Origin of the sequence: Rathayibacter sp. AY1B6, assembly GCF_002932755.1 — a bacterium.
Taxonomy (GTDB): Bacteria; Actinomycetota; Actinomycetes; order Actinomycetales; family Microbacteriaceae; genus Rathayibacter.
Genome location: NZ_PSWL01000018.1, coordinates 1 through 55756, shown reverse-complemented (window position 1 = coordinate 55756; position 55756 = coordinate 1). Strand labels below are relative to the sequence as shown.

Here is a 55756-nt window from a genome sequence, read left to right as displayed (position 1 = left end):
GCACCGAAGTCGGGGCGCCCGCGAGCGTCGAGAGCGACGATCTCGCCGTCGAGCACGGCGTCGGCGGCGGCCTCGGCGAGCGGGGCGAGCAGGTCGGGGAACGCGGCGGTCAGGTCGTTGCCGTTGCGGCTCGTGAGGGTCGCGGTGCCGCCCTGCACCCGCACGAGCGCGCGGTAGCCGTCCCACTTCATCTCGATCGCGGCCCAGGGGTCCACCTCCCCGCGGCGTCCGGCCGTGGCGAGCATGGGGCGGTGGCGGCGCGGAGCGGAGTCCTCGGCCGGGCGGTCGGCGGAGGGTGCGGGGCGGGGAGCGGGCGACGCGGCGGATGCGGCCGCCCGGCCCCGTCGCTGCGTCCCGTGGCTGTGAGCGGGCCCCGGCGCCATGAGGTGCAGGAGCCAGTTCTTCTCGGCGCCTGCGTGCGCTCCCGTGTGCAGCAGGGCGTAGCGGCGGGGCTCGCCGCCGAGCCCGCCGTCGGGGCGGCCGGTCAGTACCGCGATCACCTCCTTCCCCTCGCGCCACTTCTCGAGGGCGTAGGTCCCCTCGTCCCAGATGCGCACCTCGCCGCCGCCGTACTCGCCGGCCGGGATCGTGCCCTCGAAGGTCGCGTACTCGAGCGGGTGGTCCTCGGTCTGCACCGCGAGCCGGTTCGGGTCGCCCTCCAGCGGCGGGCCCTTCGGCACCGCCCAGCTGACCAGGACGCCGTCGTGCTCGAGCCGGAAGTCGTAGTGCAGACGCCGCGCGTGGTGCTCCTGGATGACGAAGGAGTCGCCCGAGGAGGAGCCCGCGGACCCCGCCTCGGGCACCGGCTCCGGGGTCTTCGACGCGTCGCGCATGCTGCGATAGGTCGCCAGGCGGTCGGAGGAGGCGTCCGTCGCGGCGAAGCCCGCCATCCGCTCCGGGGTCGGCTCGAGACCGGCGCCGCGGGCGGCGAGCAGCGGGCGGAGGAGGTCGCCGTCGCTCCGCAGCCGCTCCACCACCTCGTCGGGCGACAGGTGGCGCAGGCCCTCGTCGCCCAGCTCCTCCCAGGTGCGGGGCGCGGCGACGGCGGGCCGGAGGCGCCCGCGGAGGGAGTAGGGGGCGATGGTCGTCTTCGCCGCGCTGTTCTGGCTCCAGTCGACGAGGACCTTGCCCTCGCGCAGGGTCTTCTTCATGTCCGAGACGACGAGGTCGCGGTGGTCCGACTCGAGCGCGCGCGCCAGCTCGTGCGCGACCGCCGAGATCTGGTCGCTGGAGGCGGAGGCGTCCAGCGGGCAGTAGAGGTGGATCCCCTTGCTCCCGCTGGTCACCGGCAGCGGAGCCAGGCCCATCCCCTCCAGCAGGTCGCGGGCGAGGAACGCGACCTCGGCGCACTCGGCCAGGCCCGCCCCCTCGCCCGGGTCGAGGTCGAGCACGAGGCGGTCGGGCGGACGGCGCTCGCCGTCGGATCCCACCCGCCACTGCGGGACGTGCAGCTCGAGCGCCGCCTGCTGCGCCAGCCAGGTGAGCCCGGCGACGTCGTCGACCAGCGGGTACTCGACGTCGCGCGACGAGTGCGCGAGCCGGGTCCGGCTCAGCCAATAGGGGGCGGAGGAGGGGAGGTTCTTCTCGAAGAAGACCTCGCCCGGATGCTCGGCGGTGCCCACTCCGTCGACCCAGCGCTTCCGGGTGACCGGGCGGCGCGCGAGATGCGGCAGCATCGCGGAGGCGACGGAGGCGTAGTAGGAGAGCACGTCGGCCTTGGTGAAGCCGGTCTCCGGGTAGACGACCTTGTCGAGGTTCGTCAGCCGGAGCCTCCGCCCGCCGACCGAGACGATCTGCTGCGAGGCGGCCATCCCTCCATGGTGGAGGCAGGCGCTCGCCGAGGGAACCCCGGACCGTCGAGGGAACCCGCAGGAGCGGGCTCCCTCGACGACTCGGGGTTCCCTCGGCGGCGGGGAGTAGCGTCGACGGACCACGTCCGAAGGAGCCCTCCGTGCCCGACACGATCGCCGACATCCCCCTCACCACGATCGACGGCACCACGTCGACCCTCGCCGACTACCCGCCCGTGCGGCTGATCGTCAACGTCGCCTCCCGCTGCGGCCTCGCCCCGCAGTACGAGAAGCTCGAGGCCCTGCAGAAGAGCTACGGGCAGCGCGGATTCACGGTCCTCGGCTTCCCGAGCAACCAGTTCCTCCAGGAGCTGAGCGACGAGGACAAGATCAAGGCGTACTGCTCGACGACCTGGGGGGTCACCTTCCCGATGTTCGAGAAGGTGCGCGTCAACGGCCGCTCGGCGCACCCGCTCTACGCGGAGCTCACCAAGGCGGAGGACGAGAACGGCAAGGCCGGACGCGTGAAGTGGAACTTCGAGAAGTTCCTGATCACGGCCGACGGCACGGTGCACCGGTTCCGCCCGACGGTCGAGCCCGACGACCCGCGGATCGTCGGTCTGATCGAGGCGTCGCTCCCCGCCTGATCCCGCTCAGCGGCGGGCGCGGGGTCGGAGCGCCGCCCGTCGCGGCTCAGCGGTCGCGGAGGCCCAGGGCCGAGCGGGCGTCCGCGGGCTCGACGCCCTCGGGGCAGACGATGTCCGAGACGTCGAACGGTGTCGCGCGCGAGAACGGGATCATCTCGATCCCGTCGACGTGGCGCAGCAGCACGAGGCCGCCCTCGCCCTCGCGCAGGCTCCGGCGCACCTGGCGCAGGAAGATGCCGGCCATGTCGAGCTCGACGACGAAGGAGCGGCCGCTCACGTCGATCCGGCAGCCGATGACCGGCTGGGAGCCGACGGAGACGGAGTCCGGCACGCGGCGCGGCTCGATCGGCTGCTCCTTGCGGAGCGTCCGCACCGGGGTGAGGGTGGGCAGGCCGGTCGCTCGCGCGGTGTCCGTCATGGTCGTCTCCGTCCGTCGACGTCCGCCGATGGTTCCGGGGACGTCTTCTCGACGGTACTTCGCGTCCCCCGCAGAGGGGACGGGGTTGACGGCCGCGCGATCAGGGGGCAGCAGGGCTCAGGAGCCCTGGCGCTGTTCCTCGGGCTCCGGCAGGACCGAGAGCTCGCCGTGCATGCTGGCGACGCTGAGCATCTGCTCGATCCACGCGCGGTTGAGCTTGGGCTGGTGCGCCTCGGTGAAGCGGAAGTGCAGCGGCACCGACGGGTGCAGCCAGACGGAGCTCCGGCCGTGTCCGGTGGAGGCGTCCTCCATCCAGGAGAGCGAGAAGGCTTCGTTGCGGCGCAGCTTCGAGAGGACGGCGACCTTCAGGTGCGCGAGGACGCGCTCCTCGAATTCGATCTCGAGGTTCTGCGGTCCGTAGATGAGCGTGGCCACGGGCCCCCTTCGTTCATCGGGCCGGCCCTGGCGGACGGCTCCTCGGGGGACGGTATCCGCTCGGACCCCGGTGCGGGGAATCGGGCGGGAGACACGCCGGACCCCCATTGACAGTCCCGCGGACGGGACGTAGCACTGCCGGGCGTGCTGGGCGCCACGATAGCCGACGCGTGACGGCGGAGTCGATGCTCCGTCGCGGATCTCCGGTCGGGCGGGGCCGGCCCGGGAGCGGGCGCGGGCACCTCGTGTCGGCTGCCGGCCGCGTCGCTCCGGATCCTCGTCACGGCCCGGTCGGCGCGTCCCACCCCTCCTGCGGGGTCGCGCAGGTGCCGCGGAACACGTATTGCGACGGGAGCTTCCGCTGGTGCGAGGACCAGTCGATCGCCGGCCGCCGCTGCTCCGGAGGCAGGTAGCCGAGCCGGTACACCGCCATCAGCTCCAGCTCGTCGGGCACGGCGAGGAGGGACTCGATCCGCGCCCACGCTCCCGGCACCTCCATCGGGAACGACACGAACTGGATCCCCATCCCCAGCTCGACCGTGCTCAGCCAGACGTTCTCCATCGCGGCGCCCATGCTGAACACTGAGTAGAAGGAGGAGAGCTCGCCCGGCCGGTACTCGGAGCGGTCGAGCATCACCCCGAGCAGCAGCGGCGATCCCGCGACGAGCCGGCGGTTCTCCTCGCCGAGGGTCTGCGGGACGCGGAGGGAGTTCATCAGGAACTGGCCGCGCTTCGTGAAGACCTGCTTCGTGAAGGGGCGGAGCGGAGCCGGCAGCTTGTCGAACAGCATCCCGTCGCGCCGCTGCTCCATCTCCTCGCTGCTGAAGCGGAAGTAGGGCTTGTATCGCTCGAAGAACGTGCCGTTCGACATCGCGGTGGTCATGCTCTCGCCGCTGATCGCGGCGATCCGGTCGATCGTCTCGCGCTCCTCGACGAGCACGAACCGCCACGGCTGGCTGTTGAGCTGCGACGGCGCCCGGCCGGCCACCTCCATCAGGAGCCGCTGGTGCTCCTCGGAGACGGGATCGGGCAGGAACGCGCCGTTGGTGGTCTTCCGGCGCCGGACGACATCGAGGAACTCCATGCCTCGATCCTGCCCCGATCGATCGCGCAGAGGGGAGTGCGGCGGCGGCCCGGGGTGCGCGCGCTACCATCGAGGGTCCTGTGCAGGCTCGAGGGAAGCGGTGGAACGGTGAAGACGAGGGTCATCTTCTACCTTCTCGGAGGTGTGTTCGTGCTCGGTGCGGGCATCAACTCGGTCGTGGGCAGCGGCTTCTCGGTGCCGAACCTGCTGACGATGCTCTGCGGCGCGCTCATCCTCGCGATCGCCGGCTGGCAGGCGCTGCGCTCCTACCGCTCCGACCCCGACCGCGACGTCGAGCCCCCGCGCTAGCGGCGGGTCCGGTCCGGCACCCCGCGCCAGCGCGGAGGCGGTCCGGCGCAACCTCGGCTGAGAAGGGGGTCCGTTCCTCGACGGAGGAGGGGGACCGGTGTCAGCCGACGTTGCGCTGCGGCCGCAGTCCGTCAGCGCCCGAACGACCCGGACCCGAGCAGTCGGCGGACGTCCTGCCGCCGCGCCGGCCGCCGCGTCCGGCCGAGCGCGACGAGCACGAACGGAGCTACCGCCAGCGCGATCGCTGGGTGCCGGCGTCCGTGCGTCCCCGCGAAGGGGATCGCCGCGAGCGGGACGGCGGCGGGAGCCAGCGCGGCCGCGGCGCGGGGGTCCGACCGCCGCAGCGTCGCCCAGGCCAGAGCGGTGAGCGTCGACGTGCAGATGTAGAGCGCGTGGTGGATCCAGTGCCAGCGGCCCGTGCGCAGAGCGCCGGTGGCGACGGCGGTGCCGAGGGCGCAGTTGGCGGAGTAGCCGACCGCGGCGGCGCGCAGCCAGAGCGGACCGGAAGCGCCCGCCCTCCGCCGCGTCCTCACACCTCGCCCCGCGCGAGCAGCAGCCGGTAGGGCGCCGCGCGCTCGACCCGCCACCCCTCGGGCGCCACCGCCCGCAGCTCGGCGGCGGTGAAGCTGCGCCGCACCGACAGCGACCCGTCGTAGTGGAGGAACGAGCCCGCCGCGATCGGGCGCGTCGCCAGCAGGTAGGCCGTGTAGGCCAGCCGGGAGCGCTCGATGTCGTTGTGGAGGGCGCGCGGAGCCAGGCGCTCGCTGTCGGCGAGCAGACCCGCGAGCGACTCCGGCGTCAGGTGGTGCAGCACGTGGTTGGAGGTCACCAGGTCGAAGTGCTCGCCCTCGGCGACCAGGTCGGCGCTGCTCGCGCGGCGGAACTCGACTCCGGGCGGCGCGGGCGTCGACGTGGCGAAGGCGGAGGCGCGCTCGTCCGGATCGACGGCGGTGATCGCCAGGCGGAGACCGTCCTCGCGGGCCCAGCCGGCGAGGGAGCGGGCGACGTCGCCGCCTCCGGAGCCGATGTCGAGCAGGCGGAACGGCTCGTCGGGCCGCAGCAGCGGGCGCAGGCGCGAGCGGTAGAGGCCGCGCCACCCCGAGACCAGCCGGTTCACCGTGCCGAAGCGGGCGTAGGTGGCGTCGAGCAGGGTCCGGTCGCAGTCCGGGTCGTCCATCAGCTCCTGCTCGGAGACCTCGCGGTGGCGAAGGTCCGGCGCGAGAGGGGCTCGCGGAGTCACTCCCCGCCCCGCTTGGTGAGCAGCGCGAGCTCGACGGTGAGGCCGGGACCGAACGCCATCGCGCCGATCCGCTCGCCGTCGGCCGCCTCGCCGTGGAGCAGGCGCCGCAGGATGAAGAGGACGGTCGCGCTCGACATGTTGCCGTTGGTCCGCAGCACCTCGCGCGACGGGGCCAGCTGCTCGTCGCTGAGGGCGAGCGAGGCCTGCACCTTGTCGAGGATGCTGCGGCCGCCGGGGTGGATCGCCCAGCGCTGCACGTCGCTCCGCTCGACCTCTGCGCCGGCCAGCAGCGGGGCGACGGCCGCCTCGATGTTCGCTCCGATGATCGAGGGCACGTAGGTGCTCAGCCGCATCGAGAAGCCGTGGTCGCCGATCGTCCACGCCATCTCGGTCTCGCCCTCGTCGGTGAGCGTCGTGGCGAGCGCGTCGAGCTCGAGCACCGGGGTGCCGGGCGCGGCCTCGCGGGCGGTGACGACGGCCGCCGCTCCGCCGTCGGCGAAGACGGAGGTCGCGACGATCTGCTCCGGGTCGTTGGAGCTCGTGAGGTGGATGGTGCACAGCTCGACCGCGACGACGAGGACGACCGCCTCCGGGTCGGCCTCGCAGAACTGGCGGGCGGCGCGCAGGCCGGGGAAGGCGCCGTAGCAGCCCATGAAGCCGAGGTGGAAGCGCTGCGTCGAGGGCGCGAGGCCGAGGCGGCGGACCAGCTGGTAGTCGGGCCCCGGAGCGTAGAAGCCGGTGCAGGAGACGGTCACCACGTGCGTGACGTCCTCGGCGGTCATCGACGCGGACGCGAGGGCGCGGCGGGCGGCCTCCGTGAAGAGCTCGGGAGCGCGCTCGGTGTAGACGGCGTTGCGGGCCGCCGTCCCCGGGTCGAGCACCAGGCCGCTCTCGGCGTCGTAGAAGACGCTCGCGCCCTCCCGCTCGACGCGGTCGAGCTCGTCGACCACTGTGCTGCGGGTGTCGATCCCGGACGCGTCGAAGGCCGCGCCGATCAGGCGGGACCCCAGACGGGTCATCGCGGGCTGGGACGCGAAGAGGTCGCGCACCTCGGACTGGCGCAGGACCGTGGTCGGCACCGCCGTCTCGATGCTGCGGATGTGGACGCTCACCCGCAGGAACCTATCGCGGAATCCTGCGGGTGAGCGGTGCCCTGGAGCGTGATCAGAGGATCGGCTTCCCGCCGGTGACGGCGATCGTCGACCCGCTGATGTAGCTCGCCTCGTCGGAGGCGAGGAGGACGTAGGCGGGGGCCGCCTCGGCCGGCTGCCCGGGGCGGCCCAGCGGGACCTGCTCGCCGAACTCGGCGACGGCCTCCTCCGGCATGGTCGAGGGGATCAGCGGGGTCCAGATCGGGCCGGGCGCGACGGAGTTCGCACGGATGCCCTTCTCGCCGAGCGCCTGCGCGAACGAGGCGGTGAGGCTGAGGATCGCCGACTTCGTGGCGGCGTAGGGCAGCAGCTGGTACGACGGCTGGTCGGACTGCACCGAGCTCGTCGCGATGATCGACGCTCCCTCCTCCAGGTGGGGGAGCGCCGACTTCACGAGGTGGAAGTAGGCGCTGATGTTCGTCGCGATCGTGCGGTCCCACTCCTCGTCCGGGATGTCGGTGACGCTCTCGCGGCTCATCTGGAAGGCGGCGTTGCTGACGAGCACCTCGAGGTGGCCGAAGCGCTCGACGGTCTCTGTGACGACGGCGCGGCAGTGCGCCGGGTCCTGCAGGTCGCCGGGGAGGAGCAGCGCCTCGCGGCCGGCCTCCCGGACCCACTTCGCGGTGTCCTCGGCGTCGTCGTGCTCGTCGAGGTACGAGATCGCGACGTCGGCGCCCTCGCGCGCGAACGCGATCGCGACGGCCTTGCCGATGCCGCTGTCGCCGCCGGTGATGAGGGCGACCTTGCCGCTGAGGCGGCCGGTGCCGCGGTAGCTGGTCTCGCCGTGGTCGGCCTTCGGCGTCAGCTCGGCCTCGGTGCCGGGCGGTGTCTGCTCAGGGGATTCCGGAGTCATGACTCTCCCTCTCGTGTCGTCGGTCGGTGCCCCCATGCAAGCGGGTGGGAGTGAGGGGGCGCAGGGGGTTGACGACCCGACCGCCCCGTCCTGTCGTCAAGCCCGCGACACCGAGGGCTCCCTGGGTCTTGACTGAGCGTGTCGCCCTTCTTCGGGGCGCTCGGCCAGGAGGTTCGACATGAGCACGACAGACAGGGATCCGGCTGACGGCGGATTGCCGCGACGGGCAGAGGGCTCGGCGGCGGGCGGCACGGCGCGCATCGACTCGGCGGGGGACACGGGAGCGGCTGCGGCGACGGACCGCTCCGCGACTCCGGACCGCTCCGCGACTCCGGACCGCTCCGCGACTCCGGACCGCTCCGACTCCGCGGACCGCTCCGCCTCCGCGGACCGCTCCGCCTCCGCCCACTCGGCGCCCGAGCACCGCGCCGCGCCCGTCGACCCCGACTCTGCCGAGGCGAAGCAGGCCCGTGCGGCCGCGCGCAAGGACATCCACCAGCGCGAGCGCGACCGCTTCGGCGGCTTCAAGATCGGCTGCGCCTTCTTCGGCTGGCTCGCCGCCACCGGGCTCGCCGTCCTCCTGACCGCTCTCGTCACCGCGATCGGGGCCGCCGTCATCGGGACCCAAGACGTCACCGGCGACCTCGCGGCCGACCCGGCCGCGTTCGGCTGGGCGGGCGCGATCGCGCTGCTGGTCATCCTCCTCGTCGCCTACTACTGCGGCGGCTACGTGGCCGGCCGCATGGCCCGCTTCAGCGGAGCGAAGCAGGGCGTCGGAGTGTGGGCCTGGGCGGTCGTCGTCGCGATCGTCGTGGGCATCGTCTCGGCGATCACCGGCGGCAGCCAGGCGCTCTCCGCGGTCAGCGGCTTCCCGACGATCCCGCTGGACGCGGGCGACGCCACGGCCGCGGCGATCGTGACGGCGCTCGCCGCACTGGTCGTCGCGCTGGTCGGCGCCGTGCTCGGCGGTCTCGCCGGCATGCGCTTCCACCGCCGCGTCGACCGCGAGGGCCTCTCCGGCCTCTCCGTCTGACGCTCCCGTCCGTCCCCTCTCCGCGAGATGCCACTTGGGTACGCGCCGCACGGCGTGTCGCGTACCCAAGTGGCATCTCGCGGAGGGGAAGTAGGGTGCTCCGCGTGACAGGGGAGCGAGGGGCGGCGCTGGCGAGCGAGCTGCGGGAGTGGGATGCGGGTGCGCTCGCCGGACTGCGGGACGAGTACCTGGCGTTCCTCGAGCAGCGCGGCGAGTCGGCGCTCGAGCGCGACGGCGGCCCCGAGCACATCACCGCGAGCTGCTTCGTGCTCTCGCCGGATCTCGCGGAGGTGCTCCTCTGCTTCCACCGCAAGGGCCGGTTCTGGGTGCAGCTCGGCGGGCACATCGAGGCCGGCGACGACTCCGTGGCCGCCGCTGCCCTCCGCGAGGCGCGGGAGGAGAGCGGGGTGGCGCGCCTGCAGCCGCTCGGCGTGCTGCCGCTCGACCTCGACCGGCACGCGCTCGGCGACGGCTTCGGCCGCTGCTCCCGGCACTGGGACGTGGGCTTCGGCGCGATCGCCGATCCGGACGCTCCCGTGACGGTCAGCGACGAGAGCGACGACGTGGCCTGGTGGCCGGTCGACTCGCTGCCCGCCGAGGTGCCGCCAGGGTTCGGCGAGCGGCTGGCCGGGGCGCTCGCCGCGGCGCGTCTACTCGGTGGTGCGGGGCCGCTCGGCGGCTGACCGAGGCCCGCCTCCACTTGCTCCACGTCCCGCCAGCGCGTCTCCGACGAGTCCTCCCCCTGACTCCGGCGGGGTGCGGCACGATGGGGCGATGAGCAGCACCGCTGACCCCGTCGTCGTGCTCGCCGGTGCGAGCGGGTTCCTCGGGACCGAGCTCGCCCGCCGCTTCACCGCCGACGGCTGGACGGTGCGGCGGATCGGCCGCTCGGGGCCGGACGCGCGCTGGGGCGACATCGCCGGGATCACGCGGACGCTCGACGGCGCCCGCCTCCTGGTGAACCTCGCCGGCAAGAGCGTCGACTGCCGGTACACCGCGGCGAACCGCGGCGAGATCCTCCGCTCCCGGGTGGCGACCACCGCGGAGCTGCACCGCGCGGTCGGGGCGGCCGCGACTCCTCCGCCGGTCTGGATGAACGCGAGCACGGCCACGATCTACCGGCACGAAGAGGAGCGGGCGAACACCGAGGACGAGGGCGTGCTCGGCGAGGGGTTCTCGGTCGACGTGGCGCGGGCGTGGGAGTCGGAGTTCTTCGCGGGAGAGACGCCCGGGGTGCGGCGAGTCGCGCTGCGGATGTCCATCGTGCTCGGAGACGGTCCGGCGACGGCGATCCTGCTGCGGTTGGCGCGACTCGGCCTGGGGGGTCCGCAGTTCGACGGGCCGTGGCCCTCGACGCGCGCCCGCCGGGACGCCGGCGTGCACCACGAGCACCGGCGCACCCGCGGTCGGCAGCGCTTCAGCTGGATCCACGTGGAGGACGTGTACCAGTCGATCCGCTTCCTCGAGGAGTCGTCCCTCGACGGACCGGTGAACCTCGCGTCGCCGAACCCGAGCGACAACACCGAGCTCTCGCGGCTGCTCCGCGCGGCCGTCGGCCGTCGGATCGGGATACCGGCCCCGCGCTTCGTCCTCGAGCCCGCGACCCTCCTGCTCCGCACCGAGCCCGAGCTCCTGCTCAAGTCCCGCTGGGTCGTGCCCGGCCGCCTCGAGGACGCCGGCTTCGCCTTCGCGCACCCCGACCTCGCCGAGGCCCTCCGCAGCCTGGCCTGACCCGGCCCGCCGCGGCGACCGACCTCCGCCGCGAGCCTGCGTCGCGGAGGCCTGGGTCCGAGCGCGGATCCGCCCCGCCACCCGGCCACCCTCGAGGCGCCGGCTGGAACGCGTGCCGAGCGTTTCGGATGCGCCGAACGCACCCCGCTCTGCAGAACCCGGCCACCCTCCTCGCCGACTGCGCCACGCCGCGCGGGGAGCGGCGTGATCGAGATCACGTCGGAGGTCGCGCTACTGCGCGACCTTCGCCGCGATGTCGCTCCGATACAGCCCGCCGTCGAGGTGGATCAGGTCGAGCGCGCGGTACGCCCGCTCCCGCGCCTCGGCGAAGTCGGCGCCGCGCGCGACGACGTTGAGCACGCGGCCGCCGGTGGCGACGAAGCGCCCGTCGACCAGCTGGGTCGCCGCGTGGGCGATGGTGACGCCGGGGACGGCCGCCGCCGCCTCGAGCCCAGTGATGGTCCGACCGGTGACGGCGTTCTCGGGGTAGCCCTCGCTCGCGAGGACGACGGTGACGGCGACCTCGTCCGTGAACGCGGGCCACGGGACGGAGGCGAGCGCACCGGTGGCCGCCGCGTGCAGCAGCGCGGACAGCGGGGAGGCGAGGCGGGGGAGGACGACCTGGGTCTCGGGGTCTCCGAAGCGGGCGTTGAACTCGATCACGCGCAGGCCCGCGTCGGTCACGATGAGGCCGCAGTAGAGGAGTCCGACGAAGGGGGTGCGCTCGCGCTCGAGCTGGCGGATGGTCGGGATGGCGACCGTGTCGATCACCTCGTCGACGAACGCGCGCTCGCTCTCCCAGCGGTCGGCGAGCCAGGGCAGCGGGGAGTAGGCGCCCATGCCGCCCGTGTTCGGTCCTTCGTCGCCGTCGCTCAGGCGCTTGAAGTCCTGCGCGGGGGAGAGGGGGACGACGTCGTGGCCGTCGGAGAGGAGGAAGAGGGAGACCTCCTGGCCGGCGAGGAACTCCTCGATGAGGACGTCGCCGGACTGCAGCCAGAACTCGGCGTGCGCGATCGCGGCGCTGCGCGACTCCGTCACCAGGACGCCCTTGCCCGCGGCGAGGCCGTCGGCCTTGACGACCGAGGGGAGTCCGTAGTCGTCGATGGCGCGGGTGGCGTCGACCAGGGTGGAGACGCGGGTCGCGCGGCCGGTGGGCACGCGGGCCATGTCCATCACACGCTTCGCGAAGGTCTTCGAGCCCTCGAGCGCCGCCGCGGCCTTGTCCGGGCCGAAGGTGGGGATGCGGCGCTTGCGGAGCGCGTCGGCGACTCCCGCGACCAGGGGCGCCTCGGGGCCGATGACGACGAGCTCGATGCCCTGCTCCACCGCGAAGCCGCTGACCAGCCGGGGGCTGTTCGTGTCGAAGTGGATGACCTCGACGTCGCGCGCGATCCCGGCGTTGCCGGGCGCCGCGATGATCTCGTGGTGCTCCTCCTCCGCGAGGAGAGCCGTGATGATGGCGTGCTCACGGGCACCCGAACCGAGGACGAGGATCTTCACCCTGACAGGATAGGGCGCCCCGCCCCGGGCCAGGTCCCTGTGACGTCCTCCTCCGCGGGGCGGCGCTGCGGACGCCGACACGCCGGGCGGGGCCCCGCGGGAGGCGTCCGGGAGCGGGCGGCGGCGGCAGGATGGGTGAATGGCCAAGGGCAGGATCGACGAGGCGAGCGGGCAGTCCGCGGTGCGGGCGGCGCTCGCCGGTGGAGCGGACCGGAACACGACGGCGACGGCGGTGCGGTTCCTCCTGCAGATCATCGAGACGAACGTCCCCGGTCGCAGCGTCGAGGTGCGCGTTCCGCCTTTCGGCGCGGCCCAGTGCGTCGAGGGTCCGGGCCACACCCGCGGCACTCCGCCGAACGTGATCGAGATGGACGCGGCGACCTGGCTGCCGCTCGCGACCGGCTCCCTGCCGTGGAGCGAGGGCCTCGCGAGCGGGCGGATCCACGCCTCGGGAGTACGCGCGGACCTCACGCCGTTCCTCCCCGTCCTGCGCGTGGGCTGAGCGTCGGCGAGTTAACTTCTCGTAAACGCGGCGGCGAGCCGTCGTCGGAACGTTTGACCTGGGGTCCGCCGTCGGGTTGTCTGGGAATAACCCCCTCACGCGGCACGAATCCTCTCCGGATCCACCGCTCGATGCTTGGAGTCCCCTTCACGATGCGCAGTACCTCCCCGGGCCGACGCGGCCTCACCCGACTCCTCTCCGCGACCGCCGTCGGCGCCGTCGCCGGAGCGGCCCTCCTCGGCGCCACCCCCGCCGCGGCGGCCGAGGGCGATGTCGCCATCGACATCCTCTCGATCAACGACTTCCACGGGCGGCTCGCCGCCGACCGCGCCGTCGCCGGAGCCGCTGTGCTCGCCGGCGCCGTCGACTCCTACCGCGCCGCCAACCCGAACACGCTGTTCGTCTCGGCCGGCGACAACATCGGCGCCTCGACCTTCGTGTCGAAGGTGCAGGGCGACATCCCCACGCTCGACTCGCTCAACGCGATGGGCCTCGACGTCAGCACGCTGGGCAACCACGAGTTCGACCAGGGCCGCGCCGACGTGGACGGCCGCGTCGTGGACGCCTCGGCGTTCCCCTACGTGAACGCGAACCTCTACGACAGCGCGACCGGCGAGCGCGCCTACTCCCCCTACGTGATCACCGAGCAGGACGGCGTCTCCGTCGCCTTCATCGGTGCGATCACCGAGGACCTCGGCAAGCTCGTCAGCCCCGCCACGATCTCGACGCTCTCCATCGAGCCGATCGCCGAGAACGTCAACGAGGTCGCCGCGCAGCTCCAGGACGGCGACGCCGCCAACGACGAGGCCGACGTGGTCGTCCTGCTCCTGCACGAGGGAGCCGACGCCGACGCGGCCGAGCTGAACACCCCGGAGGCGGACCCCAAGTTCGGCGCGATCGTCAACGCCGTCGCCCCGAACGTCGACGCGATCGTCTCGGGCCACAGCCACCAGGAGTACAACGCGGGCATCGACGCCGGCCGGGCCTTCCCGACCGTCGTGTCGCAGACCGGCAGCTACGCCGAGAACATCGGCCGCATGTCCCTGACCGTCGACCCGGCGACCAAGCAGCTCACCTCGCTCACCAGCGAGGTCGTGCCGCTCACGAAGGTCGTCGACGACCCGGCCTCCGACGACCCGGCCAAGACGATCGTCGTCGGCGCCTTCGAGCCCGACACCGAGGTCGAGAGCATCGTCGCCGACGCCCAGGCCGTCGCCGTCCGCGAGGGCAGCGTGAAGGTCGGCACCATCACCGAGGACATCTCGCGCGCCTACCGCCCGGACGGCACCACGACCAACCGCGGCTCGGAGTCGACCCTCGGCAACCTCGTCTCGGACGCCCAGCTCTGGGCCACCCGTGAGCTCGGCACGCAGATCGCCTTCTCGAACGCGGGCGGCCTGCGCGACGACCTCTCCTACACCGCGACTCCGGACCAGCCCGGCGACGCGGACGGCGTGGTCACCTACGCCGAGGCCTCCGACGCCCAGCCCTTCGCGAACACCCTGGTGACCCTGCAGCTCACCGGCGAGCAGATCTCCGACCTGCTCGAGGAGCAGTGGGTGGGCAGCTCCAGCCACCCGCAGCTGAACCTCTCCACCTCGAAGGACCTCACCTACGTCTTCGACGCCACGGCCCCCGAGGGCTCGCGCATCTCGCAGGTGTTCTTCCAGAACGAGCCGATCGACCCGGCCGCGACCTACACCGTCGTGACCAGCAGCTTCCTCGCGAGCGGCGGCGACGGCTTCAGCACCTTCACCGAGGGCACCGGCACGGCCGACTCCGGCCGCATCGACCTGGACGCCTTTGTCGGCTACATCCAGGACCTCGGCACCGTCAGCCCCGACCCCGTGCAGCGCACGATCGGCCTGACCGACAACGTCCCGGACTCGGGCGAGTACGCGGTCGGCGACACCATGACCGTCGACCTCTCCTCGCTCCTGTTCAGCACCGGAGCCGCGGCCGACACCACCGTGACCGCGAGCGTCGACGGCACCGTCGTCGGCACCGCGACGATCGACCCCACCCGGGCCGTCACCGACGACTCGACCGGTCGCGCCTCGTTCTCGGTCCCGATCGACGAGAGCCTGGCGGGCGGCGCGCACACCGCGACGTTCGCGCTCGACACCACCGGCACCGAGATCAGCGTCGGCTTCGCCGTCGCGGCCGGCGCCGGAGCGGGCACCCCGACTCCCGGACCGACCACGGAGCCGACGCCCGCGCCGACCACGCCGCCCACCACGGGCCCCGCACCGACGCCGACCACCGCTCCGGTCGCCGGCTCGCACCACCTCGCCGAGACCGGAGTGGACGCGACCCCCGCGTTCGTCGCCGGGATCGCCGCTCTGCTGCTCGGTCTGGGCATGACGGTCGCGCGCCTGCGCCGCCGCACAGCCGCGAAGTAGCCGCACCGCGCGCACGACGGGCCCTCGACTCCGGTCGGGGGCCCGTCGTCGTGTGCGGGGCGAGCCGATGGGGGCCCCTGGGAGCCGCGGCGGGGAGGCGTTCCACGAGGAGCGGCAGCAGCCCCCGGAGACGCGAGAACGCCGCCTCCCGGTCGGGAGACGGCGTCGGAACGCGATGAGGTGCTGTCGCGGAGCGGCGGGGCTCAGTGCTGCGCGGGGACCTGACGGTAGCCGTCGCGGCTGGCGACGAGCACCGTCGACACCGTGCCCCATGCGGCGAGGCCACTGAGGACGACGAGGATTGCGATGCTCATGAGTGTTCTGCCTTTCGTTGCGGCGGCTTCTGATCCATCCGCCGGGATGCTGTGTACAACGTCCAGTGTCCGGCCCCGTGTTCCGTAGGACAATCGAACTGTTCTTGCCCTGACGTGTAGTTTCTCTACATGGACGTGCGACGGCTGGAACTGCTCCGCGAGCTCTCGATGCGCCGCTCGATCACGGCCGTGGCGGAGGCGACGCACCGCACGCCCTCCGCGGTCTCGCAGCAGCTCAAGGTCCTCGAGCGCGAGGCCGGCGTGCCGCTGATCGAGCGCTCCGGCCGCGGCGTGGTGCTCACGGCGGCGGGACGCGAGCTCGCCCGGAGCGCCACCGAGATCGCGATCGCGCTCGAGCGGGCCGACGCCGTCTGGCAGACGTTCAAGAACAACCCGATCGGCGAGGTCACCATCGCGACCTTCCCCACCGCGGGGCAGATGCTCCTCCCGAACGCGCTGGTGGCGCTCCGGAGCGTCGAGGGGCTCGTCGTGCAATGCGAGGACGCGGACCCCGGCACCGACGAGTTCGCCGACCTGACCGCCGACTTCGACATCGTGCTCGCCCACTCGCCCACCGGCCGCAGCGCCTGGGCCGGCCGCGGCCTCGCGATGGCGGAGCTGATGATCGAGCCCCTCGACATCGGCCTGCCGGTCGGGCACCGCCTCGCGGACCGGGCGACGGTCTCGGCGGCGGACCTGGTCGGCGAGACCTGGATCGGCGTCCCGGACGGGTTCCCGTTCGAGCGCGTGATGCAGGACATCGAGACCGCGTCAGGCGAGGCGGTGCGGGTGGAGCAGCGCTTCGCGTCCACGCGCGTGACGGAGGCGTTCGTCGCGGCGGGCCTGGGGATCGCGGTGCTCCCGCGCTACACGGCGGGCGGTGCGGGAGTGGTGGTGAAGCCGCTCCGCGGAGTGAACTCCGTGCGGCACATCGTCGCGCTGATGCGGCCGGACCGGGCGGAGCGGCTCTCGGTCCGCACCGTCGTCCGCGAGCTGCGGGCGCAGGCGGGCCGGCTCGTGCACGCGCTCTGAGCGATCACGGTGCCGTGCCCTCGCCCGCGCGGGGGAGAATGGAGGCATGAGCGATCCCGCCCGCCCCGAGGTCACCCGCGAAGAGGTCGACGTCCGCCGCTCCCCGCGCGTCTGGCGCATCCTGACCCTCGGCGTCGGGCTCGGAGCGATCGCGGCCTTCGTGCTGACCTTCGCGCTGCCCGAGACGCAGGGCTTCTCCCGCGGCCAGGTCTTCGGCTTCAGCCTGCTGCTCTTCGTGACGCTGTTCGGCGCCCTCGCGGGGCTCGTCGTGGTGCTGCTCGACCGGGTCGTCGGCCGGAAGGTCGTCCGGAGGACCGCCGAGCGCATCGTCGCCCGGGAGGAGCCCGAGCCGGCCGCCGAGGCGCCGGTCGAGGAGGCTCGGGCGGCGTCCGCCGACGAGGACGATGCGCAGACGGGTTCCGACCGGGTCTAGCCGGGCGGCTCCGAGGCGTCGACGCCGGTCCGTGCCGAGGGTCCCGCCCGCGACTCGCGGACGGGACCGCGGCGTCAGCGTCCCCGACGCGACGAGGAGCGCCGGCTGCTGCTGCTGCTGGTGGCGGACGTCGGGCGCTTGGCGGCGGCGCGCTTGGCCTTCTGCGACTTCGAGATGCGCTTCGCGGCGAAGGTCAGCAGGAACGGCAGGATTCGGTAGATCACGGGGTCTCCTCGGGTGCATGCGCGCGGGGGTCGCGCACCCTCCGATCATGGAGCGGTCCGAGGATCCGCGGCACCCGTTGCGCCGCGACCGGCGCTGTGCAGAGCTCAGCTGAGCTGCGTGCGCTCCACCCAGTCGAGGTACTCCGGAGTGACGGTGCCCGTGACGTACTCGCCGGTGAAGCAGCTGGTCTCGAGATCGGGGACGTCCGAGCCCTCGAGGATCGCCGCCTTCATGTCGGCGACCTCCTGGTAGATCAGCTGGTCGGCGCCGATCGCCTCCGAGATCTCGGGGATGCGGCGGTTGTGGGCCACGAGCTCCTGGCGCGAGGGCATGTTGATCCCGTACACGTGCGGGTAGCGCACGGGAGGCGCGGCGGACGCGAAGGTGACCGTGTTCGCGCCGGCCGCGCGGGCCATGTCGACGATCTCCTTGGAGGTGGTGCCGCGGACGATCGAGTCGTCGACGATCAGGACGTTCTTGCCCTTGAACTCGCTCGACATCGCGTTGAGCTTCTGGCGCACCGACTTCTTGCGGACCGCCTGCCCGGGCATGATGAACGTCCGGCCGACGTAGCGGTTCTTGTAGAAGCCCTCGCGGTACTCGATCCCGAGCTTCTGCGCGACCTGCATCGCAGCGGGGCGCGAGGAGTCGGGGATCGGCATGACGACGTCGATCGCTCCGCCCGGGGTGTACTGCGCGATGGTGTCGGCGAGGCGGTCGCCCAGGCGCAGGCGCGCCTCGTAGACCGAGATGCCCGACATCACGGAGTCGGGGCGGGCGAGGTAGACGTACTCGAACGAGCACGGGATGAGGCGCGGGTCCTTCGCGCACTGGCGGCTGGCCATCCGGCCGTCGGGCGTGATGAAGACCGCCTCGCCGGGAGCGACGTCGCGCACGATCTCGAAGCCCTGCGCCTCGAGGACGAGCGACTCGGAGGCGACCACCCAGTCGTCCGGAGCCCCGGTGTTGCTGCGGCGGCCGACGATGAGCGGGCGGATGCCGAAGGGGTCGCGGAACGCCAGGAGCCCGACGCCGGCGATCAGCGCGATGGTGGCGTAGGAGCCCTCGACGCGCTCGTGCACGCGGGCGACGGCGTCGAACACCTCGTCGGCGTCGAGGTCGCGGCCCGACATCGACGCCTGCAGCTCGTTCGCCAGCACGTTGACCAGCAGCTCCGTGTCGGAGGTGGTGTTGAGGTGCCGGCGGTCGATGCGGAAGAGCTCCTCTGTGAGCTCGCGCGTGTTCGTGAGGTTGCCGTTGTGGACGAGGATGATGCCGTACGGCGCGTTCACGTAGAACGGCTGCGCCTCCTCCTCGCGCTCGGCGTTGCCCTTCGTCGCGTAGCGCACGTGGCCGAGGCCCATGGAGCCCAGCAGCGAGCGCATGTCGCGGGTGCGGAACGCCTCGCGGACCTGTCCCGCGGCCTTCTTGATGTGCAGGGTGCTGCCGTCGGCGGTCGCGATGCCGGTCGAGTCCTGGCCGCGGTGCTGCAGGAGGGAGAGGCTGTCGTAGATGGACTGGTTGACCGGTCCGGAGGACACGATCCCAACGATTCCGCACATGCCGGAGGGGCTCCCAAGGGGATAGCAGGGGGGTTTGACGGTCCATCCTGGCACGCGGGGGACTCATCCCCTAATGGTTCGCCGTGGGCGGATCCGTGGCTCCGGGGGTGCTCAGGGCGGCGCCGACCGGCGGATCGGCCGGATGCCTCTCGCCGCTCGGAGCCGGCGCGCGCGCCCGGGCGAGGTGCCGGCGGAGGTGCGCGCGCGATCCTCGCCGGCGCGGAGAACCGGGGCGGCGGACCCGGATCCGCGCCGCGGCGGGAGGGGCCAGTCGGTAGGGTCGTCGCGTGAGTGATGAGACGAGCAGCTACGCCCGCGCAGGAGTCGACACGGCGGCGGGGGACCTCGCCGTCGAGCTGATGAAGTCGGCGGTGTCGGCGACGCACGACAGCCGCGTCCTCGGCGGGGTCGGCGGCTTCGCGGGCCTGTACGACGTCTCCTTCCTCCGCGACTTCCGCGCCCCGCTCCTCGCGACCTCGACCGACGGCGTCGGCACCAAGGTCGCGCTCGCGCAGGCGATCGACAAGCACGACACCATCGGGCAGGACCTCGTGGGCATGGTCGTCGACGACATCGTCGTGGTCGGCGCCCGGCCCTTCTTCATGACCGACTACATCGCGTGCGGCAAGGTGGTCCCGGCCCGCATCGCCGACATCGTCGCCGGCATCGCGCGCGCCTGCTCCGAGACGGGCACCGCGCTCGTCGGCGGCGAGACGGCCGAGCACCCGGGCCTGCTCGGACCCGACGACTACGACGTGGCGGGCGCGGCGGTCGGCGCGATCGAGGCCGACCAGGTGCGCGGCGCCGACCGCGTGCGCGACGGCGACGTCGTGGTGGCGATGGCCTCCTCCGGACTGCACTCGAACGGCTACTCGCTCGTGCGCCACATCCTCGCCGAGCGCGGCATCGGCTTCACCGATCGCTCCGAGGAGCTGGGCGGCGTGGTCGGCGAGGTGCTGCTGGAGCCGACCCGCCTCTACACCCGTCCCCTCCTCGACCTGCTCGACGACGCCGGGCTCGGCCCGGCCGTCCACTCGATCAGCCACGTCACCGGCGGCGGCATCGCGGCGAACCTCGCCCGGGTGCTGCCGCGCGGCTCGTGGGTCGAGGTCGAGCGGGCGAGCTGGAGCCCGTCCGACGTGTTCCGCGCGCTCGCCGGGATGTCCGGCGCGACGCTCGAGAGCACCGAGGGCACCTGGAACCTCGGCATCGGCATGTTCGCCGTGGTCGCGGCGGAGGCGGCCGACGGCGTGATCGCGCGCCTCGAGCGCTCGGGCGTCCCGTCGTGGGTCGCGGGCCGCGTCTCGACGGCCGCGCGCGGATTCGAGGGCTTCGAGCAGGGCGCGAAGGGCGTCGACGGCGGAGCGGTCCGCCTGGTCGGGTCCTACGCGGGCTGACCTCCGGAGGCGCCGCGGATCAGCGCGGTGCGGCGTGCGCGCGCTCCCAGGAGTGCTCGTGCCGGGTCAGCAGCCACGAGCCCGCAGCGCAGAGGGCGCAGGCGGCCGCGGTGGCGAGCAGAGCGGACGCCCAGGTCGGAGCGTCGCGGCTGACGAGCAGGTTCGCGGAGGCGACCAGCACGCCGAGGCCCGCGCCCGCGCTGGTGCCGAGCACGAACGGACCGTCGCGGCGGCTCGCGACGCGTACCGCGACCATGCCGGCGACCGCTCCCGCGCCTCCGACCACTCCGATGCCGACGCCGGATGCGGCTCCCATGAGCAGGCCGAAGCCGATCAGTCCGGGCGGGCCGTCGGCGGCGAGGACGCCGGGCAGGTAGAGGACCAGGGCGACGGCGGCGCCGACCGCGCCGCCCACCAGGATCGCGCCGACCAGCAGGGCGGCGGTGACGTAGCCGATCCGCGCGAGAGGTCGCGCGGATCCTCCGGGTTCGAACATTCGCGACTCCATCGACGCGGGCCCGCGGGGCAGCGGGCGGTCCTCGGACAGTACGCCCGAACGCCTCGCGGCGGAACCGCCGTCGGGGATCGGGAGGGCTAGCGGCGGAGTGTCTCGCTCGGGAGCTCGCCGAAGCGTGTCGCGTAGTGCTGGGCGAAACGACCGCCGCTGATGAATCCCCAGCGGGCGGCGACGTCGCCGACCACCAGCGAGCCGATCGATCCGGCCGAGAGCTCCTCGTGCGCGCGCTCGAGGCGGACGTCGCGCAGGTAGCGCCTCGGGGTCTCGCCGAAGGCGCGCTGGAAGGCCAGCTGCACGCCGCGGACCGTGAGCCCCGCCGCGTCGGCGATGTCGGCCACTCCGAGGGGCAGGTCGGCGTTGGCCTGCACGAACTCCACGGCCCGGCGGAGGCGCCGCGCGCTGACGGAGGGAGGGACGGCCGGCAGCGGGGCGATGCGGTGGGCGAAGGTCTGCAGGGCGGCGATCGCGGCGATGCGCGCGACGCCGTCGCGCTGCAGCACGGTGGGCGTGTGCGCGGAGGCGAGGGTGTCGCGCAGGAGCCGGACGGCCGCCCACCAGGCCGTCGTGTCGCGCGCCACGGGGGCGAACTGCAGCGGGCCGGGCTCGGTGCCGTGCAGCTCGGCGGCGATCGCCTCGAGGTGGGCGGCCTCGAAGTGCACGAGCGCGTCGCGGTACTCGAGGGCCTCGAAGCCGAAGGGCCGGCCGCTCGGGAACATGGCCGGGCGCCCGACGACGAGGCGGTGCTCGTCGCGCCCCAGGTCGAGCAAGGCGCGCCCGGCGGTCAGCCAGAGGGCGACGTAGACGTCGCTCGGGGCCACCGTGCCGCGCACCCGGCCGAGGAACGAGGCGGAGTGGAGGCTCACGGGCCCGGGCCCGGTCGTCGTGTAGCGGAACGCGAACGGCACGACCGAGCGCTCGGCCCGGAAGCCGGAGCCGTTGTACGAGCCGGCGTAGAAGTCGCGCGCCTCCTCGAGGTCGTTCCCGCGACGCTCCGACTGCCACACGGGCAGCTGTGCGGGCGGGGAAGAGCTCATCCGGTCAGTGTCCCAGGGGGCACCGACAATCTGCACTCCGTGGCGGAAAGCGGGAGAACGTGCTCAACCGAGCGACCCGCGCTCCAGATGGAAGAGGGCGAGCGCGGCCACCGCGGCCGTCTCGACGATCGCCCCGGAGCGGACCATCTCCGCGATCTCCGCATCGGGGAACCACTCCTGCCGCATGTCCTGCTCGGTGTCCTCGCGCTCGTGCTCGCCGTGCTCCAGCCCCTCGGCGAGGAAGACGTCCACGGACTGCGCGACGAAGCCGTACGCCTCCGCGAGTCGGCCCAGGTGGGCCAGGCGCTCGGCCCGGAGGCCCGTCTCCTCGCGCAGCTCGGCGCGCGCGAGCGCCTCGGCGTCGCCGCCGGACGAGCCGTGCGGCCAGCCCCCGGCCGGGAACTCCCACGCGCGGCGGCCGATCGGGTACCGGTACTGCTCGACCAGCCAGAATCCGCCGCGCTCCCGCGGGAGCACGAGGGCGTAGTCGTCGCGCTCGACGACGGAGTAGACGCCGCGCGTCCCGCCCGGCCAGAGCACCTCGTCCTCGCGGACGCGGATCCACGGGGTCTCGTAGGCGACCCGCGTCGACAGCTGCCGGACGGCGCCGTCGGCCGCGTCCCCGCGGGGCGGATCCTCGACCGACGACTGCCCGGTCGCCCGGTCCTCGCCCGCCGGATCCTCGCTCGCACGCGAAACGGGGCCGCCCCGAGGGAGCGGCCCCGTCTCGCGGGAGGAGTCACGCACGCTTCTGGTGCGGCTCCTCGACGAGGTCCGTGTCGTCGCCGTCGTCCTCGGCGTCGATCCACTTCGAGTAGTCGGGCTCGTCCGGGTGGCTGAGCTCGCGCTCGAGCGCGCTGTAATCGACCGCCGGGCTGAACGACTTCAGCTCACGGGCGATCTTGGTGTTCTTCGCCTTCTGACGGCCGCGCCCCATGGGTGACCCCCTCACGATGACAGGCCAGACGGGCAGTGAGCCGGCTGGGGAAAAGAGCAGACAGGGAAAGTTGAAATCTACGCGGTAGTTTAGCAGACGGGGGACACGCCACCCCGGGCCTCGATCTGCCGGACGGCAGCCCATCCTCGACCGCGTCAGGAGCACCGTGGACAGCGTCGCCCCACCGCGCCCCGTCGTGGTGATCGGCGCGGGCCAGGCGGGCCTGTCCGTGGCCTACTACCTGCGCCGTCTCGGCCTCGTCCCCGGGCGCGACCTGGTGATCCTCGACCGTGGCCCGGAGCCCGGTGGGGCCTGGCAGTTCCGCTGGGAGGCGCTGCGGCTCGGCTCCGCGCACCGCGTGCACGATCTCCCCGGAATGGAGCGGATGGGGCTGTCGTTCCGCACGGCCGACCACCGGCGTCCGGCACGGGACGTGGTCCGCGAGTACTACGGGCGCTACGAGGAGGAGCTCGGTCTCGAGATCCGCCGTCCGGAGTCGGTGCGGCGTGTCACGAGCGCGACGCCGCACGACACGGGGTCGCCGCTCGTCGTCGAGTCCGACCGCGCGGTCGAGCGCGCGAGCCTGCTCGTCAACGCGACCGGCACCTGGGGCTCGCCCTTCGTCCCGCACTACCGCGGGCGCGACCGCTTCCGCGGCGTGCAGATCGACCCGACCGAGTACGTCCGCGCCGAGGACTTCGCCGGCAAGCAGGTGCTCGTGGTCGGCGGCGGCACCTCGGCGATCGGCTTCCTGCTCGAGCTCGAGCGGGTGGCGCGCTCGCTGACCTGGGCGACGCGGCGGCCGGTCGTCTACCACGACGGCGAGCAGCTCGCGATGGAGTCGGCGGTGGAGGCGGTGGCCGAGCAGGACCGCGCCGCGCGCGCCGGCCTGCCCCTCCCGAGCATCGTCGGCGGCACCGGCGTGCAGCGCACTCGCCGGGTGGTGGCCGGCATCGAGCGCGGGCTGCTGCACGAGCGGGGCATGTTCTCCTCGATCGAGGAGGAGGGCGTGCGCTGGCCCGACGGCTCCTTCACGCGCGCCGACGCGATCATCTGGGCGACGGGCTTCCGGCCGGAGCTGCGCCACCTCGCTCCGCTCGGACTGCGCGAGCGCGAGGGCGGCATCGCGGTCGCCGACGGCGCCTCGCTGACCGATCCGCGCGTCTTCTTCGCCGGCTACGGCCCGACGGCCTCCACCATCGGGGCGAACCGCTCGGGCCGGCGCATCGCGCGTGCGGTCGTGGCGCGCCTTCCCTGAGCGCGACTGCCTGAGCGCGCTTGCCTGAGCGCGGCGGCCCCGACCGGCGCGGCGCCTCAGATCCTGCCGTCCCAGTCCACCGGCACCACGGAGCCGCGGTAGCGGATCCCGTGCACCCGGATCGGCCCGGCGAGCGCGGGCGAGAGCGGCGCGACGACCAGGGTGTCGCCTCCGCTCCGAAGCCCTCCCGGGCGAGCCCGGTGACGGCGATCGCGGTGTCGTGGGCCCAGACCGAGCCTCCGTGGTACGAGAGCGGCCAGTAGCCGCCCGAGCCGGTGTCCGAGGGGTCCGCAGGCCGACCGACGTGCCGCTGCCGCTGTGGACGCTCAACTCGGTGATCGTCACCGTGTTCGTCACGGTCGGCCGGGTCTTCTTCGACTCGCTGGCCGGCTACGCGCTGTCGCGACTGCGCTTCCGCGGACGGGGGCTGCTGTTCGCGCTGTTCATCGGAGTGATGAGCGTGCCCGCGGTGGTGCTGCTGATCCCGCGGTTCCTGATCCTCGAGCAGCTCGGTCTCTACGACAGCTACGCCGGGATGATCGTCCCGCTGATCGTGGACGCGGCGGGGATCTTCATCATGAAGCAGTTCTTCGACTCGATCCCGCTCTCCCTCGAGGAGGCCGCGCGGATCGACGGGGCCGGGGTGTTCCGGACCTTCCGCTCGATCGTGGTGCCGATGGCGCGTCCGGCGATCGTGACGCTGTTCATCCTGTCGTTCCAGGGGTCGTGGAACGAGTTCTCGCACTTCGTGGTGTCGCGGCAGTCGCCGGAGCTCAACACGCTGACGACCGGAGTCGCGTCGCTCGTGTCGGGGCAGCTGGGCACCGGCGACCAGTACCCGCTGCAGCTCGCGGCCGCGGTGCTGATGTCGATCCCGGTCGCCGTGCTGGTCTTCGTCTTCCAGCGGCGGATCATGAACACGACCGAGGGCGCGGAGAAGGGCTGACTCGGGCGCTGCGGAGAGCCCCCTGCTGATCGGGCAGCCCGCGCAGCGCGCATCGAGATCCGTGTCCGTGCGGAGGGTCTCGACACGTCCCTGCGGGGCTGCTCGATCAGCAGGGGAGCCGCTACTTCGCGAGGAACTCCAGGACGACGCGGTTCCACTCCTCGGGGTGGCTCACGGTCACTCCGTGGGGGGCGCCGTGGACAACGTGCAGCTCGGAGCCGGGGATCGCCGCGTGCGTGCGCGCACCGGAGCCCTCGAACGGAACCGTGCCGTCGCCGTCGCCGTGGATGACGAGCGCGGGCACCGACACGTTCGGCAGGTCCTCGCGGAAGTCGGTGGTCGCGAACGCCGTCATGCAGGCGAGCGCCGCGTGCTTGGCCGACTGCTTCGCCAGAGCGATCGCCTCCTGACGCTGCTCCTCCGTCACCTTCAGCACCCCGTCGACCGAGAAGAAGTCGGTGGTGAACTGGTCGTAGAAGTCGTCCTCGCTCTTCGTGAGTCCGGCCGTCATCTGCGCGGCCTGCGCCTTCTCGAGCGGGCCGTCGGGGTTGTCGTCCGTCTTCATCAGGTACGGCGGGACGGCCGAGGCGAAGACGACGCTGTGCAGGCGCTCGGCGCCGTACTTCGTGAAGTAGCGGGCGACCTCGCCGCCTCCCATCGAGAAGCCGACCAGGGTGACGTCCTGCAGGTCGAGCTCGGTGAGGAGGGTGTGCAGGTCCTCGGTGAGCGTGTCGTAGCTGTAGCCGGTGAGCGGCTTGTCGCTGCGCCCGAAGCCGCGGCGGTCGTAGGTGACGACGCGGTAGCCGGCCTCGGCGAACGCGGGGACCTGCTCCTTCCACGACTCGCCCGAGAGGGGCCAGCCGTGGATGAGGACCACGGGACGTCCCGATCCGCCGGTGTCGTCGACGTGCAGGTCCGTGTCCTTGAAGAGTCCGTGGCGGGCGGTGATCTCGGCCATGGCGAGTGCTCCTTCCGGCGCCGACGATCGGCGTCACCTGATGTTCGAGGACGTCGCTGTGTGTGGATGGTGGGGGCGAGGAGGGTTGACAGCGCCCGTCATCCCGCCATGACCGCTGCCGCGAGCCCCTCGAGCGCCGTGCGCAGCCCCCCGCTCACGGGCAGGCGGGCGTCGAGCAGGGCGTTCGCGGCGGCGACCAGCACGGGCGCCGCAGGGGAGGAGAGGACGGTGAGGCCGGACGGCGGGCGCACGTCGCCCGAGGGCCGCGCCACCAGGACGAGCCGGGAGCCGGAGGCGCTCGTGGTGATCGTCGCTCCCGATCGGGCGGGCAGCACGGCGAGGGTGCCGCGGGTGACGACCGCGCGCTCCTCCCGGCATACGACCGTGAACGCGCCCTCGAGCGGGAGCAGGAGCACCACCGATCGCGAGTCGGCCCGGGGACTCGGGCGGAACTCGATCGACCCGGCCGAGTGCCAGATCCGCCGGAGGAGCAGACCCTCGGCCGTGGCCTCCTGGCCGGTGACGGCGAAGGCGGGATCGGGCCCGGTCTCGGCGTGGCGGGCGTGCAGCCAGCGCCGGGCGGAGTCTCCGCGGAGCGGCATCGTGCGGATCTGCGGGTCGGACACTGCGGCGGCTCCAGGACTACGGCGGATCCGAGCCCGTCGGGACAATGAGGAACCATCATTCTAGTGGCCCCGGCCGCCGCCGGCCCGAAGTGGCGCGTCCTCACATGCGGATGCCGCCCCGGCCGCGCTGAGCGCGACGCCGGAGCGGCATCCGAAGGGTGGTGCGGACTACTGGAATCCGCCGCCGCGGTCCTCCGGGTCCTCGATCGGGTCGGAGTCGGGAGTGTCGATCGAATAGGTCACGTGGACCGACTCGCCGACCTCCTTGGCGGAGACGGCGTTGTAGACGAGGTGCGTCTCCTGGCCGTCGACGGCGGCGTAGACGTCGACCTCCTTCTCGTAGCCCCCGTCGGTGCTGACGCGGTTCTCGGTCTGGCCGTCGAACGGCCCGCCCTGGAAGAAGGCGAGGTAGCTCTCGCCGTCGGCGAGTGCGCGGATGTCGTTGCTCATGCCCCCAGGTCTACCACTCGCCGCCTCCCCGCCGCTCGGCCTTGCGCTCAGGCCACGAGCCGCTGCGTGACCGAGGCCCTCGGCCCGCTCAGCGCGTTCTCGGCGAGGGCGCCGTTGACCAGGGGCATCTGCGGAGGCTGGTGCCCGGTGTCGACGTCGAGGATCACAGGCACGCCGAGGTCGCCGAGAGCCCGCCGCACCGCGTCCTCCTGGCTCAGTTCGAGCAGCGAAGCGCCCTCGGTCCGTCCGATCAGGACGCCGTTCGCCTGCTCGAACCAGCCCGCGAGTCGGAGGGAGGTGAGCATCCGGAGCGCCGAGACGGCGTCGGACCCGGCCGCCTCCAGGTAGACGACCGTCCCTTCCGGAGCGTGCCGTCGAGCGAAGCCGGGCACGTCGCCGTAGGGCGTGCCCGCAAGCAGGGACACCGTCTCGAGGCATCCGCCGATCAGACGGCCGGACATCGTCACGTCCGCGGCTCCGTCGAGCGATCGCCAGTGGGTCGGCTCCTCGTAGGCGCGCTCGCGGCCGAGCGGCTCGTCCACCCACGCGCCCCACGGGCGGCTCCGGCGTCGCGGCGCGGCGTGCTGCGTGAACGCGGCTCCGGGCTCGAGGGCGGCGACCTCCGTCCAGCGGTGGAACTCGACCGGCAGCTCCCACGGCTCGTCCATCAGGTTGGCGCCGTGGATCGTCGCGAGCCCGGTCATCGTCGTCAGGGGCAGGAGCAGCGTCGAGACGTCCGACCAGCCGACGAACCAGGGCCGGGCCTCTGCGAGGGCGTGCCAGTCGAGCCTCTCCACGAGCTCGAGGGCGAGCTCGCCACCCCACGGAGGAAGGATCGCGTCCCCACTCCGGAAGGCGTCGTGCAGATCGGCTGCTCGATCCGCGGCGGGCGCCGGCACGAGTCCGCCCGTGAGGGCGTGCGGCCGGACCCGGACGTCGTAGCCCGCCGAGCCGAGACGGCGGACGGCGTCCTGCAGCCGGTCGTGCAGGTGCTCGGAGACTCCCATCGAGGGCGCGGGCACCTCCACCCGGCCTCCGGCGCGGAGGGGTGCAGGGTACGTGATGCTCGCCATCCGACGACGCTAACGCGCCGCGGGGCGACGGACCGCGGATGCACCGTCCGGCGAGTACCTCAGCGCCCTCCTCCCCGATCCGCCGGCCGTCCGCCGAGCGCGAGCGACGCGCCTCCGATCCAAGACCTTGAGCCGCGCGGTCGTCTCGACGGGGCTGTCACCTGCGCCGATGCTGCTGCCGCTCACTCGGGGAGGAGCTCAAAGCCACCGGGCCGGTCGCCGAGGGGTGAGGCGCGCGCGGTGACCGCGCCAGGACGGCCGCTCGCTCAGCCCGTGATCAGGCCGGTGAGGCGGTCGGCGGCGGCTCCGACGGTCGAGACCGCGCTGAGCGTGACGAGGCAGGCGATGCCCCAGAACCAGGTGCGACCGGGCGCCCCGGCGCTGCGCCGCTCGAAGGCGAGCCACCACGCGCCGACCACCGAGACACACGCCGCGACGACCGAGCCGAGCGACATGCGCACGTACTCCTCCGGGCCGGGGGAGGACCAGGCCGTGGTCGCGAGGACGATGAGGAGCGGTACCACGATCATGCCCAGCGCGCCGAGCAGAACCGCGTGGAGGTGGCTGCGGGGAGGAGCCCCGGCCGTGGTCGTCGTCGCGGTCCGTATCCGTGTCGTGTCCATGCTGCGTCCCCCGTCGCCGCGGCCCGGTCCGCGTTGCCCCGACGCTATCCGCTCGCCGTTCCGCCGTCACCCCGGATGGCGATGATGCTTCTGGACGAGAACCTGAACGAATCTCGCCCGCCTGTCTCGTTTTATCGACGTCGGCTCGGTTTCTCCGGCAGGCTAGACGGGTGTGCACGACTCGAGGGGAGTATTCGGACATGAGCAGTCGACGGAACCGGACGACGGCGTCGAGGACGCTCACGCCCTGGACCGCCCTGGCGTTCGCGCTCGTGGGGGCGTTGGCCGGTGCCGGGGTCTCGACCGCCGTGGGCGCGAAGGATCCGTGGAGCGCGGTGATCACCGCAGTGATCGTCGCGGTCGTGCTCCTGGCCGGGTGGGCGCTACAGAACGTCCGCTCCCGGCGGCACTGACCATCCGCCCGCGCCGCCCCCGCGGAACGCCGAGAACGTAGGATGTCCGGGATGACGATCGGACGCCGCCTCTTCCTCTCGGGAGCCGCCACGGGAGTCGGGCTCCTGGCCCTCGCGGGCTGCACCCCGTCGCGTCCGACGCCGACCCGCTCCGTCACGAAGGCCCCCGTGCCGACGCCGAGCACCACCGCCGTCCCCGCGCCGTCCGCGTTCGTGCGCTCCGCCTGGGCCGAGGATCCGTACGCGCTCGGCTCCGTCTCCTACCTGCCCGTCGGCGCGACGCCGCAGCACCGCACCGACCTGGGCACCGCGGTCCTCGACCGCGTCTTCCTCGCGGGCGAGGCCACCGACACGGAGGCGCCCGGCACGCTCCAGGGCGCCTGGAACTCCGGGGTCCGCGCAGCCGCCGAGATCAGCGCCGTCGCCGACGAGGGCGAGCGGATCGCGATCGTCGGGGCCGGTCTCGCCGGAGCGGTCGCCGCGCGGCGCCTGTCCGACGCGGGCTTCGACGTCACCGTGGTGGAGGCGCGCGAGCGCACCGGCGGCCGCATCGCGACCGCGACTCGGGACGGCTGGCCGATCGCCGTCGAGACCGGGGCCTGGGCCCTCACCGGCGCGGGAGCCGCCCTGCGCGAGAGCATTGCGGACGCGGGCGTGGTCACGACCGCGGTCGACCTCGCCGACGTCCGCTCGAGCGACGCCGACGGCGCGGCCCTCGACACCGGCACCACGGGAGCCGATGCTCTGACCCGCGCGCTCGAGTGGGGAGCGGAGCAGCCGGAGGACCTGGCGCTCGCCGAGTCGTTCGCCGGCTCCGGAGCGCCCGACCCCGCCGAGGCCGAGCCGGGCTCCGGCGACGGCGACGCCGCCCGCGTGGCGGCGCACCTCGCCGGCACGACCGCGCTGCGCACCGGCGCCGCTCCCGAGGAGCTCTCCTCCTGGTACGGACTGGGCGACGCCTCCGCCGCCACGACCGCGGAGGAGCTGAGCGACGACTCCGGCGACGCGCTGCTGACCGACGGGCTCGCGCCTCTGGTCGACACGCTGCTCGCCGACGTCGAGGTCTCGCTGCGCGCCGTGGTGAGCGGCATCGGCTACACGGAGACCGGCGTCAGCATCCGCCTGGGCACCGGCGAGTCGTTCACGGCCGACCGGGTGCTGGTCACCGTTCCGATCGGGGTCCTGCAGACGGACGCGATCGCCTTCGACCCGCCGCTCCCGTTCGCGCAGCGCGCGGCCGTCGCGGCCCTCGGCTCCGGTGTCGTCGAGACGCTGTGGCTGCGCTTCGACGAGGCGTTCTGGGAGACGGGCGGACCGGCGCGCTGGTCGCTCGTCGGCTCCGAGGCGGGCATCACCGAGTGGCTCGACCTCCAGCCGTCGACCGGTGAGGCGGTGCTCGTCGGGCTGGTCGGAGCGGATCAGGCCCTCTCGCTGCAGGACCTCAGCGACGACGAGCTGGTCACCCTCGCGCAGACGGCGCTCGAGCCGTTCGCCGTCGTCGCCGGCTGACGAGCTCGCGGAGCCGCGCCAGCGGCCCCCGCCACTCCGACGCGTGCGCCGCCCCGAGCGGCCGCACCCGGCTGAGCGCGAGGACGAACGCGGCGATGCCCGAGATCAGGCTCAGCACGATCACGTCGTAGAGAACGAACATCACGGGTCCGTCGACCTGGCCGGGGTCGAGGAAGAAGTACGGGTACCAGCCGATGAGGGCCCCGCGGACCAGGGTGATGACGCCCCAGACGATCGGGAAGCCGAGCACGGTCAGCGCCCCGCGCCAGGCGACCGGGCTGCGGCCGGGGCCGAGGATCCAGTCGAGGATCGCGAGCGTGGGGATCACGAAGTGCAGGAGCGCGCTCGACCAGGGCACGTCGACCCGCACGCCGCGGTTGTTGGCCTCGACCGCGATCAGCCCGAAGACGATCCCCGACACGACCATGTAGGTGAGCACGAGCGCCCGCACCGTGCTGAGCCAGCGCGGCTCCCGCTCGCGCGCGAGGGCGACCAGGCCGGACAGGCCCAGCACCACGACCCCGGCCATGTTCGACTGCGTCGTGAAGTAGGCGAAGAAGTTGTCGATCTGGAACGCGCGGAAGCCGAGCGTGTAGAAGAAGTCGCCGACGAGTCCGACCGCGCCCAGCCCGGCGAGGGCCAGGCGGAGGATCGCGAACGCCTTCCGCACACCCGCTCCGATCCGTCGCCGCTGGGCCCGGAGGGCCGGACTTCCGGACGATTCTACGGTCGCCGCGCTCGGAGCTCCCCGAGCGCGGAGCTCCGCCGGACGGGGGAGGCGGGCCCCGCGGAGGCGGCCTAGCGTGGAGGAATGGTGCGCGCGCAGGGCGGGAAGGGTTCGGGTCGGATGTCGACGGAGGAGGCGTCTCGGCGCTGGAACGCGGTCACCGGTCCGCTGTTCCTCGCGGCGGGAGCCGTCTTCGCGGTCCTCGGGAATCCGGTCTGGCCGGTGTTCCTCGTCCTGGGGATCACGTTCCTCGGGCTGACCGCCGGCCCCGGGAAGCCGGCGCGCCGGAGTGGCGCGCAGGGGCCGGATCGCGATCGGTGACGCCCGCTTCGCGACGCGGACACTCGCCGGTCGCATCGCCGGGATAACGTGCGTGTCATGCCCTTCACGCCGAGCCACGCCGTCGTCGCGCTCGCGTTCTCGAACGGCCGGATCCCCGCCGCGGCCGTCGCCGTCGGCGCGATGGTCCCGGATATCGGCATGTACCTCCCGATCGCCGTCGCCCGCGAGTCCACCCACTCCCTCCTCGGCGTCGTCACCGTCGACCTGCTGCTCGGGATGCTCGGCCTCGCGCTCTGGAGCGCGGTCGTCGCTCCGGCCTGGCGCGACCTCGCACCCGCGCTGATCCGCTCGCGCCTGCGTCCCCGGCGCTCACCGCCCAACGGGGCAGCCGAGTGGATCCGCGTGCTCGTCTTCGCGGCCGCCGGCATCGCCATCGGAGCCGCCAGTCACGTGATGTGGGACGGCTTCACCCACCGGGGCGGCCTCTTCGTCTCGGCGATCCCGGTGCTGCAGCAGGAGCTCGGACCCTTCCCCGGCTTCCGGTGGGCGCAGTACGCGAGCGGCGTGCTCGGGCTGCTCGGGCTCGGGATCGGCGCGGTGGTCTGGTACGTCGGCCGCCGTCCCCGGAAGCTCCGTTCCGACGGCCGGCAGCCGGTGCGCATCGCGGCCGCGGCCGTGGTGCTCGCGGCTGCGGTGGTGCCCGCCGGGATCGTGCTGGCGGGGGCGGGCATCGATCCGCTCGACGCCGCCTACCGGGCGCACGTGGTGCGGGCGGCGGTCCTGCTCGTGGGAGGCGGTGCGGCGGCCGCGATCGCCGTCGCCGCGGTCTGGTGGCTCACCGGCCGAGGGGTGCGCGGGGCCGTCGTCTGACACGGCGGAGGACGAGCCTGTCGTCTGAAGGGATCACGGGCATCCGTCGCGAGGAGGATGCGCAGGTGCATAGCCCACCGATAGCGTCGGACACGGCCCGTTGGGGCGGGCCGCCTTCGGGGGAAGGCACTAAGGGGAAATCGGGGGCTCGCGGCACACGCCGCGGGCCCTCTACCCGTCTGCGGGCCTCGCCGCCTCAGCGCCGCTTCGAGCGCGGCCGGTTCTGCGCGGCCGGGCGCTGCGGGATGCGCGGGGCGCCCTCGCCGGCGGCACCCTGAGGGAGCGAGGACGCGGGCGGGATCGGGCGACGGGTCACCGGGCGCACCGGCTCGCCGCGGCGCGTCTGGCCGGGGATCGGCCGCGAGCGGCGCCCGTAGATCAGCTCGGACGAGTCGAGCAGCCACGGCACCAGCGCCACCGTCACTCCGTGCACCAGCAGGAGCTTCTGGCGGATCCGCCGCGACTTGTGGTTGTGGAGGAACGCCTCCCACCAGTGCCCGACGATGTACTGCGGCATGTAGACCGTGGTGATCTCGGAGCCGTGCTCGAGGCGGTGGGCCTTGATGTACTTGATCAGCGGGTACGAGATGTCGCGGTACGGCGAGGCCACGCAGCGCAGCGGCACCTCGATGTCCATCTGCGCCCAGTCGGCCTTGAGCTGCGCGGTCTGCGCGTCGTCGATGGAGGAGTGCACCGCCTCCAGCGTCTCGTGCCGCGCCGCGATGGCGTAGTCGAGCGCCTTCAGCGTGGGCTTGTTCATCCGGCCCACCAGCACGATCGCGTGATCGCCGTTGGCGCCGAAGGTCGTGGTCGGGTCGACCTCGATCTCCTTCTCGACGTCGCGGTAGTAGCGGTAGACGCCGGCCATCAGGACTCCGAGGATCGGCATCACCAGGTAGACGAGCCAGGCGCCGTGGGTGAACTTCGTGATCGTGACGACCACGAGGACCGCGAAGGTCAGCGTCGCGCCGAACAGGTTGATGGCCAGGCTCGTGTAGACGGTGCGCGAGCCCTCGCCGTTGCGGATCATCCGCACCCAGTGCTTGACCATGCCCGACTGCCCGAGCGTGAACGAGACGAAGACGCCGATGATGTACAGCTGCACGAGGCTCGTGAGCGAGGCCTGGTAGACGAGCAGGATGATCGCGGCGACGAGCGCCAGGATGATCACGCCGTTGGAGTAGATGAGGCGGTCGCCGCGGGTGTTCAGCGACTTGGGCGCGTAGCCGTCGCGGGCCAGCACGGACCCCAGCAGCGGGAAGCCGTTGAAGGCGGTGTTCGCCGCGAGGAGCAGGACGGCGGCGGTCGCGGCCTGGATGATGAAGAACAGGATCGTGTTGTTGCCGAACGTGGCGGCGGCGACCTGCGCGATGACGGAGCGCTGCGGGGTCGTGGCGCAGTCGGCGAATCCGACCAGGTGGCAGGCGTTCTCGGCGTAGTGCACGTTCGAGAGCAGGGCGAGGGCGGTCAGGCCGACGAAGAGCACGATCGCGATCGTGCCCATCGCGACGAGGGTGCGCTGGGCGTTCTTGACCTTCGGGGCGCGGAACGCCGGCACACCGTTCGAGATCGCCTCGACGCCGGTGAGCGCCGCGCAGCCGCTCGCGAAGGAGCGCAGCAGCAGGAGGACGACGGCCGCCTGCGTGAGCTGCTCGCCCTGCACCGTGAAGCCCGCCGACTCCGCCACGGGGGTGTCGCCGAAGGCGGTGCGGACCAGGCCGACGACGACCATCACGAAGACGCTCGCGACGAAGAGGTAGGTCGGGATCGCGAAGGCGCGGCTCGACTCCGAGACGCCGCGGAGGTTCACGGCCGCCAGCAGCACCACGAAGAGGATCGCCAGCTCGACCCGCAGCGGCGCGAGCTCGGGCACCGCCGAGATGATGTTGTCGACTCCGGAGGCGACCGACACGGCCACGGTGAGCACGTAGTCCACGAGGAGGGCGGCGGCGACCGTGAGGCCCGCCGTCTCGCCCAGGTTGGTGCGGGCGACCTCGTAGTCGCCGCCGCCGGACGGGTAGGCCCGGATCAGCTGGCGGTAGCTCAGCACCACCACGACGAGGAGGACGACCACGCACGCGGCCACCCAGGGGGCGAAGGTGAGGAAGGAGAGCCCGCCGAGCAGCAGGATCATCAGCAGCTCCTGCGGCGCGTAGGCCACGGAGGAGAGCGGGTCGCTGGCGAAGATGGGGAGCGCGAGCCGCTTCTGCAGCAGCTGTCCCTCGAGCTTGTCGCTGGGGAGCGGCTCGCCGATGAAGAAGTGCTTGGCGGTGCGCAGCTCGGTCGCGTCGGCCGGTGATCCGTCCGCGGCGGACGGGGGGCCCTCGTGTGTCACGAGCGATGACACTACTCCGTACGAGGGGGCAGTCAAGACGGCCGGGAGCGGGCCGAGCGGAGGCTGATCTCGCCCTGTGACCGGGAGTTTCCCGGTGCGGCGGGCAGCGGCGGCCGGCGTGCACGCGGGCGGAGCCCCGAGCGGGGGGTCAGCGGCCGTCGCGGGTCGCGGCTCCGATCAGGCCGGTGAGGCTGTCGCGGAGCGCGGTGAGCTCCTCGAGGGGGACATCGAGCCGCTCCACGATCTGCGGCGGCACCTGCAGGGCCTGCTCGCGGAGGGCCGCCCCGGAGGGGGTCAGTGCGACGTCGAGACGGCGCTCGTCCTCGCTGCTCCGGGCCCGCGTGACGTGGCCGCTCGCCTCCAGGCGCTTCACGAGCGGGCTGAGCGTCGCGGGCTCGAGGCGGAGGGCGGAGCCGAGGTCGGCGAGCGAGCGGGGGCTGCGCTCCCAGAGCGCGAGCATCACGAGGTACTGCGGGTGGGTGAGCCCGAGCGGCTCGAGCACGGGGCGGTACAGCCCGATGACGGTGCGCGCCGCGACGGCGAGGGAGAAGCAGACCTGGTTCTGGAGGGCGAGCGGATCGGTTTCCACGGCGTCATCCTCTCATCGTGCCCTGATGGTTAGTACACTAAGGGTATGACGCGGAAGAAGACCGGCTCCCTCTACCAGCGCTTCAACGCGCGGCTGTTCCCCTGGATCGGCCCGCCGCCGCTCGGCCCCTACGACCAGCCCGAGCAGGAGGCGCCTGCGGGGCAGGCCTGCCCGCTCTGCGGCCGGCCGATGTCCGAGCACGTCATCGACCGCTCCGGTCCGCGCACCCAGCTGTACTGCCCGAGCGACCCCTCCTGAGTCGCACGCCCCCGTTCGGGGGTCAAGGGCTTCGGGCGGCGGGGGCGGATGATGAGCGCATGCCCCGTCTGAGCCCCACCGCCGCCCGCGTCGTCCAGTACAGCCGTTTCGGCGACGCGGACGTCCTCGAGATCGTCGAGGTCGAGCGGCCGAAGCCCGGAGCGGGCGAGGTGCTGGTCGAGGTGCTCTCCGCCGGGGTGAACCACATGGAGGCGTTCATCCGGCAGGGCCAGTTCGACTCCGACCACTCCGCCGCCTTCCCGATCCGCCAGGGCACCGACTTCTCGGGAGTCGTCGTCGCCCTCGGCGAGGGCGTCACCGACATCAAGCTCCGCAGCGACGTGGTCGGCCACGCGCTCGTCGGCTCGCACGCGACCCACGTCGTGGTGCCGCGCCGCAACCTCGTCGCCAAGCCCGCCTCCGTGAGCTGGGAGGTCGGCGGCGCGCTGTTCCTCGCCGGAGTGACCGCGTGGCGCGCGCTCGAGGCCACCCGCGTCGGACCCGACGACACCGTCCTCGTCTCCGCGGCGGCCGGAGGGGTGGGCAGCCTCGAGATCCAGCTGGCGAAGCTCCGCGGCGCGACCGTGATCGGCACCTGCGGCGAGCGGAACTTCGACTACCTCCGCCAGATCGGCGTGAAGCCGGTCGTCTACGGCGACGGGATCGCCGACCGCATCCGGGCCGCGGCGCCCGGCGGGGTCACGGTGTTCCTCGACAACTTCGGCGGGGAGAACGACGCCCTCGCCGACGAGCTCGGCATCGCGGCGGGCCGCTTCCACTCCAGCGACGACCGCAAGGAGATCGAGCTCCGCGCCGTCTGGCCCGACGCCGAGACCGCCCAGCGCGACACCGAGATCCTCGGCGAGCTGGTCGGCCTCGTCGCCGACCAGAAGCTGCGGGTGCTCGTCTCGGGCTTCTACCCCTTCGACCAGGTGCAGGACGCCTTCGACGACCTCGAGAAGCGCCACTCGCGCGGCAAGATCGTGCTCGGCATGAACCCGGTGGATCCGGCGAAGGTCACCAAGGCGCGCGACATCCACGAGGCCGGCCGCTAGCCGCACCCTCCCGGCGGCTGTCCGGGCTGATCTCCGAGCGGCCACAATGGGGCCGTGGCGCGCGGACGCCCGGGAGGAGTGACGCGATGGAGGAGCCCGTCGTCGCGATCGTCTGGATCGTCTCGTTCGTGGTGGTGACCGTCCTGGTCACCGGGCTGTCGGGGCGGGTGAACTGGTCCGCTCCCGTGGCGCTCGTCGCTGTCGGGGCCCTCGCCTCCTTCGTCCCCGGGATCCCGGAGGTGGTGGTCGAGCCGGACGTGGTGCTGTTCGGGATCCTCCCGCCGCTGCTCTACGCGGCGGCGATCCGCACCTCCGTCCTCGACGTCCGGGCCCGCGGCGACAGCATCCTCCTGCTGTCGGTGGGGCTGGTCGTGTTCACGGTCGCGGTGGTCGGCGCGGTGGCCTGGATGGTCGTCCCGGCGATCACGGTCGCCGCGGCCCTCGCGTTCGGCGCGATCGTCGCGCCGACGGACGCGGTGGCGGTCACCGCGATCGCGGGGCGGCTCCGCCTGCCGCGGCGGATGCTCACGGTGCTCGAGGGCGAGAGCCTCCTCAACGACGCGACCGCCCTGGTGGCGCTGAACGCCTCCCTCCTCGCGATCGTCAGCACGGTCACGCCCGGGCGCATCGCGCTCGACTTCGTGCTGGCCGTGGCGGTGGGCGGCGGAGTCGGGATCGGCATCGCCGTGCTGCTCGGGTTCGTGCGCAAGCAGGTGCAGTCGTCCGTCCTGGACACGAGCCTCTCGCTGGTGACGCCCTACGTCGCGTTCATCCCGGCGCAGCTGCTGCACGGCTCCGGGGTGCTGGCGGTCGTGGTCGCGGGCCTCTACCTGGGCTATCGGGCGCCCGTCATCCAGTCGGCGCAGGCGCGGATCGCGGAGTCGCTCAACTGGCGGACGATCCAGTTCCTGCTCGAGAACGCGGTCTTCCTCTTCATCGGGCTGAGCCTGTCGTCGGTGGTGGAGGCGACGGCCGACTCGGGCATCGGGGTCTGGCAGACGGTCGGCATCGGCGCCGCCGTGCTCGCGGCGCTGGTCGGGAGCCGCGTGGCCTGGATGTGCATGACGACGCTGCTGTTCCGGCACGGCCCGCGCCGGCTGCAGCAGCGCGGGTGGACCTGGCCGACCGCGATCGGAGTGTCGTTCGCCGGTATCCGCGGCGTGGTCACCCTCGCCGCCGCGTTCCTCCTGCCCGCGGAGACGCCGCAGCGCGCGTTCCTGCAGTTCCTCGCCTTCATCGTGGTGGCGGGGACGCTCGTCGAGGGGCTCGCGCTCCCGCGGCTCGTCCGCGCCCTGAAGCTGCCTGCCCCGAACGAGATGCAGGAGCACGTCGAGAAGCAGATGCTGCTCGCGGAGGCGCAGGCGGCGGGGCTCGCCCGGCTCGACGAGGAGCCGCAGGACGGCGTGGAGGACCGCGTGCTCGACCGGCTGCGACGCAACGCCACCTTCCTCGCCGACGCCCTCGAGAACCCGCCCGAGGGCGAGGGTGTGGAGCCGCTCCCGCAGGCCTACAACCGGCTCCGGCGCGTGATGATCGCGGCCGAGCGGGAGGCGGTGCTCCGCGCCCGTGCCGAGGGGCGGTACCAGGAGCCGGCGGTGGTGAGCGCTCTGGCGTTCCTCGACGTGGAGGAGGAGGCGCTGGCGGTCGGGCGGCAGTAGCGCCGAGAGGGCGGGGACCCCGGGTGGGATCCCCGCCCTCTCGGCGGTGCGGTGTCCGGGCTCAGCCCAGCGTGGAGCGGACCGAGGCGCGGGCCTCGTCGAGCGCGGCGCGCAGGGCGTCGACGCTCCCGGTCGTCACGGATCCCGAGGAGGCGGCGGTGCGCAGCTCCGCGCGCAGCTCGTCGCGGAACTCGGTGAGCAGCACCTCGGCGTCGCGCAGGGCGATCCGCGAGGCGGTGCGCGCGTCGGTCGCGGCCGGGGCGGCCGGTGCGGTCCGCTCGGTCTGCTCGGGCCGCTCGGTCGGGGTGCCGGGCGTGTCCTGCGGACGCGGCTCCTCCGCGGAGTGCTCCGGACGGCGTCCGGGCTCGCGCGAGTCGCGGGCGGCGCTGGCGAGGTCGGCGCGGAGGCTCTTCATCGCCTCCGCGACGCCGAGGCGGACCTCGTCGGCCAGGCGGCGGACGGAGTCGGTGAGCTCCTCCTCGATGTCGCCCAGGTCGGTCGCGCGGTTCGCGAGCTCGGCCCGGCCGGCGTCGGTGATGGAGTAGACGGTCTTGCGGCCGTCGGCCTCCTTGGTGACGAGTCCCTCCTCCTCGAGCTTCGCGAGGCGCGGGTAGACCGTGCCGGCGCTGGGCGCGTAGGTGCCGCCGAAGCGCTCGCTGAGCGCCTGGATGAGCTCGTAACCGTGGCGCGGTGACTCGGCGAGGAGGTTGAGCAGGTAGAGGCGCAGGCGGCCGTGCGCGAAGACGGGGCTCACAGCGAGCTCCCGTCCATCGGGCGCGGGCCGTCGGCGGGGCCGGAGCCGGGGGAGCCCCAGCCCTCGCCCACTGAGGCGGAGGCGGCGGCGACGGACCGGCGGACGACGACCACGTCTCCCGAGACGGAGTTGGCGGCGACGTCGACCCACTTCGAGTCGAGCGAGCCGGTGGTCGAGGTGAAGCCCCGGCCGAAGGTGCCCTTGACGACGGTGCCGTCGAGCTGGAGCGTGCCCGAGACGGTGTTGATGCGGTAGCGGGCGCCGAGGCCCTCGTCGACGCGGATCGTGAGGTCGCCACTGACGGTGTTGGCCTGGATCCGGTCGGGGGTGCCCTCGGCGTCGACGAAGACGCTGCCCGAGACGCCGTCGACGGTGAAGCGGGTGAGGTCGCCGGTCGCGGTGACGTCGCCGGAGACGGTGCGCGCGGTGACGCGGCCGGTGTGGCTGCGGACCGAGAGCTCGCCGTGGACGGTGTTCACCTCGATGTCGCCGTGCAGGCCGTCGACGACGATGTCGCCGCCGACCGTCGAGACGCGGGCGTCGCTGTGGAGGCCCGAGACCAGGCCGTCGGCCGAGACGGTGTCGAACTTCAGGTCGACGCCGCGGGGGACGAGGAGGCTGATGTCGGCGCGGTCGCCGCGGCGGCCGAGGCCCTTCACGACGTCGACGATGGTGTCCCAGCGGAGCTGGACGTGGTCGATCTCGAGGCGGTCGCCGTCCATCGAGACCTTGAGCGGGCGGCCGTCGACGCTGTGGACCTCCACGCGAGCGGTCGGCTCGTCGTGGGCGATGACGTCGATCTGGCCGCCGACGAGGGCGACCTTGACCGAGCGGACGACGTCGAGGTCGATGACCTTCGTCTCGCCGGCCTGTACGAGCCATTTCTCGAGGGACATGAGCTCCTCCTCCTGCACCGGGGTGCCTTCTGAAACGCGATACATCGCGAGTGGACGACAGTCACGATATATCTCGATCACGCCACTCGGCAACGGGGTTCGGCCGGTTCCCAGCGTCGAGCGGCCGGGACAAGGGGCGGCGCCGTGGCGGGCCGGCGCCGCTGTCGAGGGGGTGAGGGCGCGGCGGGCGCCGTGGTAGACCGGGCGCATGGACCCGATCGCGGCACTCGAGGAGATCGCAGCACTGCTCGAGCGGGAGCGGGCCTCGCGCTACCGGGCGAAGGCGTTCCGCCGCGCGGCCGCGGTGCTGGAGGGGATGGCGCCCGCTGAGCGGGACGACCTCGCCCTCGTGCGACGGGCCTCCGGGATCGGCGACACGACCTTCACCGTGATCGAGCAGGCGCGATCGGGCCGGGTGCCCGACTATCTCGCGGAGCTGCGCGGCTCTGCTCCTCCGCCCGCGAGTGCTCTGCGGGGACGGCTGCGCGGCGACCTCCACAGCCACAGCGAGTGGTCCGACGGGGCGACGCCCGTCCTCGCGATGGCGGACGCCGCCCGCGCGCTCGGCCACGAGTACCTGGCGCTCACCGACCACTCGCCGCGGCTCCGAGTCGCCCACGGTCTCAGCGCGGAGCGGCTGGAGGAGCAGCTGACCCATCTCGCGGGCCTCGACACCGGGACCCTGCGGCTGCTCAGCGGGATCGAGGTGGACGTCCTCGAGGACGGCGCGCTCGACCAGACGGACGAGCTGCTGGACCGTCTCGACGTGGTCGTCGCGAGCGCCCACTCGAAGCTGCGGCTGCCCTCCCGTGAGATGACGGCCCGGCTGGTCGCAGCAGCGTCGGATCCGCGGACCGACGTCCTCGGCCACGTCACCGGGCGGCTGGTGTCGGGCGAGCGCGGCACCCGCCCGCCGTCGACCTTCGACGCGCGGGCCGTCTTCCGGGCGTGCGCCGACCACTCCACCGCCGTCGAGATCAACGCCCGCCCCGAGCGCGAGGACCCGCCGGACGAGCTGATCGCGCTCGCGATGGAGGCGGGCTGCCTGTTCTCGATCGACAGCGATGCGCACGCCCCGGGCCAGCTCGGCCTGCTCGACTACGGAGCGGAGCGGGCGGAGCGGCTCGGCGTCCCGGAGGAGCGGATCGTGACCACCTGGCCGGTCGAGCGGCTCCTGGAGTGGACCCGCGGCTGAGGATCCTCGCGCGTTTCGCAAACGAACTGCGGCCATCACCCCCTTGACAGGAGGCCGTACCGTGGGAGGAGATCCGGCGCAAGTGGCGAAATCCCAGCCGCCCGCGCGGCATGCTCGGTACCGGTCCGCTCCTCCTGGGCCGCTCCAGCGGTCGGGAGTCGCGCTCCGCCGCACTCTCCACTCCGACAGACCAGGTGAACCATGGCCACGCAGACCGCTCTCGACGCCGTGCGCGCCGCTCCCACTCTGCTCGAGGCCGTCCGGATGGCCGACGAGCTGACGGTCGCCGCGGTCAGCGACGGCGGCGGCCGCGCGGTACGGCTGCTCACCCGAGCAGCCCTGGACCCCTCGGACCAGCTCACCGCGATCGCGGCCGTGCACTCGCTCGCGCAGGTCTTCGACGAGGAGGCCGACCTCGCGCTGCTCATGCTGCTCGAGGACGAGCGCCCGTACCTCCGCGAGCACGCCGCCTGGGCCTTCGGCGGGCGCCTGCCCCGCCCGGCCGCGCTCGGGCCGCTGCTGCGCCTGGTCCGCGACGGCGCGTTCTCCGGCATGCTCGCGCAGCGCACCGTCCTGCTCTGGGCCTCCTCGACCCCCGACCTCGTCGCCGTCGCGCTCGAGGGCGCGCTGCTCGGCGAGCGCGAGGCGGCGGCTCGGGCACGGCTCGTCGAGACCCTGGGCCTCGTGCCCGGCGCGATCGCCGAGCGCACCCTCCTGCACGTGGCCGCCGATCGCGCGGAGGGGGTGGAGGCGCGGGCCGCCGCGACGGACGCGCTCGGCGAGCGCGGCTCCGACGACGCCGAGCTCCTGCTCACCGGCCTGGCCGAGGATGCGGCGCCGATCGGGCCCCTCGCCCGGCTCGCCCTGGGCGACCTCGCCCCCGGACCGGCCGTGGAGGCCGGTCCGACGGTCGCGCAGCTCTTCGTCCACGCCGACATCGACGGGACTCTGACCCGGGTGGGAGCCGGAGACAACGGCGGGATCGCGACCCTGCTGGTGCGCCTGGGCGACTCGCTCGTCGAGCAGGAGGGGATCGACCGGGTGCTCACGCTGTCGCGCGGGACTCCGGCCGAGGCCGAGCGCGCGCTCGGCGAGCTGCCCGGCTCCGGCCACGGCTTCGCTCCGGTCCCGTTCGTGGGGCCCCCCGTCGCCATGCCCCAGGCCTGGAGCCGACGCATCGCCGCCGAGCGCGGCATCCGCCGGATCCTGCGCAAGGCCGGCCGGGTCGACGTGCTGCACCTGCGGATGGCGGACGTCGGATCCCTCGCGGCGGCCGCGGTCGCCCGGGAGCTCGAGATCCCTGTCGTGTTCACCCTCGCTCCGGACCCGCACGCCCTGATCGCGGGCCTGGACGCCTCCGGCGCCCTCACCCGCGCGGACTTCGGCGAGCGCGACGCCGCCGAGCACTTCTGGTTCCGCGTGCGCCTGGTGCAGCGGCTGGCCGCCGACGCCGCGCACACCGTCCTCTTCCCGCGGGAGGAGCTGGCCGCGACCATCCGCGAGCTGATCGGCGTCGACATCACCGCGCACCCGGAGCGGCACACGATCGTCCCGGAGGGGATCGACGTCGGCCTCGTCGAGCGCGGCGAGGCGGCCGCGCGCGCCTCCGCCGCCGGTGAGCCGGTCGCGCTGGACGAGGGCGGCGACCTGGCCTCGCTCGACCTCCTGCTGGAGAGGCTGCCCGAGCACCGCCGCGGCCTCCCGCTGCTGCTCAGCGTGGGCCGCCTGCACCGGGTGAAGGGGATGGCGGCGCTCGCCGAGGCCTGGGCGTCCGACCCCTCGCTCCGGGAGCGCGCCAACCTGCTCCTGGTCGGCGGAGACCTCGCCGACCCGAGCCCCGACGAGCGCGAGCAGCTCGACCGCATCCGCGCCGTCGCGTCCGACGGTCTGCTCCTGGCCGGCCACCGCCCGAACGGGACCGTGGCCCGCTGGCTCGGCGCGATCCGGCACGGCCGACCGGGGCTCTCGGCTCCGGGAGGCGCGTACGTCTGCGCGAGCGTCAAGGAGGAGTTCGGCATCGCCCTCCTCGAGGCGCTCTCCGCGGGACTGGTCGTCGTCGCTCCGGCGACCGGCGGGCCCGCGACCTACGTCGAGGAGGGGGAGACCGGCTTCCTGGTCGACACCGCCGACCCCGCAGCGCTCGCCGCCGGTGCCGCCGCCGCACTCGATCTCGCAGGAGGCCCTCTCGGCGAGCACGCCGCGGCCCGCGGGCGCGCGATGGTCGCCGAGCGCTACACGGTGCAGGCCATGGCGCACGCCCTCTCGGGCGTCTACGCGCAGGCGACCGCGGACCAGGAGCGTCCCCTCCGCTCGCCGCTCGCGCTGGGGGCCTCGTGACCCTGCTGATCATCAGTCCCGACTACGCGTCGCACCTGCTCCCGCTGGCCACCCTCGGCACGGCGTGGCAGGAGGCGGGCGAGCGCGTCGTCGTGGCGACCGGCGACGCGACGCGCTCCATCGTGGACGGCTTCGGCTTCGAGCACATCGCGCTCCGGCTGGGGCGCGGCTCCAACCCGGGCACGATCCGCGCGGAGGAGCAGGCGCCCGACGAGGGCGCGTCCCTCCGCGGCTTCTTCGACGCCACCCGGCGCGGGATGGTCCCCACCCTCGCCTACCAGGCGCGGGAGCGGCTCACCGACCTGCTCTGGGATCCGGCCGGCGTCGCCGCGCGCCTGCGCGTGATCCTCGACGAGGTGCAGCCCGACGCGATCGTGGTCGACCACCTCGCCTTCACCGCGCGCGTGGCGCTGAAGGCACTGCGCGTGCCCTACGGCGACGTCGTGCTCGGCCACCCCAGCGCGCTCACGGTGCCCGGCGAGGTCTACGGCTTCCCTCCGGTCTGGCCGGACGCCTTCGCACCGGAGCCGGACGACCTCGATGCGCTCCGCGCCCTCTGCGAGCAGGTGCGCGACTCCTTCACCGCCGAGTGGAACGCCGCCCTCGCCACCCTCGACCCCGGAGCGGCGCCCAGCGCCGACGCCTTCGCCGAGAGCGGCGACGTCCTGCTGCTCAACTACCCGGGCGAGCTCCACGACTCGGCCCGCACCGCGCAGCTGCCGCCGCACGCGTTCCTCGGCTCCGCCGTCCGCGAGGAGCCTGACGACGCGGAGGTCGAGGAGTGGCTCGCCGCGTCCGAGGATCCGGTCGTCTACGTGAGCTTCGGCAGCTTCCTCTCGGTGCGCGACGACGTGCTGGCCCGGGTCGTCGAGGCCCTGGCCGGCGTCGAGACCGGGGGCAGGCCCGTCCGGGTGGCTCTCGCCTCCGGCGCGACCGAGCGCTCGGCCCTGGGCGAGGTCCCCGAGGGCTGGCTGGTCCGCGGCTTCCTGCCGCAGGTCGCACTCCTGCGCCGGGCCGCGCTGGCGGTCAGCCACGGCGGCAACAACAGCGTCACGGAGGCGATGACCGCGGGCGTGCCGCTCGTCGTCCTGCCGTTCTCGACGGACCAGTTCGCGGGGGCGGCCGCGCTCGAGGACGCCGGGTTCGCCGCCGTGCTCGACCCCAACGCCGCATCCGCGGGAGAGCTCGCGGAGGCTGCGCGGCGGATGCTCGCACTCGACGCTCCCGCCCGGGAACGGCTGACGGCGCTCGCCGAGGGCCTCGCCCGCGAGACGGGGCCGCAGCGGGCCCTCTCCGCCCTGAGCGGAGCGACCGTCCAGCGCTAGCCTGGGCCGATGGTCGAGCCGACACCCCAGGACGCGCCCCTGCGCGCCGAGCGGGACGCTGGGCGGGCGGAGCCGATGCTGCGCGCTCTCGGCGCGTTCGGGCGCTTCGAGGGGATCGTCCCTCCGCTGTTCGAGGCGGCCGTGCGGATCCTGCACCCCTCCGACGACCCGCCCCGGCGCTGGCGCGAGGTCGCCGAGCGGGAGGGGACGCTCCTGCATCCGCTCGCGCAGTGGTACTCGCTCACCGGCGAGCATCCCGACGAGTACCCGGAGCCCCGCCTCGGAGTGCTCCCGCTCGACGAGCTCGCGGCCGTCGCCGCCGTGCTCGCGGAGCACACGAGCACCCCCGACGACTGCCTCGCCGTGTTCTGGGAGGGGTTCGGCGTGCTGAGCGGCGGGTCGCGGATCCTGATCTCCCGCTCGGACGCCTCGGAGGAGCTGCCCGAGTGGATGAGCGACACCCGGCCGACCGGCTGGGAGCACCCCGAGACCGCCGCCGCGGCGACGGTCGAGCTGCCGGGGCGGGAGGGGCCTCTGCTCTCGCTCGACGTCAGGGTGCTCGAGGACACCGCGTGGGCGCGCGCGGCGGGCTTCGCCGACGCCTCCGGGCTCGTCGTGCAGACTCCGCTCGCGCTCTGGCCGGAGGACCGGGCCTGGTACCTCGCGAGCGAGGTCGATTTCGACTCGACGCTGATCGGCGGCTCGCGCGCCCTCGTCGACGACCTGCTGCGGCTCTCCGCCACCGGACGGATCGAGGCGCTCCTGCTGCCGGAGCAGGTGGACCTCACGAGCACCGGCGACCGGCTCAACCCGAGGCGGCGGTGACGGAGTGAGCGACGAGGACGACGAGCGCTGGCTCGTGGTGAAGGGCCGCCGGTGGCGGCGCACCGATCCCTCGCTGCCGGAGGACGTGGTCGCCGGCCTGACTTCGCACCTCGGGCGAGGGCGCTCGGGGGTGCGCTCCGCCCGGCTGCACGAGGACGCGGAAGCGGAGGCGCTGGCGCGCAGGAGGGTCGGGCTCGCCAAGCACGGGCTGGGCGAGCGCGGACCGGCCTGGTGGGACGAGCCCGAGGCCGATCGGCTCGAGCGCGCCCGCGAGGCGCTGCGGGCGCTCGAGGAGCTCGACGCTCCGGAGGACTGATTCGGCTGCTGCATCCCCCGAGCGTGCTCGTCGGGCCGCTCCGGCGGGACGCGCCCGAACGGATCGGGGGAGAAGGCGGAGAACCGCGGCCTGTGGAGGAGGACCGCCCCGCCGCGGACGTCGCCCGCCCCGCCGCAGGCGTCGCCCGCCGCGGAGACCGCTCGCCGAGGCCGCCCCGCTCCTAGCGGAACCTCACCACGAAGCCGTCCTCCGGCCCGGTCGGGAAGCTCTGCAGGCTCACGCGCAGATCCTGCCCGTCCTCGACGTCGTACGGGTGTCCCGCGACCAGGAGCTCCAGCGCCGCGGACAGCAGGTCGACGGTCGCCGGCTCGCCCGGGCACCGGTGGTCGCCTCCGTAGTGCCCGCCGCCCTGCGCGTTGAAGCCGTCGCGGTCGACCGGCGACCGGAACCGCTCCGGATCGAAGCGTCCCGGAGCCTCCCAGTGCGAGCCGTGGTCCGTCGCGTAGAGGTCGAGCAGCATCCACTGCCCCACGGGGAGGGTCTCGCCGCGGAAGTCCAGCTCCCGTCGGGCCCGTCCTCCGACCATCGGGAAGAACGGGGAGAAGCGCCGCACCTCGTTCGCGAACGCGACGCGCTCCTCCTGGTCGGCGAGCCGCTCCCGCCACTCCGGATGCCCGTGCAGCGCCAGCGCCGCCAGCACCACGAAGCCGCCCACCGCGACCGTGGGCCGCAGCAGGTTGATCAGCTCCACCGCGGCGACCTCGACGGGCAGGAGGCCGCCGTCCTCCTTCTCGTGCGCGATCCGGTGCAGGGGGGTCGGGGAGGGCCCGGCCGTCCGGCTCGCCTCGATCAGGCCCCGCGCCCACCGCTCGGTCGAGCGGCGGCGGAGTCGCGCGGACCAGTTGGGCGGGCCGAAGCGCCCGGCGTTGTCGATCATCGCCCGGAGCTCGTCCGTGCGCCGCAGCACCTCCTCCTCGTCGGCCTCGATGCCGGCCCACGACAGGACCGCGCGGCCCAGGACCTCCGCGGCGACGTCCTGGAGGCGGACCCGCTCGCCGGTCAGCCGGGCGGCGGCCGCCTGCCACTCCCGCGCGAAGGCGGAGACCAGCCTCGACCGCTGCTCGGGCGTCTCCACCAGGTCGAGGAACATCCGCTTCCGCCGCCGGTGCGGCTCGTCCTCGAGGGTCTGCACGCTGCCCTCGTCCTGCAGGAGGTGCAGCACCGAGCCGGGCAGCGCGCCCTCGCGGTCGAAGCGCCCGCCCTCGTAGAAGAATCGCGCCGCCTCGATGCCGCGCGCCACGATCACGGGCCGTCCGAGGATCCGGGTGCGGAACGCGTCCGCGCCCACGTCGTCGAAGCGCCGCGTCCCGAAGAGGTAGCCGTCGGCGAGGACGGCTGCACTGCTGTCGATCGCGGGGAGGGCGGGGATCGAGGGGGCGATCAGCCGGCCGATCCCTCGGTGTCGTCGCCCTCGGCCTGCGAGGGCTTGTCGACGCCCGCGTCGTCGACGTGGTCGTGGTTCTGCGGGTTCTCCTGCGACTGCCCGGTCCGGTCGGTCATGGTGCTCCTCTCGCGTCGGCGCGGTGCGCGCCTCGCGGCCCACGGTAGGAAGAGCGGCGCGGACCCGGGTACCCCGTTGACTCGCGGGGGAGGGGCGGGCAGACTCCGCCGCCGTCAGCGCCTCCGCAGGAGGACCGGCGCGGTCGCCCAGACCACCGCGAGCAGCAGCAGCACGCCTCCGCCCGCCCACAGCCCTGCCGGCCCGCCCAGCACGACGTCGAACACGAAGCCCACGACTCCGACGAACAGCAGCGACCCCGCCGCGAGGCACACCGTGACCACCCGGTTGCCGAACCGCACCAGCTCGGCCTTCCTCCGCCGCTGGAACAGCAGCCGGTGGGCGATGACCGGCGCCAGCGCCAGGATCGTGACGCACGCGGCGAGCAGGACGAGCACGAGGTAGAGCGCCACGTCCGGCGGCGCGAGGTCGGCGAACCGCTGCTGGAAGCACAGCGTCAGGAGGAAGCCGCCCAGGATCTGCGTGCCGGTCTGCACGACCCGCAGCTCCTGCAGGATCTCGTTCCAGTTGCGGTCGGATCTCTCCTCCACCGTCTCGTCGCGGCCGGAGTCGGGGGCGGAGGGGTCGACGGGTCGCTCGCTCATGGAACGAGGGTAGGGCTCAGCCGAGCAGGGACTCCGCCAGCGAGATCGCACCGCGCACTCCGGACTCGTCGCCGAGGGCGGGGCGCACGATGCGGATCCGTCCGCCGCCCGTCCCCGTCGCTCCAGGCGCGCCCATCAGCCGCTCGACCTCGGCCTCGACCGCGGGGACGAGGCCCGGCGTCTTCGACACGCCTCCGCCGACGACCGCGAGCCGCACGCCCGCGACGTAGGCGAGCGTCGTGACGAGCTGTGCGAGGTAGTAGGAGCTGAAGCGGAGGTTCGCGGCCGCCTCCTCCGGGCCGAGGCGGGAGCCGTCGACGCCCCAGCGCGCCGAGATCGCGGGACCGGCGACCAGGCCCTCGAGGCAGTCGCCGTGGAACGGGCAGGTGCCGGCGAAGCCGTCCTCGGGGTGGCGGCGGGGCAGCAGGTGCGCGACCTCGGGCCAGCCGCTGCCGGCGAGGAGCCGTCCGCCCGCGATCACGCCGCCGCCGACTCCGGTGCCGACGGTCAGGTAGACGAAGTCGTCGACTCCGGTTCCGGCGCCCCAGCGGGCCTCGCCCAGGGCGGCTCCGTTGACGTCGGTGACCAGCGCGAGCCGCGCGCCCGGTGCGGCCGCGCCGATCGGGCCGAGGACGTCGGTGCCTTCCCAGCCGAGCTTCGGCGTGGAGGTGAGGTGTCCGTAGGTCGGCGAGCCGGGGTCGATGTCGAGCGGGCCGAAGGAGGCGACGCCGACCGCGGCGACGGTGCCGTCGACTCCGTGGCCGCTGACGAAGCCGGCCAGATCGGCGAGAGTCTCGGCGGGCCCGCGGGTCGGCAGGGTCGTCGTCGCGAGGATCCGCTCGGGATCAGCGGCGTCGGCGACCGCCGCGACGACCTTCGTGCCCCCGGTCTCGATGCCGACGAGGAGGGGACGGTCGGCGGTGGCGCTCATGGATCTCCAGGGCTGCGGTGCGTCTCGGGTCTCAGCAGGCGGACAGCGAGCGCACCTGCGCCGACAGGGTCAGGGGGCTGCCGAGGAGCAGCACCTGATCGAGGTCGTGGCCCTGCATCTTCACACGGGTGCTGCGCGGCAGGCAGGTCGGCTCGCTGAGGTAGAGCGGGGCGCCCTGCTTCGCGGCGACCGGGCCGACGGCCAGCGCGTCGGCGAAGCCGGTGGCGGTCGCGAGGTAGACGGTGTCGCCCAGCTCGGACGGCGGGAAGACGTCGTTGAGGTGTCGGCTGGTGTCGTGGCGGTCCGTCCCGGCGATGCGCGACACGGTGTCGGCGATCTTCGCGGCGCGGAGGTCGGCCTCCACGGCGGTCGAGATCGACGGCGCACCGCCGAGCAGCTGCACGGAGGAGGGGTCGAGTCCGGCGAGGGTGTCACGGGTCGGCTGGTCGAGGCGCGAGCGGGCGCCGTCGACGAGGAGGACGGGCTCGGCGCGGCGGCCGGCGATCGGCGCGACCGAGAGGGCGTCCGGGAAGTTGGTGCCGGTCGCGACGAAGACGTTCTCGTAGCTGCCGTCGGGGAAGGCGTCCTCGACGATCCGGCGCGAGGTGTCGTAGCGGTCGACGCCCTCGATGCGCTCGGTCGGGATCCCGAGGGCCTTCACCTGCTGGAGCACCGACTCGCTCACGGAGAGGGCGCTGCCGACCACGACGATCCGCTGCGGGGCGAGGCGGCGCAGCTCGTCCGCCACCACGGCGGGCAGGACGCTCGGGTCGGTGAGCAGGAGGGCGCCGCCCTGCTTCGCGGCGGCGGGGCCGGCGCTGAGCGCGTCCGGCCAGTTCGCTCCGCTGGCGAGGTAGACGACGGGGGCGCCGTCGGCGAATCCGGAGGCGGTCACCGCGACGGCGGTCGCGTACCGGTCGGTCCCGGCGAGGCGGGCGACGTCGGAGGAGTAGGCCGACGGGAAGAAGTCGATCCCGCTGCGGCCGCCCGGCGGCACGGACACGACCGCGCGCTCGTCGAGGCGGGCCAGGCGCGAGAAGTACTGGTCGTCGTAGGCGGGGTACCCCGGCTCCACGAGGCGCAGGAGGTAGTCGCCGGCGGGCAGGGCGAGGTCGCTCGTGTCCCACGCGCGGGCGGCGCCGGGGGCTCCGGTGACGGGGACGGAGTCGAGGAGCGTGTACGTCCCTCCGTCGACCCACCAGGCCTGCACGTCGAAGGAGGGGGAGGAGACGCCCGGGACCGCGTCGGCGGTGATCGATCCGGACAGCTCGGCGGTGCGCAGGAGGGAGATGGCGACGGACTCGTCGGTCCCCCGGGTCGTCCTCGCGGCCTCGGCGATCGGGGTGTCGCCGAACCAGGTCGGGTACCAGTCGTCGCTGCCGATCAGGTTCGCGCGGACGGTGAGGGGCTCGCCGCCGGGAACGGGGAGGGAGAAGTCGGCGCCCGTGTCCGCCTCGGCGACCACGTCGCCCTCGGCGTTCTGGACCTGGACGTAGAAGGACGGGTTCGCGGGGGCGGGGTGCTCCTCATCGGCGTCGCGGAGCGCGATGGTGCCGGAGAGGACGACCTCGGCGGCCGCCTCCTGCGCGGCGCTCGCGCCCGGGAGATCGGGGGCGGCGACGGCCGGACCGGCGGCGAGGCCGGCCAGCAGGAGAGCGGAGACGCCGATCGCGGCGAGGGAGCGTGCGGGCACGGCGGGCCTTTCGGCAGGATCCGCGGGAGGCCGCGGCGGACACGGTGTCTGAATGCTAGCCGCCGCCCGCCTCAGGGCGAGGGCGGGTGTCGGCGGGATGGGCCCCCGTCCGGGGGACGATGGTGGTGGATTCCCGGGGCCGCCGGAGGAGTCCGCGCGAGCAGGCTCCCTCGGCGACCCGGGTCGGATCCCCTACTTGACGACCGCTGCGGTGGCGGCGGAGGTGCGCGTCGCCGTCGTGTAGTCGGCCTTCTTGCCGGTGACGGTCACCGTGATCTTCTTCCCCACCGCGGCGCTGGTCGGCTTGTAGGTGGCGGAGGTCGCCCCGGAGATCGCGGTGCCGTTCGCCTTCCACTGGTAGGTGAGGGCCACCGGCGAGGGACCCCAGGTGCCCGGCTTGGCGGTCAGGGTGGAGCCGACCTTCGCGGTGCCGGTGATCGTCGGGGTCGCGGCGGAGAGGGTGCCCGCCACCACGGCGCTCGTCTTCGCGGAGGTCTTCGTCACGGCGGTGAATCCGGACTTCGACCCTGTGACCGTCACGGTGATCGTCTTGCCGAGAGTGGCGCTGGTCGGCGTGTACGTCGCAGACGTCGCCCCGCTCAGAGCGGTGCCGTTCGCCTTCCACTGGTAGGCGAGGGCGACGGGGGAGGGGCCCCAGGTGCCGGGCTTCGCGGTGAGGGTCGAGCCGACCTTCGCCGTGCCGCTGATGGTCGGCGTCGCAGCGGTGATCGCGCCGCCGGTCACGGCAGCGGTCCCGGAGGAGACGCGTGTCGTCGAGACGTAGCCCGACTTCGAGCCCGTGACGGCGACGGTGATCACCCTGCCCGCGTCGCCCGCGACCGGACGGTACGTGGTGCCGGTCGCCCCGCTGATCGCGGTGCCGTTCGCGCGCCACTGGTAGGCGAGGGCGACAGGGGAGGGGCCCCAGGTGCCGGCGCTCGCCGTGAGCGTCGAGCCGACCGCGGCGGTGCCGGTGATCGTCGGGGTGGCGGCGGTGAGAGCGGTGCCGCCGATGACGACGCTTCTCGTCACGCCGTCGCTCTCTCCGGCGGAGTTCAGAGCGCTCACCCGCAGCGTGTAGGCGGAACCGACGGTCAGATTGGAGAACGTCTGCGAGAGCGTCGACGCCGACACCACAGTGGTCCAGGGCCCGGCTCCACTGTTGTCGAAGCCGTCGCGGGACACGCGATACCCGGTGATCGAGGTCCCCCCGGTGTCGGTCGGAACCGTCCAGTTCAGGGTCGCGCTGCGGGTGGAGCTGTCGGGGATCGCCACGACGGAGCTCGGCTCGGAAGGTGCGCGGTGCGGCTCGACGACGATCGTGGTCGTCGCGGACTCGCCCTGACCGATCTTGTTGAAAGCGGTGACCGAGAAGGTGTACTCGGTATTCGCCTTCAGATTCGTGAAGGTCTGGCTGTAGGGCTGAGCGGAATCGCTCCGCACGGTGCTCACAATGGTCGACCAGGGCCCGCTGCCGCTCGCGTCAGTGCCGGACCGGCCGACGCGATAGCCGAGAATCGGCGAGTTGCCGTCCCCGACGGGCGGCTGCCACGTCACGACGACCCGCCGATCGGAACCTGCAATCGCTCGCAGTTCTGTGACCGGCATCGGGGTGGAAGTGCTCCACGATGCGGTTGCGCATGCTTGTTCGCCGGAGGAGTACTCCGGCGTCTCGTCGCCCATGTATGCGAAAGTCTCGGCAACGACGCAGAAGTTGTACTTCTGCCCCGGCTTCATCTGAGTTGTGGCCTCCATCGTCTGCGAGTCGACGAGGTCCCCGTCGTAGTCCGGATAGCCCTCAGCGGAGGAGTACCAGTGATAGCGATCGAAAGAGCAGAGCATCCCGTCCTTCGTCGGCGGAGCCCATCGCCACGTGACGGTACCGGTGCCCGACACTTCTCCTGTGACCTGAGCCGGAGCCGGCGCAGTCCACCAATGGTCGAGTGCCGTGGTCGCGCTCGTGCTCTGGGTGCTGGAAGGCACGAGCAGGACTCCATCGGAACCTCCCTCGAAAGGAACGCTGAAATCGGTGACGCTCGCCACCTCGATGTAGTAAGGGTCCTGGTCGGAGCGGAGATCCACCGTGATCGACGTGGCGCCTGAAGCGGAGTAGAGCCGGACGGAATCGTTCCATCCGCCGCCGTCCCACCAGTCGCCCTTCTTCATGTAGATGTGCACGCGATAGCCGGCGACCTTCTGCGCGGGTGCCGTCCACGAGATGGTGACGGCGTCCGTGCAGCTGTTGTCAGAAGCGACGACGTTCGTCGGCGCCGCAGGCGATCCCGCGGCCTGGGCCGGGGTCGCGACGAAGAAGGAGAGGAGCAGGGCGAGGAGAAGGGAGACGCTGAGGGTCTTCGTTCGCATGGGGGAGGGCATCCGGATCCGTCGGAGAGAGAAGTCCGACGACTGTCGAGCCGGGGGGATCGTCCCATGTGCTTCTCCGGCTCGCTGAGTCCCCCATTCTGGGCAGAATCTCACGAAGTCCGGGATTGTCATCGGTGCGGTGACAAGAGGATCGGAGAGGCTTTGTCGAAGAAAGGCGTGGTGTGTAGCTCGGGATCATCGGGCTCCGCCGCTCGCCATGACGACCGCGGCACTCCTGTGCGCGAGACCCGCTATGCACGCGCGTTCCGTGCGCGCCACGGCGAGAATCGCACGATCGGCGCGTGCAAGACTGGGCGCGAGCGTGCTCCATCCCGCTGCGTCACGCGCGGGGCACGGAGCCACTGGACCCGGTCCGCTCATCCGCATCCTTTCGCAGGAGGACTCGAATGACCGATACCGCCGTGCTCGCTGAGGCACCCGCCCGAACCCCCGTCGCGAAGACGATCCTGATGTGCCGCCCCGAGCACTTCACCGTCGTCTACCGCATCAATCCGTGGATGGACCCGCAGGTCCCCACCGACACGTCCCTCGCCGTCCGGCAGTGGCAGACCCTCTACGACACCTACGTGGAGCTCGGCTTCACGATCGAGCTGATCGAGCCCGAGGCCGGTCTGCCGGACATGGTCTACGCGGCCAACGGCGGATTCGTGATCGACGGCATCGCCTACGGCGCCTCCTTCACCTACCCCGAGCGCCAGCCCGAGGGCCCCGCCTACATGGACTGGTTCCGCTCGGCCGGCTTCGACGTCCGCGTCCCCGAGGAGGTCAACGAGGGCGAGGGCGACTTCCTCCTCGTCGGCGAGCGGATCCTCGCCGGCACCGGCTTCCGCTCCGCCTCCGACTCGCACGCCGAGGTCGCCCGCGTCTTCGGCCGCGAGGTCGTCACACTCGAGCTCGTGAACCCGTCGTTCTACCACCTCGACACCGCGATCGCCGTGCTCGACGACACGACCATCGCCTACCTCCCGAGCGCGTTCAGCGAGGAGGGCAACAGCACCCTCCGCGAGCTCTACCCCGACGCGATCCTCGTCTCGGAGGAGGACGCGTCCGTGCTCGGACTGAACTCCTTCTCCGACGGCCTCAACGTTGTGATCGCGTCCCGCGCGACGGGCTTCGAGCGCCAGCTGCGCGAGCGCGGCTACAACCCGATCGGCGTCGACCTGTCCGAGCTGCTGCTCGGCGGCGGCGGCGTGAAGTGCTGCACGCTCGAGCTGCGCCGCTGACCCACTCCCACCGGCCGGCGACGCCCTCCCGCAGCGCCTGCCCACCCTCCACTGTCCACGAGTCGTCGCACTCGACGCCGAGTGCGACGACTCCTGGACAGTCGATCGTCCCCTCAGGAGGAACGACATGAGCATCACCGACACCACCACCGCCCGCTCCGCCGCCCTCATCGCCGCGGAGGAGGAGCACGCCGCCCACAACTACCACCCGCTGCCCGTCGTCGCGGCCACCGGCGAGGGCGCCTGGATCACCGACGTCGAGGGCGTCCGCTACCTCGACTGCCTCGCCGCCTACTCCGCCGTGAACTTCGGCCACTCGCACCCGGTGCTGCTGGAGGCGGCCCGCGAGCAGCTCGGCCGCGTCACCCTCACCAGCCGCGCGTTCCACAACGACCGCCTCGGCCCGTTCGTCACGGCGCTCGCCGCGCTCGCCGGCAAGGACATGGTCCTGCCGATGAACACGGGCGCGGAGGCGGTCGAGTCGGGCATCAAGGTCGCGCGCGCCTGGGGCTACCGGGTCAAGGGCGTCGCCCCGGGCAGGGCGAACATCGTCGTCGCGGCGGGCAACTTCCACGGCCGCACCACCACGATCATCTCGTTCAGCGACGACGCGGAGGCGCGCGACGGCTTCGCTCCGTTCACGCCCGGATTCCGCACGGTCCCGTTCGGCGACGCCGCAGCCCTCGAGGCCGCGATCGACGACGACACCGTCGCCGTGCTGATCGAGCCGATCCAGGGCGAGGCGGGCATCGTCGTGCCGCCGGCCGACTACCTGCCCGCCGTCCGCGAGATCACCGCGCGCCGCAACGTCCTCTTCATCGCCGACGAGATCCAGTCCGGCCTCGGCCGCACGGGCGCCACCTTCGCCTGCGACCTGGTCGGAGTCGTCCCCGACGTCTACCTGCTCGGCAAGGCGCTCGGCGGCGGCATCGTCCCGGTCTCGGCCGTGGTCGCGGACGCCGACGTGCTCGGCGTCCTGCAGCCGGGCCAGCACGGCTCGACCTTCGGCGGCAACCCGCTCGCCGCCGCCGTCGGCCTCGCGGTCGTCGAGATGCTCGCGACGGGCGAGTACCAGGCCCTCGCCCGCGAGCGCGGCGCCCAGCTGCACGCGCGCCTCCAGTCGCTGATCGGCCGGGGAGTGGTCGCCGTCCGCGGCGCCGGACTCTGGGCCGGCATCGACATCGACCCGCAGCTCGCCTCGGGCCGCGCCGTCTGCGAGGCCCTGATGGCCCGCGGAGTGCTGGCCAAGGACACGCACGGCTCGACGATCCGCCTGGCGCCGCCGCTGGTGGTCACCGCCGCCGAGATCGACTTCGCCGTCGACGAGCTGGAGGCCGTGCTCGAGTCGCTGCGCTGAGGCGCGCCTCCCGCTCGCCGCGAGATGCCACTTCGGTACGCGACACGCCGTAGCGGGCGTACCGAAGTGGCATCTCGCGGCCGGGAGGAGAGTGCCGATGAGACGGCACGTCTCATAGGCGCAGGACGCCGCCACCGCTCTGCGATACTCGCGCGATGAGCACACCTCTCCCGCCGGAGAACACCCCGCCCTCGTCCCCCGACCAGCCCGCCGCGGGCC

General features: G+C 73.2%; 55 protein-coding genes and 1 pseudogene (1 of these 56 cut by a window edge). 26 read left to right on the top strand and 30 right to left on the bottom strand.

Going from position 1 to position 55756, the window contains the following annotated elements; genetic code table 11:
- Nucleotides 1-1811, bottom strand: partial view of an ATP-dependent DNA ligase gene (locus C5D08_RS11050; protein ID WP_104277068.1) — the 5' portion only. It extends 694 nt beyond the left edge of the window; only the first 1811 of its 2505 coding nucleotides appear in the window; its start codon is at nucleotides 1809-1811; its stop codon lies beyond the left edge, outside the window.
- Nucleotides 1812-1951: 140 nt separating this feature from the next.
- On the opposite strand from C5D08_RS11050, the gene C5D08_RS11045 reads away from it, so the two are divergent.
- A complete protein-coding gene (locus tag C5D08_RS11045; protein ID WP_258067384.1) occupies nucleotides 1952-2437 on the top strand; it encodes a glutathione peroxidase in 486 nt (161 codons plus the stop codon).
- Between the two features lie 46 nt (nucleotides 2438-2483).
- Here C5D08_RS11045 and C5D08_RS11040 read toward each other — a convergent pair whose 3' ends face one another.
- The 3 genes from C5D08_RS11040 to C5D08_RS11030 form a co-directional block, all read right to left on the bottom strand.
- Nucleotides 2484-2855 carry a hypothetical protein gene (locus tag C5D08_RS11040; protein ID WP_104223778.1) on the bottom strand — a complete coding sequence of 124 codons (372 nt, stop codon included), beginning with the start codon at nucleotides 2853-2855 and terminating at the stop codon, nucleotides 2484-2486.
- A 117-nt stretch (nucleotides 2856-2972) separates the two neighbouring features.
- Entirely contained in the window at nucleotides 2973-3290 is a 318-nt protein-coding gene (locus C5D08_RS11035) for a hypothetical protein (RefSeq protein ID WP_244229547.1), read from the bottom strand.
- Nucleotides 3291-3570: 280 nt separating this feature from the next.
- Entirely contained in the window at nucleotides 3571-4374 is an 804-nt protein-coding gene (locus C5D08_RS11030; RefSeq protein ID WP_104277067.1) for a nitroreductase family protein, read from the bottom strand.
- A gap of 108 nt (nucleotides 4375-4482) precedes the next feature.
- On the opposite strand from C5D08_RS11030, the gene C5D08_RS11025 reads away from it, so the two are divergent.
- A complete protein-coding gene (locus C5D08_RS11025; RefSeq protein ID WP_104223776.1) occupies nucleotides 4483-4683 on the top strand; it encodes a hypothetical protein in 201 nt (66 codons plus the stop codon).
- A 131-nt stretch (nucleotides 4684-4814) separates the two neighbouring features.
- Here the strand turns inward: C5D08_RS11025 and C5D08_RS11020 are convergent, their stop codons facing one another.
- The 4 genes from C5D08_RS11020 to C5D08_RS11005 are packed head-to-tail and all read right to left on the bottom strand — an operon-like array spanning nucleotide 4815 to nucleotide 7927.
- The gene (locus C5D08_RS11020) at nucleotides 4815-5216 is read right to left on the bottom strand and encodes a hypothetical protein (protein ID WP_181110109.1); all 402 of its coding nucleotides are present in this window, start codon (nucleotides 5214-5216) and stop codon (nucleotides 4815-4817) included.
- Complete coding sequence (locus C5D08_RS11015) at nucleotides 5213-5923, bottom strand: class I SAM-dependent methyltransferase (protein ID WP_258067383.1); 711 nt, start codon at nucleotides 5921-5923, stop codon at nucleotides 5213-5215. The genes C5D08_RS11020 and C5D08_RS11015 overlap by 4 nt, the downstream gene beginning before the upstream one ends.
- A complete protein-coding gene (locus C5D08_RS11010; RefSeq protein ID WP_104277066.1) occupies nucleotides 5920-7035 on the bottom strand; it encodes a type III polyketide synthase in 1116 nt (371 codons plus the stop codon). Before C5D08_RS11010 ends, C5D08_RS11015 begins: the two co-directional genes overlap by 4 nt.
- A 52-nt stretch (nucleotides 7036-7087) precedes the next feature.
- On the bottom strand, nucleotides 7088-7927 hold the full coding sequence (locus C5D08_RS11005) for an SDR family oxidoreductase (RefSeq protein WP_104277065.1): 840 nt from the start codon (nucleotides 7925-7927) through the stop codon (nucleotides 7088-7090).
- Between the two features lie 178 nt (nucleotides 7928-8105).
- On the opposite strand from C5D08_RS11005, the gene C5D08_RS11000 reads away from it, so the two are divergent.
- The 3 genes from C5D08_RS11000 to C5D08_RS10990 all read left to right on the top strand — a co-directional run bounded on the left by C5D08_RS11000 (nucleotide 8106) and on the right by C5D08_RS10990 (nucleotide 10691).
- Entirely contained in the window at nucleotides 8106-8960 is an 855-nt protein-coding gene (locus tag C5D08_RS11000) for a hypothetical protein (RefSeq protein ID WP_258067382.1), read from the top strand.
- 104 nt (nucleotides 8961-9064) lie between these two features.
- A complete protein-coding gene (locus C5D08_RS10995; protein ID WP_258067381.1) occupies nucleotides 9065-9643 on the top strand; it encodes an NUDIX hydrolase in 579 nt (192 codons plus the stop codon).
- 91 nt (nucleotides 9644-9734) lie between these two features.
- On the top strand, nucleotides 9735-10691 hold the full coding sequence (locus C5D08_RS10990) for an epimerase (RefSeq protein ID WP_104277064.1): 957 nt from the start codon (nucleotides 9735-9737) through the stop codon (nucleotides 10689-10691).
- Between the two features lie 231 nt (nucleotides 10692-10922).
- Here the strand turns inward: C5D08_RS10990 and purD are convergent, their stop codons facing one another.
- A complete protein-coding gene (purD, locus tag C5D08_RS10985) occupies nucleotides 10923-12191 on the bottom strand; it encodes a phosphoribosylamine--glycine ligase (protein ID WP_104277063.1) in 1269 nt (422 codons plus the stop codon).
- Between the two features lie 139 nt (nucleotides 12192-12330).
- On the opposite strand from purD, the gene C5D08_RS10980 reads away from it, so the two are divergent.
- From C5D08_RS10980 to C5D08_RS10965, 4 genes are all read left to right on the top strand, one after another.
- On the top strand, nucleotides 12331-12693 hold the full coding sequence (locus C5D08_RS10980) for a sterol carrier family protein (RefSeq protein ID WP_104277062.1): 363 nt from the start codon (nucleotides 12331-12333) through the stop codon (nucleotides 12691-12693).
- Between the two features lie 152 nt (nucleotides 12694-12845).
- Nucleotides 12846-15095, top strand: coding sequence for a bifunctional UDP-sugar hydrolase/5'-nucleotidase (locus C5D08_RS10975; protein WP_104277061.1), 2250 nt, complete (start codon nucleotides 12846-12848; stop codon nucleotides 15093-15095).
- Between the two features lie 443 nt (nucleotides 15096-15538).
- Nucleotides 15539-16441, top strand: coding sequence for a LysR family transcriptional regulator (locus tag C5D08_RS10970; RefSeq protein ID WP_104277060.1), 903 nt, complete (start codon nucleotides 15539-15541; stop codon nucleotides 16439-16441).
- Between the two features lie 46 nt (nucleotides 16442-16487).
- A complete protein-coding gene (locus C5D08_RS10965; protein ID WP_104277059.1) occupies nucleotides 16488-16874 on the top strand; it encodes a hypothetical protein in 387 nt (128 codons plus the stop codon).
- 74 nt (nucleotides 16875-16948) lie between these two features.
- Here C5D08_RS10965 and C5D08_RS17015 read toward each other — a convergent pair whose 3' ends face one another.
- Both C5D08_RS17015 and purF read right to left on the bottom strand, forming a co-directional pair.
- Nucleotides 16949-17098, bottom strand: a complete 150-nt coding sequence (locus tag C5D08_RS17015; RefSeq protein WP_181110107.1) for a hypothetical protein — start codon at nucleotides 17096-17098, stop codon at nucleotides 16949-16951.
- Nucleotides 17099-17203: 105 nt separating this feature from the next.
- The gene (purF, locus tag C5D08_RS10960) at nucleotides 17204-18661 is read right to left on the bottom strand and encodes an amidophosphoribosyltransferase (protein WP_104277058.1); all 1458 of its coding nucleotides are present in this window, start codon (nucleotides 18659-18661) and stop codon (nucleotides 17204-17206) included.
- 287 nt (nucleotides 18662-18948) lie between these two features.
- On the opposite strand from purF, the gene purM reads away from it, so the two are divergent.
- A complete protein-coding gene (gene purM / locus C5D08_RS10955) occupies nucleotides 18949-20058 on the top strand; it encodes a phosphoribosylformylglycinamidine cyclo-ligase (protein WP_104277057.1) in 1110 nt (369 codons plus the stop codon).
- A gap of 19 nt (nucleotides 20059-20077) precedes the next feature.
- Here the strand turns inward: purM and C5D08_RS10950 are convergent, their stop codons facing one another.
- The 4 genes from C5D08_RS10950 to C5D08_RS10935 all read right to left on the bottom strand — a co-directional run bounded on the left by C5D08_RS10950 (nucleotide 20078) and on the right by C5D08_RS10935 (nucleotide 22546).
- Nucleotides 20078-20554 (bottom strand): hypothetical protein, encoded by a 477-nt coding sequence (locus tag C5D08_RS10950; RefSeq protein ID WP_104277056.1) that lies wholly within the window; start codon nucleotides 20552-20554, stop codon nucleotides 20078-20080.
- 98 nt (nucleotides 20555-20652) lie between these two features.
- Nucleotides 20653-21609 carry a helix-turn-helix transcriptional regulator gene (locus C5D08_RS10945; protein WP_104277055.1) on the bottom strand — a complete coding sequence of 319 codons (957 nt, stop codon included), beginning with the start codon at nucleotides 21607-21609 and terminating at the stop codon, nucleotides 20653-20655.
- A gap of 63 nt (nucleotides 21610-21672) precedes the next feature.
- Nucleotides 21673-22356, bottom strand: a complete 684-nt coding sequence (locus C5D08_RS10940) for an NUDIX hydrolase (protein WP_258067380.1) — start codon at nucleotides 22354-22356, stop codon at nucleotides 21673-21675.
- Nucleotides 22349-22546 (bottom strand): DUF3073 domain-containing protein, encoded by a 198-nt coding sequence (locus tag C5D08_RS10935; RefSeq protein ID WP_097167615.1) that lies wholly within the window; start codon nucleotides 22544-22546, stop codon nucleotides 22349-22351. Before C5D08_RS10935 ends, C5D08_RS10940 begins: the two co-directional genes overlap by 8 nt.
- Nucleotides 22547-22712: 166 nt before the next feature.
- Here C5D08_RS10935 and C5D08_RS10930 point away from each other — a divergent pair, with 166 nt between their 5' ends.
- Together C5D08_RS10930 and C5D08_RS10925 are read left to right on the top strand one after the other, a co-directional pair.
- Nucleotides 22713-23804: an FAD-dependent oxidoreductase gene (locus C5D08_RS10930; RefSeq protein ID WP_104277054.1), complete on the top strand. Its 1092-nt coding sequence runs from the start codon at nucleotides 22713-22715 to the stop codon at nucleotides 23802-23804.
- Between the two features lie 313 nt (nucleotides 23805-24117).
- Nucleotides 24118-24750 (top strand): annotated as a pseudogene (locus tag C5D08_RS10925) (carbohydrate ABC transporter permease); the annotation flags it as partial.
- A gap of 121 nt (nucleotides 24751-24871) precedes the next feature.
- Here C5D08_RS10925 and C5D08_RS10920 read toward each other — a convergent pair.
- From C5D08_RS10920 to C5D08_RS10900, 5 genes are all read right to left on the bottom strand, one after another.
- On the bottom strand, nucleotides 24872-25708 hold the full coding sequence (locus C5D08_RS10920; RefSeq protein ID WP_104277052.1) for an alpha/beta fold hydrolase: 837 nt from the start codon (nucleotides 25706-25708) through the stop codon (nucleotides 24872-24874).
- Between the two features lie 98 nt (nucleotides 25709-25806).
- A complete protein-coding gene (locus C5D08_RS10915) occupies nucleotides 25807-26334 on the bottom strand; it encodes a hypothetical protein (protein WP_104277051.1) in 528 nt (175 codons plus the stop codon).
- 168 nt (nucleotides 26335-26502) lie between these two features.
- Complete coding sequence (locus C5D08_RS10910) at nucleotides 26503-26784, bottom strand: oligoribonuclease (RefSeq protein ID WP_104277050.1); 282 nt, start codon at nucleotides 26782-26784, stop codon at nucleotides 26503-26505.
- A gap of 47 nt (nucleotides 26785-26831) precedes the next feature.
- On the bottom strand, nucleotides 26832-27857 hold the full coding sequence (locus C5D08_RS10905) for a S66 peptidase family protein (RefSeq protein ID WP_104277049.1): 1026 nt from the start codon (nucleotides 27855-27857) through the stop codon (nucleotides 26832-26834).
- Between the two features lie 266 nt (nucleotides 27858-28123).
- The gene (locus tag C5D08_RS10900; RefSeq protein ID WP_104277048.1) at nucleotides 28124-28480 is read right to left on the bottom strand and encodes a hypothetical protein; all 357 of its coding nucleotides are present in this window, start codon (nucleotides 28478-28480) and stop codon (nucleotides 28124-28126) included.
- Nucleotides 28481-28680: 200 nt separating this feature from the next.
- Here C5D08_RS10900 and C5D08_RS10895 point away from each other — a divergent pair, with 200 nt between their 5' ends.
- Both C5D08_RS10895 and C5D08_RS10890 read left to right on the top strand, forming a co-directional pair.
- Complete coding sequence (locus C5D08_RS10895; protein ID WP_104277047.1) at nucleotides 28681-28893, top strand: hypothetical protein; 213 nt, start codon at nucleotides 28681-28683, stop codon at nucleotides 28891-28893.
- Between the two features lie 51 nt (nucleotides 28894-28944).
- The gene (locus tag C5D08_RS10890; RefSeq protein ID WP_181110105.1) at nucleotides 28945-30402 is read left to right on the top strand and encodes an NAD(P)/FAD-dependent oxidoreductase; all 1458 of its coding nucleotides are present in this window, start codon (nucleotides 28945-28947) and stop codon (nucleotides 30400-30402) included.
- Here C5D08_RS10890 and C5D08_RS10885 read toward each other — a convergent pair.
- Entirely contained in the window at nucleotides 30353-31072 is a 720-nt protein-coding gene (locus C5D08_RS10885; protein WP_104277045.1) for a Pr6Pr family membrane protein, read from the bottom strand. The two genes, C5D08_RS10890 and C5D08_RS10885, sit on opposite strands and share 50 nt — an antisense overlap.
- Before the next feature lie 141 nt (nucleotides 31073-31213).
- On the opposite strand from C5D08_RS10885, the gene C5D08_RS10880 reads away from it, so the two are divergent.
- Nucleotides 31214-31450: a hypothetical protein gene (locus tag C5D08_RS10880; protein WP_104355562.1), complete on the top strand. Its 237-nt coding sequence runs from the start codon at nucleotides 31214-31216 to the stop codon at nucleotides 31448-31450.
- A gap of 57 nt (nucleotides 31451-31507) precedes the next feature.
- On the top strand, nucleotides 31508-32281 hold the full coding sequence (locus tag C5D08_RS10875) for a DUF4184 family protein (RefSeq protein WP_104277043.1): 774 nt from the start codon (nucleotides 31508-31510) through the stop codon (nucleotides 32279-32281).
- Between the two features lie 196 nt (nucleotides 32282-32477).
- On the opposite strand, the gene C5D08_RS10870 is transcribed toward C5D08_RS10875, so the two are convergent.
- Nucleotides 32478-34559, bottom strand: a complete 2082-nt coding sequence (locus C5D08_RS10870; RefSeq protein WP_104277087.1) for an APC family permease — start codon at nucleotides 34557-34559, stop codon at nucleotides 32478-32480.
- 205 nt (nucleotides 34560-34764) lie between these two features.
- Nucleotides 34765-35205, bottom strand: a complete 441-nt coding sequence (locus C5D08_RS10865) for a MarR family winged helix-turn-helix transcriptional regulator (protein WP_104277042.1) — start codon at nucleotides 35203-35205, stop codon at nucleotides 34765-34767.
- Nucleotides 35206-35250: 45 nt separating this feature from the next.
- On the opposite strand from C5D08_RS10865, the gene C5D08_RS10860 reads away from it, so the two are divergent.
- The 3 genes from C5D08_RS10860 (at nucleotide 35251) to C5D08_RS10850 (ending at nucleotide 38176) form a co-directional block, all read left to right on the top strand.
- A complete protein-coding gene (locus C5D08_RS10860) occupies nucleotides 35251-35463 on the top strand; it encodes a hypothetical protein (RefSeq protein ID WP_104223750.1) in 213 nt (70 codons plus the stop codon).
- 59 nt (nucleotides 35464-35522) lie between these two features.
- A complete protein-coding gene (locus C5D08_RS10855) occupies nucleotides 35523-36518 on the top strand; it encodes an NADP-dependent oxidoreductase (RefSeq protein ID WP_104277041.1) in 996 nt (331 codons plus the stop codon).
- 86 nt (nucleotides 36519-36604) lie between these two features.
- On the top strand, nucleotides 36605-38176 hold the full coding sequence (locus tag C5D08_RS10850; RefSeq protein ID WP_104277040.1) for a sodium:proton antiporter: 1572 nt from the start codon (nucleotides 36605-36607) through the stop codon (nucleotides 38174-38176).
- A 61-nt stretch (nucleotides 38177-38237) separates the two neighbouring features.
- Here the strand turns inward: C5D08_RS10850 and C5D08_RS10845 are convergent, their stop codons facing one another.
- Together C5D08_RS10845 and C5D08_RS10840 are read right to left on the bottom strand one after the other, a co-directional pair.
- Complete coding sequence (locus C5D08_RS10845; protein WP_104277039.1) at nucleotides 38238-38930, bottom strand: PadR family transcriptional regulator; 693 nt, start codon at nucleotides 38928-38930, stop codon at nucleotides 38238-38240.
- Entirely contained in the window at nucleotides 38927-39826 is a 900-nt protein-coding gene (locus C5D08_RS10840) for a hypothetical protein (RefSeq protein WP_258067379.1), read from the bottom strand. The genes C5D08_RS10845 and C5D08_RS10840 overlap by 4 nt, the downstream gene beginning before the upstream one ends.
- 208 nt (nucleotides 39827-40034) lie before the next feature.
- Between C5D08_RS10840 and C5D08_RS10835 the strand changes: the two genes are divergently transcribed.
- From C5D08_RS10835 to C5D08_RS10815, 5 genes are all read left to right on the top strand, one after another.
- Nucleotides 40035-41021, top strand: a complete 987-nt coding sequence (locus C5D08_RS10835) for a PHP domain-containing protein (protein WP_104277038.1) — start codon at nucleotides 40035-40037, stop codon at nucleotides 41019-41021.
- 201 nt (nucleotides 41022-41222) lie between these two features.
- Nucleotides 41223-43358, top strand: coding sequence for a glycosyltransferase (locus tag C5D08_RS10830; protein WP_104277037.1), 2136 nt, complete (start codon nucleotides 41223-41225; stop codon nucleotides 43356-43358).
- Nucleotides 43355-44683, top strand: coding sequence for a glycosyltransferase (locus C5D08_RS10825; protein WP_104277036.1), 1329 nt, complete (start codon nucleotides 43355-43357; stop codon nucleotides 44681-44683). The genes C5D08_RS10830 and C5D08_RS10825 overlap by 4 nt, the downstream gene beginning before the upstream one ends.
- Before the next feature lie 9 nt (nucleotides 44684-44692).
- Nucleotides 44693-45508, top strand: coding sequence for a hypothetical protein (locus tag C5D08_RS10820; RefSeq protein ID WP_104277035.1), 816 nt, complete (start codon nucleotides 44693-44695; stop codon nucleotides 45506-45508).
- A gap of 4 nt (nucleotides 45509-45512) precedes the next feature.
- A complete protein-coding gene (locus C5D08_RS10815; RefSeq protein WP_104223799.1) occupies nucleotides 45513-45824 on the top strand; it encodes a biopolymer transporter Tol in 312 nt (103 codons plus the stop codon).
- A 181-nt stretch (nucleotides 45825-46005) separates the two neighbouring features.
- Here the strand turns inward: C5D08_RS10815 and C5D08_RS10810 are convergent, their stop codons facing one another.
- From C5D08_RS10810 to C5D08_RS10790, 5 genes are all read right to left on the bottom strand, one after another.
- Nucleotides 46006-47133: a cytochrome P450 gene (locus C5D08_RS10810; protein WP_104277034.1), complete on the bottom strand. Its 1128-nt coding sequence runs from the start codon at nucleotides 47131-47133 to the stop codon at nucleotides 46006-46008.
- Between the two features lie 326 nt (nucleotides 47134-47459).
- Nucleotides 47460-47948, bottom strand: a complete 489-nt coding sequence (locus C5D08_RS10805) for a DUF6328 family protein (RefSeq protein WP_104256068.1) — start codon at nucleotides 47946-47948, stop codon at nucleotides 47460-47462.
- A gap of 16 nt (nucleotides 47949-47964) precedes the next feature.
- Nucleotides 47965-48879, bottom strand: coding sequence for an ROK family protein (locus C5D08_RS10800; protein ID WP_104277033.1), 915 nt, complete (start codon nucleotides 48877-48879; stop codon nucleotides 47965-47967).
- 31 nt (nucleotides 48880-48910) lie between these two features.
- A complete protein-coding gene (locus C5D08_RS10795; RefSeq protein ID WP_104277032.1) occupies nucleotides 48911-50572 on the bottom strand; it encodes a cell wall-binding repeat-containing protein in 1662 nt (553 codons plus the stop codon).
- Nucleotides 50573-50764: 192 nt separating this feature from the next.
- The gene (locus C5D08_RS10790; protein ID WP_181110103.1) at nucleotides 50765-52936 is read right to left on the bottom strand and encodes a fibronectin type III domain-containing protein; all 2172 of its coding nucleotides are present in this window, start codon (nucleotides 52934-52936) and stop codon (nucleotides 50765-50767) included.
- Nucleotides 52937-53343: 407 nt separating this feature from the next.
- On the opposite strand from C5D08_RS10790, the gene ddaH reads away from it, so the two are divergent.
- Nucleotides 53344-54180: a dimethylargininase gene (gene ddaH, locus C5D08_RS10785; RefSeq protein ID WP_104277030.1), complete on the top strand. Its 837-nt coding sequence runs from the start codon at nucleotides 53344-53346 to the stop codon at nucleotides 54178-54180.
- 127 nt (nucleotides 54181-54307) lie between these two features.
- Nucleotides 54308-55537: an ornithine--oxo-acid transaminase gene (gene rocD, locus C5D08_RS10780; RefSeq protein WP_104277029.1), complete on the top strand. Its 1230-nt coding sequence runs from the start codon at nucleotides 54308-54310 to the stop codon at nucleotides 55535-55537.
- The last annotated feature ends 219 nt before the right edge of the window (nucleotides 55538-55756 follow it).

Excerpts from the sequence above, each read along its gene's own strand:
- C5D08_RS10860 (WP_104223750.1), top strand. The coding sequence starts at position 35,251 with ATGACGCGGAAGAAGACCGGCTCCCTCTACCAGCGCTTCAACGCGCGG.
- C5D08_RS10965 (WP_104277059.1), top strand. The coding sequence starts at position 16,488 with ATGAGCGATCCCGCCCGCCCCGAGGTCACCCGCGAAGAGGTCGACGTC.
- C5D08_RS10790 (WP_181110103.1), bottom strand. The coding sequence starts at position 52,936 with ATGCGAACGAAGACCCTCAGCGTCTCCCTTCTCCTCGCCCTGCTCCTC.
- ddaH (WP_104277030.1), top strand. The coding sequence starts at position 53,344 with ATGACCGATACCGCCGTGCTCGCTGAGGCACCCGCCCGAACCCCCGTC.
- purF (WP_104277058.1), bottom strand. The coding sequence starts at position 18,661 with ATGTGCGGAATCGTTGGGATCGTGTCCTCCGGACCGGTCAACCAGTCC.
- C5D08_RS10990 (WP_104277064.1), top strand. The coding sequence starts at position 9,735 with ATGAGCAGCACCGCTGACCCCGTCGTCGTGCTCGCCGGTGCGAGCGGG.
- C5D08_RS10890 (WP_181110105.1), top strand. The coding sequence starts at position 28,945 with ATGACGATCGGACGCCGCCTCTTCCTCTCGGGAGCCGCCACGGGAGTC.
- C5D08_RS11000 (WP_258067382.1), top strand. The coding sequence starts at position 8,106 with ATGAGCACGACAGACAGGGATCCGGCTGACGGCGGATTGCCGCGACGG.
- C5D08_RS10910 (WP_104277050.1), bottom strand. The coding sequence starts at position 26,784 with ATGAGCAACGACATCCGCGCACTCGCCGACGGCGAGAGCTACCTCGCC.
- C5D08_RS10950 (WP_104277056.1), bottom strand. The coding sequence starts at position 20,554 with ATGTTCGAACCCGGAGGATCCGCGCGACCTCTCGCGCGGATCGGCTAC.
- C5D08_RS10820 (WP_104277035.1), top strand. The coding sequence starts at position 44,693 with ATGGTCGAGCCGACACCCCAGGACGCGCCCCTGCGCGCCGAGCGGGAC.
- C5D08_RS10800 (WP_104277033.1), bottom strand. The coding sequence starts at position 48,879 with ATGAGCGCCACCGCCGACCGTCCCCTCCTCGTCGGCATCGAGACCGGG.
- C5D08_RS10920 (WP_104277052.1), bottom strand. The coding sequence starts at position 25,708 with ATGGCCGAGATCACCGCCCGCCACGGACTCTTCAAGGACACGGACCTG.
- C5D08_RS10970 (WP_104277060.1), top strand. The coding sequence starts at position 15,539 with ATGGACGTGCGACGGCTGGAACTGCTCCGCGAGCTCTCGATGCGCCGC.
- C5D08_RS10835 (WP_104277038.1), top strand. The coding sequence starts at position 40,035 with ATGGACCCGATCGCGGCACTCGAGGAGATCGCAGCACTGCTCGAGCGG.
- C5D08_RS10830 (WP_104277037.1), top strand. The coding sequence starts at position 41,223 with ATGGCCACGCAGACCGCTCTCGACGCCGTGCGCGCCGCTCCCACTCTG.
- C5D08_RS10850 (WP_104277040.1), top strand. The coding sequence starts at position 36,605 with ATGGAGGAGCCCGTCGTCGCGATCGTCTGGATCGTCTCGTTCGTGGTG.
- C5D08_RS10935 (WP_097167615.1), bottom strand. The coding sequence starts at position 22,546 with ATGGGGCGCGGCCGTCAGAAGGCGAAGAACACCAAGATCGCCCGTGAG.
- C5D08_RS10980 (WP_104277062.1), top strand. The coding sequence starts at position 12,331 with ATGGCCAAGGGCAGGATCGACGAGGCGAGCGGGCAGTCCGCGGTGCGG.
- C5D08_RS10880 (WP_104355562.1), top strand. The coding sequence starts at position 31,214 with ATGGTGCGCGCGCAGGGCGGGAAGGGTTCGGGTCGGATGTCGACGGAG.
- C5D08_RS10875 (WP_104277043.1), top strand. The coding sequence starts at position 31,508 with ATGCCCTTCACGCCGAGCCACGCCGTCGTCGCGCTCGCGTTCTCGAAC.
- C5D08_RS10975 (WP_104277061.1), top strand. The coding sequence starts at position 12,846 with ATGCGCAGTACCTCCCCGGGCCGACGCGGCCTCACCCGACTCCTCTCC.
- C5D08_RS11005 (WP_104277065.1), bottom strand. The coding sequence starts at position 7,927 with ATGACTCCGGAATCCCCTGAGCAGACACCGCCCGGCACCGAGGCCGAG.
- C5D08_RS10945 (WP_104277055.1), bottom strand. The coding sequence starts at position 21,609 with ATGAGCTCTTCCCCGCCCGCACAGCTGCCCGTGTGGCAGTCGGAGCGT.
- C5D08_RS10905 (WP_104277049.1), bottom strand. The coding sequence starts at position 27,857 with ATGGCGAGCATCACGTACCCTGCACCCCTCCGCGCCGGAGGCCGGGTG.
- rocD (WP_104277029.1), top strand. The coding sequence starts at position 54,308 with ATGAGCATCACCGACACCACCACCGCCCGCTCCGCCGCCCTCATCGCC.
- C5D08_RS10805 (WP_104256068.1), bottom strand. The coding sequence starts at position 47,948 with ATGAGCGAGCGACCCGTCGACCCCTCCGCCCCCGACTCCGGCCGCGAC.
- C5D08_RS10840 (WP_258067379.1), bottom strand. The coding sequence starts at position 39,826 with ATGTCCCTCGAGAAATGGCTCGTACAGGCCGGCGAGACGAAGGTCATC.
- C5D08_RS11040 (WP_104223778.1), bottom strand. The coding sequence starts at position 2,855 with ATGACGGACACCGCGCGAGCGACCGGCCTGCCCACCCTCACCCCGGTG.
- C5D08_RS10895 (WP_104277047.1), top strand. The coding sequence starts at position 28,681 with ATGAGCAGTCGACGGAACCGGACGACGGCGTCGAGGACGCTCACGCCC.
- C5D08_RS10900 (WP_104277048.1), bottom strand. The coding sequence starts at position 28,480 with ATGGACACGACACGGATACGGACCGCGACGACGACCACGGCCGGGGCT.
- C5D08_RS10855 (WP_104277041.1), top strand. The coding sequence starts at position 35,523 with ATGCCCCGTCTGAGCCCCACCGCCGCCCGCGTCGTCCAGTACAGCCGT.
- C5D08_RS11030 (WP_104277067.1), bottom strand. The coding sequence starts at position 4,374 with ATGGAGTTCCTCGATGTCGTCCGGCGCCGGAAGACCACCAACGGCGCG.